Annotated in this window: 53 protein-coding genes and 2 pseudogenes (1 of these 55 only partly in view); 35 read left to right on the forward strand and 20 right to left on the reverse strand. The window is 60.9% G+C overall.

Going from position 1 to position 56,805, the window contains the following annotated elements:
* The 8 genes and pseudogenes from D109_RS1000000135000 to D109_RS0123360 all read left to right on the forward strand — a co-directional run.
* Positions 1-206, forward strand: a pseudogene (locus tag D109_RS1000000135000) (LysR family transcriptional regulator); the annotation flags it as partial.
* Positions 207-629: 423 nt separating this feature from the next.
* Positions 630-2,147, forward strand: coding sequence for an amino acid ABC transporter permease/ATP-binding protein (locus tag D109_RS0123330; protein ID WP_026078175.1), 1,518 nt, complete (start codon positions 630-632; stop codon positions 2,145-2,147).
* 35 nt (positions 2,148-2,182) lie between these two features.
* Positions 2,183-3,055, forward strand: coding sequence for a phytanoyl-CoA dioxygenase family protein (locus D109_RS0123335; protein WP_017479002.1), 873 nt, complete (start codon positions 2,183-2,185; stop codon positions 3,053-3,055).
* A gap of 28 nt (positions 3,056-3,083) precedes the next feature.
* Positions 3,084-3,917 (forward strand): ABC transporter substrate-binding protein, encoded by an 834-nt coding sequence (locus D109_RS0123340; protein WP_017479003.1) that lies wholly within the window; start codon positions 3,084-3,086, stop codon positions 3,915-3,917.
* A 98-nt stretch (positions 3,918-4,015) separates the two neighbouring features.
* Positions 4,016-4,747 carry a class II aldolase and adducin N-terminal domain-containing protein gene (locus D109_RS0123345; RefSeq protein WP_017479004.1) on the forward strand — a complete coding sequence of 244 codons (732 nt, stop codon included), beginning with the start codon at positions 4,016-4,018 and terminating at the stop codon, positions 4,745-4,747.
* Between the two features lie 27 nt (positions 4,748-4,774).
* Positions 4,775-5,452 carry a DUF1028 domain-containing protein gene (locus D109_RS0123350; RefSeq protein ID WP_017479005.1) on the forward strand — a complete coding sequence of 226 codons (678 nt, stop codon included), beginning with the start codon at positions 4,775-4,777 and terminating at the stop codon, positions 5,450-5,452.
* On the forward strand, positions 5,449-5,658 hold the full coding sequence (locus D109_RS0123355) for a hypothetical protein (protein ID WP_017479006.1): 210 nt from the start codon (positions 5,449-5,451) through the stop codon (positions 5,656-5,658). Before D109_RS0123350 ends, D109_RS0123355 begins: the two co-directional genes overlap by 4 nt.
* A gap of 185 nt (positions 5,659-5,843) precedes the next feature.
* A complete protein-coding gene (locus D109_RS0123360) occupies positions 5,844-7,901 on the forward strand; it encodes a methyl-accepting chemotaxis protein (RefSeq protein ID WP_017479007.1) in 2,058 nt (685 codons plus the stop codon).
* Positions 7,902-7,952: 51 nt separating this feature from the next.
* On the opposite strand, the gene D109_RS0123365 is transcribed toward D109_RS0123360, so the two are convergent.
* Together D109_RS0123365 and D109_RS0123370 are read right to left on the reverse strand one after the other, a co-directional pair.
* Positions 7,953-8,756, reverse strand: a complete 804-nt coding sequence (locus D109_RS0123365; RefSeq protein ID WP_017479008.1) for a 2OG-Fe(II) oxygenase — start codon at positions 8,754-8,756, stop codon at positions 7,953-7,955.
* An 81-nt stretch (positions 8,757-8,837) separates the two neighbouring features.
* Positions 8,838-9,647, reverse strand: a complete 810-nt coding sequence (locus D109_RS0123370; RefSeq protein WP_017479009.1) for a glycosyltransferase — start codon at positions 9,645-9,647, stop codon at positions 8,838-8,840.
* 336 nt (positions 9,648-9,983) lie between these two features.
* Here D109_RS0123370 and gcvA point away from each other — a divergent pair, with 336 nt between their 5' ends.
* From gcvA to D109_RS0123385, 3 genes are all read left to right on the forward strand, one after another.
* Entirely contained in the window at positions 9,984-10,889 is a 906-nt protein-coding gene (gene gcvA, locus D109_RS0123375) for a transcriptional regulator GcvA (RefSeq protein ID WP_017479010.1), read from the forward strand.
* Positions 10,890-10,964: 75 nt separating this feature from the next.
* Complete coding sequence (locus tag D109_RS0123380) at positions 10,965-11,792, forward strand: DMT family transporter (protein ID WP_017479011.1); 828 nt, start codon at positions 10,965-10,967, stop codon at positions 11,790-11,792.
* 43 nt (positions 11,793-11,835) lie between these two features.
* The gene (locus tag D109_RS0123385; protein ID WP_017479012.1) at positions 11,836-12,597 is read left to right on the forward strand and encodes an SDR family oxidoreductase; all 762 of its coding nucleotides are present in this window, start codon (positions 11,836-11,838) and stop codon (positions 12,595-12,597) included.
* A 61-nt stretch (positions 12,598-12,658) separates the two neighbouring features.
* On the opposite strand, the gene tkt is transcribed toward D109_RS0123385, so the two are convergent.
* Positions 12,659-14,719: a transketolase gene (gene tkt / locus D109_RS0123390; RefSeq protein ID WP_017479013.1), complete on the reverse strand. Its 2,061-nt coding sequence runs from the start codon at positions 14,717-14,719 to the stop codon at positions 12,659-12,661.
* 186 nt (positions 14,720-14,905) lie between these two features.
* Here tkt and D109_RS0123395 point away from each other — a divergent pair, with 186 nt between their 5' ends.
* From D109_RS0123395 to D109_RS0123455, 13 genes and pseudogenes are all read left to right on the forward strand, one after another.
* Positions 14,906-15,163 (forward strand): DUF465 domain-containing protein, encoded by a 258-nt coding sequence (locus tag D109_RS0123395; RefSeq protein WP_017479014.1) that lies wholly within the window; start codon positions 14,906-14,908, stop codon positions 15,161-15,163.
* A gap of 299 nt (positions 15,164-15,462) precedes the next feature.
* Positions 15,463-18,090 carry a PAS domain S-box protein gene (locus D109_RS1000000132365; RefSeq protein ID WP_017479015.1) on the forward strand — a complete coding sequence of 876 codons (2,628 nt, stop codon included), beginning with the start codon at positions 15,463-15,465 and terminating at the stop codon, positions 18,088-18,090.
* Positions 18,087-18,716, forward strand: a complete 630-nt coding sequence (locus tag D109_RS0123405) for a response regulator transcription factor (RefSeq protein ID WP_017479016.1) — start codon at positions 18,087-18,089, stop codon at positions 18,714-18,716. The genes D109_RS1000000132365 and D109_RS0123405 overlap by 4 nt, the downstream gene beginning before the upstream one ends.
* A gap of 733 nt (positions 18,717-19,449) precedes the next feature.
* Positions 19,450-20,043, forward strand: a pseudogene (locus D109_RS1000000135360) (methyl-accepting chemotaxis protein); the annotation flags it as partial.
* A 13-nt stretch (positions 20,044-20,056) separates the two neighbouring features.
* A complete protein-coding gene (locus D109_RS0123415) occupies positions 20,057-20,425 on the forward strand; it encodes a response regulator (RefSeq protein ID WP_017479018.1) in 369 nt (122 codons plus the stop codon).
* 34 nt (positions 20,426-20,459) lie between these two features.
* Positions 20,460-20,777 (forward strand): lipid asymmetry maintenance protein MlaB, encoded by a 318-nt coding sequence (locus D109_RS0123420; RefSeq protein ID WP_026078177.1) that lies wholly within the window; start codon positions 20,460-20,462, stop codon positions 20,775-20,777.
* Between the two features lie 4 nt (positions 20,778-20,781).
* A complete protein-coding gene (locus D109_RS0123425; RefSeq protein WP_017479020.1) occupies positions 20,782-22,911 on the forward strand; it encodes a chemotaxis protein CheA in 2,130 nt (709 codons plus the stop codon).
* A 650-nt stretch (positions 22,912-23,561) separates the two neighbouring features.
* On the forward strand, positions 23,562-25,352 hold the full coding sequence (locus tag D109_RS0123430) for a methyl-accepting chemotaxis protein (RefSeq protein ID WP_371103589.1): 1,791 nt from the start codon (positions 23,562-23,564) through the stop codon (positions 25,350-25,352).
* Between the two features lie 3 nt (positions 25,353-25,355).
* On the forward strand, positions 25,356-25,862 hold the full coding sequence (locus tag D109_RS0123435) for a chemotaxis protein CheW (RefSeq protein WP_017479022.1): 507 nt from the start codon (positions 25,356-25,358) through the stop codon (positions 25,860-25,862).
* Positions 25,863-25,936: 74 nt separating this feature from the next.
* Complete coding sequence (locus D109_RS0123440; protein ID WP_017479023.1) at positions 25,937-26,449, forward strand: chemotaxis protein CheW; 513 nt, start codon at positions 25,937-25,939, stop codon at positions 26,447-26,449.
* Between the two features lie 21 nt (positions 26,450-26,470).
* Positions 26,471-27,274 (forward strand): protein-glutamate O-methyltransferase CheR, encoded by an 804-nt coding sequence (locus D109_RS0123445; RefSeq protein ID WP_017479024.1) that lies wholly within the window; start codon positions 26,471-26,473, stop codon positions 27,272-27,274.
* Positions 27,267-27,788 (forward strand): chemotaxis protein CheD, encoded by a 522-nt coding sequence (locus D109_RS0123450; RefSeq protein ID WP_017479025.1) that lies wholly within the window; start codon positions 27,267-27,269, stop codon positions 27,786-27,788. Before D109_RS0123445 ends, D109_RS0123450 begins: the two co-directional genes overlap by 8 nt.
* The gene (locus tag D109_RS0123455) at positions 27,785-28,855 is read left to right on the forward strand and encodes a chemotaxis response regulator protein-glutamate methylesterase (RefSeq protein WP_017479026.1); all 1,071 of its coding nucleotides are present in this window, start codon (positions 27,785-27,787) and stop codon (positions 28,853-28,855) included. The genes D109_RS0123450 and D109_RS0123455 overlap by 4 nt, the downstream gene beginning before the upstream one ends.
* 123 nt (positions 28,856-28,978) lie before the next feature.
* Here the strand turns inward: D109_RS0123455 and D109_RS0123460 are convergent, their stop codons facing one another.
* Complete coding sequence (locus D109_RS0123460; RefSeq protein ID WP_017479027.1) at positions 28,979-30,346, reverse strand: VOC family protein; 1,368 nt, start codon at positions 30,344-30,346, stop codon at positions 28,979-28,981.
* Positions 30,347-30,541: 195 nt separating this feature from the next.
* On the opposite strand from D109_RS0123460, the gene D109_RS0123465 reads away from it, so the two are divergent.
* The gene (locus D109_RS0123465; RefSeq protein WP_017479028.1) at positions 30,542-33,178 is read left to right on the forward strand and encodes a glucosidase; all 2,637 of its coding nucleotides are present in this window, start codon (positions 30,542-30,544) and stop codon (positions 33,176-33,178) included.
* Between the two features lie 130 nt (positions 33,179-33,308).
* Here D109_RS0123465 and D109_RS0123470 read toward each other — a convergent pair whose 3' ends face one another.
* Both D109_RS0123470 and D109_RS0123475 read right to left on the reverse strand, forming a co-directional pair.
* Positions 33,309-33,623 (reverse strand): SCP2 sterol-binding domain-containing protein, encoded by a 315-nt coding sequence (locus D109_RS0123470; RefSeq protein ID WP_017479029.1) that lies wholly within the window; start codon positions 33,621-33,623, stop codon positions 33,309-33,311.
* A 56-nt stretch (positions 33,624-33,679) separates the two neighbouring features.
* Positions 33,680-34,390, reverse strand: a complete 711-nt coding sequence (locus D109_RS0123475; protein ID WP_017479030.1) for a histidine phosphatase family protein — start codon at positions 34,388-34,390, stop codon at positions 33,680-33,682.
* A 193-nt stretch (positions 34,391-34,583) separates the two neighbouring features.
* Between D109_RS0123475 and sohB the strand changes: the two genes are divergently transcribed.
* Positions 34,584-35,609 carry a protease SohB gene (gene sohB / locus D109_RS0123480; RefSeq protein ID WP_017479031.1) on the forward strand — a complete coding sequence of 342 codons (1,026 nt, stop codon included), beginning with the start codon at positions 34,584-34,586 and terminating at the stop codon, positions 35,607-35,609.
* A 151-nt stretch (positions 35,610-35,760) separates the two neighbouring features.
* Here sohB and D109_RS0123485 read toward each other — a convergent pair whose 3' ends face one another.
* Positions 35,761-37,290, reverse strand: a complete 1,530-nt coding sequence (locus tag D109_RS0123485) for an MFS transporter (RefSeq protein ID WP_017479032.1) — start codon at positions 37,288-37,290, stop codon at positions 35,761-35,763.
* The gene (locus D109_RS0123490) at positions 37,287-37,772 is read right to left on the reverse strand and encodes a heme-binding protein (RefSeq protein ID WP_017479033.1); all 486 of its coding nucleotides are present in this window, start codon (positions 37,770-37,772) and stop codon (positions 37,287-37,289) included. Before D109_RS0123490 ends, D109_RS0123485 begins: the two co-directional genes overlap by 4 nt.
* Before the next feature lie 103 nt (positions 37,773-37,875).
* Between D109_RS0123490 and D109_RS0123495 the strand changes: the two genes are divergently transcribed.
* Positions 37,876-38,766 carry a LysR family transcriptional regulator gene (locus D109_RS0123495; protein WP_017479034.1) on the forward strand — a complete coding sequence of 297 codons (891 nt, stop codon included), beginning with the start codon at positions 37,876-37,878 and terminating at the stop codon, positions 38,764-38,766.
* A 111-nt stretch (positions 38,767-38,877) separates the two neighbouring features.
* Here D109_RS0123495 and dhaL read toward each other — a convergent pair whose 3' ends face one another.
* The 7 genes from dhaL to D109_RS0123530 form a co-directional block, all read right to left on the reverse strand.
* Positions 38,878-39,522, reverse strand: a complete 645-nt coding sequence (gene dhaL, locus D109_RS0123500) for a dihydroxyacetone kinase subunit DhaL (RefSeq protein WP_017479035.1) — start codon at positions 39,520-39,522, stop codon at positions 38,878-38,880.
* Between the two features lie 3 nt (positions 39,523-39,525).
* Complete coding sequence (locus tag D109_RS0123505) at positions 39,526-40,527, reverse strand: dihydroxyacetone kinase subunit DhaK (protein WP_017479036.1); 1,002 nt, start codon at positions 40,525-40,527, stop codon at positions 39,526-39,528.
* 180 nt (positions 40,528-40,707) lie between these two features.
* Entirely contained in the window at positions 40,708-41,823 is a 1,116-nt protein-coding gene (locus tag D109_RS0123510) for an erythritol/L-threitol dehydrogenase (protein WP_017479037.1), read from the reverse strand.
* A 28-nt stretch (positions 41,824-41,851) separates the two neighbouring features.
* Positions 41,852-42,607 carry an SDR family oxidoreductase gene (locus D109_RS0123515; protein WP_017479038.1) on the reverse strand — a complete coding sequence of 252 codons (756 nt, stop codon included), beginning with the start codon at positions 42,605-42,607 and terminating at the stop codon, positions 41,852-41,854.
* A 151-nt stretch (positions 42,608-42,758) separates the two neighbouring features.
* On the reverse strand, positions 42,759-43,766 hold the full coding sequence (locus D109_RS0123520; protein WP_017479039.1) for a substrate-binding domain-containing protein: 1,008 nt from the start codon (positions 43,764-43,766) through the stop codon (positions 42,759-42,761).
* 56 nt (positions 43,767-43,822) lie between these two features.
* Entirely contained in the window at positions 43,823-44,812 is a 990-nt protein-coding gene (locus D109_RS0123525; RefSeq protein ID WP_003215711.1) for an ABC transporter permease, read from the reverse strand.
* A complete protein-coding gene (locus D109_RS0123530) occupies positions 44,809-46,296 on the reverse strand; it encodes a sugar ABC transporter ATP-binding protein (protein WP_017479040.1) in 1,488 nt (495 codons plus the stop codon). Before D109_RS0123530 ends, D109_RS0123525 begins: the two co-directional genes overlap by 4 nt.
* A gap of 284 nt (positions 46,297-46,580) precedes the next feature.
* Between D109_RS0123530 and rpiB the strand changes: the two genes are divergently transcribed.
* Positions 46,581-47,042 carry a ribose 5-phosphate isomerase B gene (rpiB, locus tag D109_RS0123535; RefSeq protein ID WP_003215716.1) on the forward strand — a complete coding sequence of 154 codons (462 nt, stop codon included), beginning with the start codon at positions 46,581-46,583 and terminating at the stop codon, positions 47,040-47,042.
* A gap of 63 nt (positions 47,043-47,105) precedes the next feature.
* Entirely contained in the window at positions 47,106-48,086 is a 981-nt protein-coding gene (locus D109_RS0123540; RefSeq protein WP_017479041.1) for a sugar-binding transcriptional regulator, read from the forward strand.
* 108 nt (positions 48,087-48,194) lie between these two features.
* Here the strand turns inward: D109_RS0123540 and D109_RS0123545 are convergent, their stop codons facing one another.
* The gene (locus D109_RS0123545; protein ID WP_017479042.1) at positions 48,195-49,148 is read right to left on the reverse strand and encodes an aliphatic sulfonate ABC transporter substrate-binding protein; all 954 of its coding nucleotides are present in this window, start codon (positions 49,146-49,148) and stop codon (positions 48,195-48,197) included.
* Between the two features lie 414 nt (positions 49,149-49,562).
* Between D109_RS0123545 and D109_RS1000000134650 the strand changes: the two genes are divergently transcribed.
* Positions 49,563-49,709: a hypothetical protein gene (locus D109_RS1000000134650; protein ID WP_177325537.1), complete on the forward strand. Its 147-nt coding sequence runs from the start codon at positions 49,563-49,565 to the stop codon at positions 49,707-49,709.
* Here D109_RS1000000134650 and D109_RS0123560 read toward each other — a convergent pair.
* Complete coding sequence (locus D109_RS0123560; protein ID WP_017479043.1) at positions 49,697-50,578, reverse strand: LysR family transcriptional regulator; 882 nt, start codon at positions 50,576-50,578, stop codon at positions 49,697-49,699. The genes D109_RS1000000134650 and D109_RS0123560 overlap by 13 nt on opposite strands.
* A gap of 99 nt (positions 50,579-50,677) precedes the next feature.
* On the opposite strand from D109_RS0123560, the gene D109_RS0123565 reads away from it, so the two are divergent.
* A complete protein-coding gene (locus D109_RS0123565) occupies positions 50,678-51,673 on the forward strand; it encodes an aldo/keto reductase (protein ID WP_026078180.1) in 996 nt (331 codons plus the stop codon).
* Between the two features lie 38 nt (positions 51,674-51,711).
* Positions 51,712-52,146, forward strand: coding sequence for a cupin domain-containing protein (locus tag D109_RS0123570; protein WP_081253257.1), 435 nt, complete (start codon positions 51,712-51,714; stop codon positions 52,144-52,146).
* Between the two features lie 6 nt (positions 52,147-52,152).
* Here D109_RS0123570 and D109_RS0123575 read toward each other — a convergent pair whose 3' ends face one another.
* Positions 52,153-53,016, reverse strand: a complete 864-nt coding sequence (locus D109_RS0123575) for a LysR family transcriptional regulator (RefSeq protein ID WP_017479046.1) — start codon at positions 53,014-53,016, stop codon at positions 52,153-52,155.
* A 102-nt stretch (positions 53,017-53,118) separates the two neighbouring features.
* Between D109_RS0123575 and D109_RS0123580 the strand changes: the two genes are divergently transcribed.
* Complete coding sequence (locus tag D109_RS0123580; protein WP_017479047.1) at positions 53,119-54,117, forward strand: quinone oxidoreductase; 999 nt, start codon at positions 53,119-53,121, stop codon at positions 54,115-54,117.
* Between the two features lie 101 nt (positions 54,118-54,218).
* Here D109_RS0123580 and D109_RS1000000133155 read toward each other — a convergent pair whose 3' ends face one another.
* Both D109_RS1000000133155 and D109_RS0123590 read right to left on the reverse strand, forming a co-directional pair.
* Complete coding sequence (locus D109_RS1000000133155; protein WP_081253168.1) at positions 54,219-54,566, reverse strand: hypothetical protein; 348 nt, start codon at positions 54,564-54,566, stop codon at positions 54,219-54,221.
* A gap of 136 nt (positions 54,567-54,702) precedes the next feature.
* Complete coding sequence (locus D109_RS0123590; protein ID WP_017479049.1) at positions 54,703-55,425, reverse strand: pirin family protein; 723 nt, start codon at positions 55,423-55,425, stop codon at positions 54,703-54,705.
* A gap of 181 nt (positions 55,426-55,606) precedes the next feature.
* Here D109_RS0123590 and D109_RS0123595 point away from each other — a divergent pair, with 181 nt between their 5' ends.
* Positions 55,607-56,557 (forward strand): GlxA family transcriptional regulator, encoded by a 951-nt coding sequence (locus D109_RS0123595; RefSeq protein WP_026078181.1) that lies wholly within the window; start codon positions 55,607-55,609, stop codon positions 56,555-56,557.
* 88 nt (positions 56,558-56,645) lie between these two features.
* A protein-coding gene (locus tag D109_RS0123600) for a winged helix-turn-helix domain-containing protein (RefSeq protein WP_017479051.1) crosses the window boundary here: on the forward strand, positions 56,646-56,805 show its 5' portion. It continues 1,388 nt past the right edge of the window; 160 of the gene's 1,548 nt are visible here — the first part of the coding sequence; the start codon lies at positions 56,646-56,648; its stop codon lies off the right edge, out of view.

A 56,805-nucleotide genomic window follows, 5' to 3' on the forward strand; every position in this document is an offset into this window, starting at 1 on the left:
GGACGGCAAGCGCCTGATCCGCTTGCGCTTGTCCGGGCCGCACCGGCCCATGCAGCTGGGCTATGCCACGGCGAGCAATACCCAATTGTCCCGTGTGGTGTCGGCGTTTTGCCGAGCGTTGCCGCATGTTCGTTTCAGACCAGTACATCCCGGGCATGGCGGCCCCGAGCTTTTTTGATGCCCATGCGGTGCGCACAGTCCTGTAGGAACTGGCTTGATGATCGTTCCCACGCTCTGCGTGGGAATGCCTCCTCGGACGCTCTGCGTCCAGCTGGCGATGCAAGGTTCAGGTCTTGCGCAGTGGTGACGCGGAGCGTCACGGGATGCATTCCCACGCAGAGCGCGGGAACGATCAGCCTGGGAACGTGTTTGCATTGCACCAAAAGGTTGCGCTCGCTGCCGTGCGGTCGCGGCATCGCACCAATACGAGACAGGCTGTTTTGACTGTCCAGTCGTCACCCAGGGAACGGTGACGCTGCGTAGGTTCTCCCTACTCAATAGGCCGGCTTTTACGAATTGACCCCAAGGGCCTCTCCCCACGAATCTCAGTCCATCGGTGCAGATCAGGGTTCGACCTTCACGTTGAGCATTCGGTGGGCATTTTCATTTTTTTGTCGAGCACAGTGACGATGACTTTCAACTGGAATTACATGTTTGGTTTGCTGGCCGATGCCGAGTTCTGGCGGGCGACATGGACGGTCATCCAGCTCAGTTCGTTGACATGGGTGTTGAGTATCGCGCTGGGTTTCCTGCTGGCCCTGGCCAAGCAATCCAAACACGCGCTGATCAGCCTGCCGGCGCGCGGCTACATCTGGTTGTTCCGCAGCCTGCCGTTGCTGGTGCTGCTGATCTTCATCTACAACCTGCCGCAGGCGATTCCCTCCACCTCGGTGATTCTGGCGGACCCGTTCTGGGCCGGCCTGCTGGCCCTGGTGATCTGCGAAACCGCCTATGTCGCCGAGATTCACCGGGGCGGCCTGTTGTCGATTCCCAAAGGGCAGGGCGAAGCGGCCCGGGCACTGGGGCTGAGGTTTTTCGGGATCCAGTGGCGAGTGGTAATTCCCCAGGCGCTGCGGGTGGCGCTGCCGTCGCTGGCCAACGAATACATCTCCATCGTCAAGCTCACCTCCCTGGTGTCGGTGATCTCTCTGACCGAGATCCTGATGGTCGGCCAGCGCCTGTATTCGCAGAATTTCCTGGTGATCGAGACGATGGCGGCAGTGGCGTTTTTCTACGTATTTATCGTCACGGTGTTCGACTTCCTGTTGAAGCGCCTGGAGCGTTTTCTCGACGTCAACCAACGCAACGTTTCCCGGGTGCCCGATGCGGAAGTGCTGGCCCTGGCGACCCAACAACGTGTCGCCCTGCAGCGACCGACCAGCGCCGAAGGCCCTGCGTTAAAGGCTTCGCGGCTGCATAAAGCCTACAACGACATCGAGGTGCTGGGCTCGGTCAACTTGCAGATCCAGCCCGGTGAAGTGGTGTCGGTGATCGGACCTTCCGGGTCCGGCAAAACCACGCTGATCCGCCTGCTCAATGGCCTTGAGCAACTGGATAACGGCGAGATCCAGATCAACGGCCAACCCTTTATTCACCTGAACAAAGTCGGCGCACAAAAGCCGCAGTACGTGGAGCACGCCGAGCATCGCCTGAACATCGGCATGGTGTTCCAGAGCTTCAATCTGTTCCCGCATTTGAGCGTGCTCGACAACCTGCTGATGGCGCCGAAGTACCACGGCCTCGCGCCTGTCGAAGAGCTGAAGCAACAGGCCTACGCGCTGCTGCACAAGGTCGGCATGCTCGACCACGCCTGGAAGTATCCGCACCAGCTTTCCGGTGGCCAGCAGCAACGCGTGGCCATCGCTCGCGCCCTGATGATGCGCCCGCAAATCATGTTGTTTGACGAGCCCACCTCGGCCCTCGACCCGGAAAAAGTCAACGAAGTCCTGCAAGTCATCGAAGCGCTGGCCCAGGAGGGCATCACCATGGTGATCGTCACCCATGAGATGAATTTCGCGTTCAAGGTCTCCGACCGCATCGTGTTCATGGAGAAGGGCCGGGTGGTGTGCGATGACACGCCGCTGGCGCTGCGCAGCGGTGAAAACCCACGTGTGGAGGCGTTCCTCAAGGACGTATCGCTGGCGTGACCCCCTTAACGTTCGTGCGACAAGAGAGCTACAACATGATCGAGCAAGCGCAAATTGAACAGTTTCACCGGGACGGCTTTCTGGTGGTGCAGGACGTGCTGACGCCTGAAGAAGTGGCCGCGTTGCAGCATGACTTCGACCAGTGGGTAGAAGACAGCCGTGGTCATGATAAGGGCTGGGGTGAAACCGTGGATGGCCGTGCGCGATTCGACCTGGAAGGCGACCATCGCCCCGACCATCCCTCGCTGCGCCGGGTGAGTTCACCCACCGAGATTTCGCCGGCGTACCAGCGTGTGGCGCTGCAATCGCGGATGGCGGCGATTTCCGCACAATTGATCGGGGGCGGCGGCACGCGCTTTCATCACAGCAAGATCAACTCGAAATTGCCCCACACTGCGACGCAAGTGAAGTGGCACCAGGACTTCCTGTTCACGCCCCACAGCAATGACGACATCGTCACCGCCTTGCTGATGGTCAGCGAAGTCACGCCGCAGAACGGCCCGCTGAATGTGATCCCCGGCAGCCACAAGGGCCCGCTGTGGTCCCACTGGCACGACCAGCGTTTCACCGGCGCGGTGGACGACACGGTAGTCGACGATCTGTGCCGGAACCCGGTGGCCTGTTATGGGCCCGCCGGTTCCGTGTGCTTCATGCACACCCGCCTTTTGCATGCCTCAAGCCCTAACGAGACCGAGCTGCCGCGCACCCTGTTCATCAGCGTCTACGCCGCTGAAGACGCGCTGCCATTCGGCGAAAACCCGCTGCCCAGCGCACACGCCGGCCTGATGGTAGCCGGTGAAGAAAGTGGCCTGGTGCGTTCCACGGAAAACCACCTGCGCTTGCCGCAGAAGCCCCGTGGCGCCTCTTTCTTTGTGCAACAGGCTGGCCAGGACTCCGTCACTGCCTAACCTCCTTCTCACCTTGCAGGGTACTACCATGACAGCGTTTCACTCGATTGCTCGCCCTATTGCCGTGTGCCTGCTGGGCGCTGCGGTTGCAATGACGTCGTTGGCGGCTTCGGCCTTCCAGAAAGACGGGAAAATTGTCGCCGGTTCCGATGTGACCTTCTTTCCCTATGAGTACATGGATAACAACAAACCCGCCGGCTTTGATATTGAATTCATGGATGGCCTGGCCAAGGCCATGGGCCGCACCGTCGAGACCCTCGACACGCGTTTTCCCAACCTGATCACCGGCTTGCAGGCGGGGCGTTTCGACGTGACCAACTCCTCCATGTACATCACCGCCGAACGGGTGAAAGTCATCGACATGATTCCCTACCTGAAAAGCGGCGAATCGATCCTGACCCTCAAGGGCAGCGACTTCCAGCCCAAGACCCCGGAAGAGTTCTGTGGCCACAAGATCGGCTCGATGGGGGCCACCTCCTGGCTGGCGCAGATGCACAAGCTGTCGGATGAGTACTGTGTGAAAAAAGGCCTGAAGCCGATTGCGATCAGCGAGTACAGCACCGACCCGCAAACCACTCAGGCCTTGTTGGCTCATGCCGTTGAAGCGCAGATCACCGACGCCGCAGTAGCCCGTGGCGCGGTCGAGAAACTCGGCGGTCGGGTGGTGATTTCTTCAGACACCTTGATCTACCCGGTGCTGAACGGCTTCGGCGTGAAGAAAGGTAATGACGAGGTCAAGAATGCCTTGATCGAAGGCATCAAGAAGTTCGGCGCCACCCCTGAATACGCCGCCTTGCTCAAGAAATACAACTTCCAGGCGCCTACCGATGCGGACATCGCCGAGCTGATGCCGAAATCCTGACCCAACACTGTTCACTTAAGGAACACACCCTACCTGTGGCAAGCGAGCAAGCTCGCTCGCCACAGATTATGGGGTACTTGCCCTGCGGAGAGAGTTACATGGCGTTATCACATGAAGAGCAAACGCGCATCGACCTGGCGGCGACCTTTCGCATTGTTGCGCACCTGGGCATGCATGAGGCGGTGGCCAACCATTTCAGCGCGGCGGTGTCGGCCGACGGCAAACAGTTTTTGCTCAACCCGAAGTGGAAGCACTTCTCGCGTATCCGCGCCAGTGACCTGTTGTTGCTGAACGCCGACGATGCGTCCGGCGCTGACCATCCGGACGTGGACGCCACCGCCTGGTCGATCCACGGGCAGATTCACCGCTTGTTGCCGCAAACCCGCGCCGTGCTGCACCTGCACCCGGTCTACACCACAGCCGTCGCTTGCCTGGCCACGCCGCACATCCCTGCGATCGACCAGAACACCGCGCGCTATTTCAATCGTGTGGCGGTGGACGAACTGTACGGTGGCATGGCCGACACCGAGGCCGAAGGCGAGCGCCTGGCCGGGTTGCTGGACGGCAAGAGCCGCTTGTTGATGGGTAACCATGGGGTGATGGTCACGGCCACCTCTATCGGTGAGGCATTCGACGATATCTGGACCCTGGAACGCGCCTGCCAGATCCTGGTGACGGCGTTGTCTACCGGCCAACCGCTGCGAATACTTTCAGACGAAGTGGCCGAGAAAACCGCACGGGGCTGGGAAGGCATCACGGATTTCTCGCAGCGGCATTTTGAAGAAATGAAACAGTTGATGATCGACGCCGACCCTTCGTTACTCGACTGATTTGATCCCACGCACACAGGACTCTCCATGACTTTTTCGGTTGTCGCCCGCTGTGCCGAAACCGGCCAGCTGGGTATCGCTATCAGCTCGTCGAGCATTGCCGTGGGCGCCCGCTGCCCGTGGCTGCGGCCGGGGGTGGGCGCGGTGGCGTCGCAGAACATCACCTTGCCGGCCCTCGGCCCGCACACTCTGGACCTGTTGGCTCAGGGCATGGCGCCGAGCGAGGCACTGGCCGTCGTGCTCACTGCGCAACGTCATAGCGAATATCGCCAGGTGACCGCGATTGATAACACCGGCAGAACCGCGCACTTCAGTGGCGCGCAGACCCTGGGTATCCACCACGCGGTCAGTGGCGAGCAATGTGTGGCAGCAGGAAACATGCTGGCGAATGCCGGTGTGATTGAAGCCATGGTGCGCGCCTTCGAACGCACGCCCGGCCACCTTGCCGACCGACTGCTCGCCGCCATGCAGGCAGGTGTGGCCGGAGGCGGCGAAGCGGGGCCGGTGCATTCCGCCGCAATGGTGGTGGTCGGTGATCACCTGTGGCCCATCGTCAACCTGCGGGTGGACTGGGCCGACGTGGACCCGATCGGCGCCCTCGACCAACTCTGGCAGGCCTATCGCGGGCAAATGCAGGACTACATCGAGCGCGCCATCAACCCGCAAAGCGCGCCGGGCTACGCGGTGCCGGGAGATGATCGATGAGCCGCAGTCGTGACCTGCTGGTGCAACGGGTCAGCTTCGACACCACCAGCCGCGAATCGAACCTGGCGCTGGACCAAGGGCACAAACCTGACGAGTTCATCAGCGTTGCGCAGCCTGAGACCTGTGACCGGAGGCTGGAGAGGGTGTCGTCTGCCCTCACGCTTGAGGTATTGGTCAGACGGTTACCGTTCTGCCACCGGCGCTGAGTGCTTTCGCCCCATTTTCGCGCACGGCACCGCGTTTTTTGAACGACGCCCCGCGTATCTGCGGGCCTGCCACCAGCGGTCCGTTTCTTGCTTGAGCCAGCTTAATCAATGACATGGCATTTTGCCGTCAGTCATTTCAAAGCTTGATTCGCCGCACAGGCGAGTGGTTCTAGGAGTCGTCGGACATGCAAAGCCTTTTGTCGCCAGGAATCCGCCTGCTCGGACGTTTTGGATTCGCGCGAAAGTTCCAGATCCTGTTTTTTCTGTTCATGCTGCCCCTGGCGGGCAGCCTGTGGATGATCGCGCAGGAGTACCGCACCAAGCAGACGGTGATTTCCAATGAGCAATCCGGCGTGCGCGAACTGTTGGCCCTGGATGCCCTGGACGCGCAGCTGACCGCCCAGCGCAACCTGGCCGCGCGCTGGAAAGCCGCCGACATCCTCCACGACCAGACACCCGCGGCCAAAGCCGCAATGACGGCCGTGGACACCAATTTTCCGCTGATCCTGCAAAGCGTGCAGGCCCTGGGCGAGGCCCTGAAAGCCCAGAACGCCAGCGCCGACACCCTTGCCCGCTTCGAGGCATTGCAAGCTTCGGTCACGGGCATGGATTCCCAGGCCCTGCGCACTGTGGGCTGGTGGCCGGATGGCTACGACCGCTTCACTTCCGCGTTGAGCGCGATGCAAACCCTGCGCGAGCAGATCACCATGGACACCGGCTTGATCCTCGATCCGTGGCTTGAAACCTATTTGCTGATGCAGATTTCCACCCAGCAGACGCCTGACCTGATCGAGCGTATCGGGCGCATGGCGAGCGTTGGGCAGTCGTCCATCGCATCGGGGCAGTTCACCCTGCAAAGCCGTTTGCAGATGCGTGATTTACGCGGTCGCATTGGCGATGCAAGGGACCAGTTGGTCAAGGCCGCCGCATCCCTCAAGGCCAAGCAATACCCCGGGCTGCAAGCCTGGATCGCGCAATACGACGACAGCTTGCAACTGCTGGACAATGAGCTGAAGGGCCTGGACGAGGGCGTATTCGGCGGCACCATCAAGCTCGATACCGCCGGCTTCGAACGCAGTGTCGACGGCATGCTCGGTACCCTGGGGGCATTGCGTAATCAGTCACTGAGTTCACTGGATGCGCGTCTGGTTTATTACCGCGACAGCTCCCTCAAGCAATTCGTCCCGGTGGCGGTGACGTTCAGCGTGCTGGCGTTGGCAGCGCTGTACCTGTTCGTGTGCTTGCAGGCATCGATCCGCCGCAGCGCCAGCGGCATCACCACCCTGGCTGAATCACTGCGTGACGGCAATCTGTGCGTGGAGGTGGCGGTGGAAGGGCGCGATGAACTGGCGGCCATCAGCACCGCGCTCAACGTCGCCGTGGTGCAGTTGCGCACCAGCCTGCTGGGGGTTAATCACGAGACGCAGCAACTCGGCTCTGCGGTGCTGACCCTCAATTCGCAATCGGGCAGCACGCTGACCGAAGTGGAAGACCAGCAACAGCAAATCAGCCAGATTGCCGCTGCCGCCACGCAGTTGGCCGCGACCTCCATGGGCGTCGCCAAAAGCTGCGAGCAGGCCTCCGGCAGTGCGCAGAAAACCCGGCAGATTGCCGAAGACAGCAGCCGCGACAGCCAACGCACCACCACGAGTATCCAGCAGCTCAACCAGCGCCTGACCGACACCTCCGATGCATTGGAGCGCGTCAGCCAGCAGGGCCAGCAGATCCAGTCCGTAGTCGACACCATTCGTGGCATCGCCGAGCAGACCAACCTGCTGGCGCTGAACGCCGCCATCGAGGCTGCGCGGGCAGGCGAGCAGGGCCGGGGTTTTGCGGTGGTGGCCGATGAGGTGCGCAGCCTCTCGCAACGGACCCAGGCTTCCACGGCGCAGATCGCCGGCACGGTGGACAGCTTGCGCGCAACGGTGAGCCAGGCGGTCACCCTGATGGGCGCGGCCTGTGAGCAGGCGGTGACCGATGCCGAGTCCGTCACGGGCTTGGGCCATCGCCTGGGCGAAATCGCCAGCGCGGTGCAGAGCGTCACTGACACCCTGGCGCAGATCGCCACGGCGGTTGAAGAGCAGGCGGCGACGGCGGATGAAGTGAGCGGCAATATCCAGCAGGTTGACCAGGCCGCAGGGCGCTTGCTCGAGGGCGCGCGGGCGGTGAATCAGGCGGCGGATGTGTTGAGCAAGGGCAGTCGGGCATTGAGCGATAACACGGCGCGGTTCCAGCTGGGTTGACGGGGTGACAAGCGGGCAGGAGGTCGGGGCACCCGACCCATGCCGATCCGACTAGTTTTTCTTCTTGATGAGCTTGTTGATGTAGTACTTGAGGCTTAAACGATCTTTTGGCCTGGGTTTGTAGTGGGTTTTGTTTCTTTGCGTGGGGTCGATGGCCACGGCCGAGGCGGTGTAGTAATAAAGGGCGATGGATTTGCGCGTAATGTGTTCAGGCGTGGTGAGAGGCTCAGGGTGTCCGTGATTGCTGTCTTTATCTGTATTGAAAATGACACAACGGTTGTACACGGGTAACACTTTCTTAAGGCAGGTTTTCATGCCGACATCCCAAAGCTCCAGGTTGCCGCCGTATGCCTCCTGCCAGTCTTCATTCAGATAAATGATGATGTTCAGTCGGCGCTCAATATTCAGTTTCTTGTTGAGCCTGAAGTCGGAGTGCACGCCCAGGTACCCACCGCTTTTTGTTTCATGCAGCCCGCCCCCGGTGAAGTAGGGGTCGGGTATCAAGCCGTCGATGCCCGTGAGGTGCTCAAGAAACTGCAACATGGGGGCCGAGTTGAACGCGTTGAATACCGATTTTAAATAGGGATCACATTCGTTAGGGCTGATTTGGCGTTTGCGCTGGCCTTTGTACCCGCGCTCGTAGAGGGTTTCGTTCTGGGTTGGCTCAACGGGGAAATGCGAGCTAATGCTCGCGATCAGCTCGTCCTGCAGGAAGTTGTCGATGACGATATGGGGAAACGGCGTAGCCTGCACATACAGGCTGCTCAATGAAGTACCTAGATCGCTGGCCGCTTTCTGGTCGAAGTCGAGCGCTGGAGAAAGGCTCATGGGTAGCGTTTGAGAGTTAGGTGCCATTACCGCTCCGATACTGAAAATAAAGGCCTGTGGAGGGCTTCGATCACGTGCGGGAGCGCCCCGATCGCGTGTTTGCGAAGCCTAGCCTCCCAGGCCATCCTTGTTAAGGCGCTTGAGGATGTTGTTATACATCCGGGTTCGCCTGTGGGTCGCGCCATAGCCACCCGCCGCCGAGACGGTACCGGCCTGGATGTGATCCAGGTAACTGAAGATTTTGCGCGGCGAAAGCATTTCAACGGTATAGCCGAGCGCAGTCATGCGCTCTTGAAGCGTATAGCCAGGCACCCGATCATCCATTGAAAAATGCAGCCCATGTTGCTTGATGAGCTTGCAATTCCATAAGGTGCAAAAGCTCTTCAGGTAGAGCTCCCGGTAGGGCTTGGGCTCTCTTGAACGTAGCCCCAGGGCAATTTTCAAACGTCGGAAATAATGCTTGAACAGGCGCGAGCTAAAGCGCCAAAACGTTCTCGTGAGACCGCGATTGAGTTGCTCCACACAACCCACGGCAGCGACGCCTGGATGGTTGGCGCACTTGTTCAGCAGCATCGGAAAAACATTCTTGTCGAAAATGAATGTGTCGGTATGAATCAGCAGTAAGTAATCAGTGTTGACGCGCTCCAATACCCGGTCCAAGGCTTTGCCATGGGCGATATGGCCTTGCTCGGGCTCGGAAGTGGTGCGCTCGATTAAATGGATCCAATCAAGTGTCCTTAAATACTCGGTGCTTTCATCGGCAGAATAGTTGTCAACGACCCACACCGGCGTCTCGCGGGGGTCGATGTGCTGGTGCAACAGCTCCAGGCAGATTTTGGTGATTTCCGGAGTTTTGTAATTGACCAGTACAATACTGAAAGGGGTGGAGATCTCTTTTGGTGCGTCAGTTTTGTTCATCACTCACACACTCAAGATATTTGTAAGTGAATGTAATAAATAGCAGATTTTATTTGCGCTTTAGTTTCACTTGTCGCAACAGCGCTGACGCGAAAGTTAGTTGGGGTTGCGTATGAAGTTGTCGCCGATTGTATTGCGCCTGACATATTCGTGGCTCACTGAGTCGCTATAAACGGGGCTGCGGTATTACGGTCTCCGTTATAGATAAATGAATGTGAAATAAGTATGAAAAGGCAGTGGATGAAGTGTTGGCGTTGGACGCAGGCGGAGAGGGCAGTCGGGCAATGGGCAGATGTTCTATCATGAGCGTCTATTCATAAACAGCGATGTGCCGCCATGAGAGACCTGCCACCCACCTCGACATTGCGCGCCTTTGAGGTTGCGACTCGGCACACCACGTTCACCTCAGCTTCGCAAGAGCTGCACGTCACCCAAAGCGCCGTCAGCCATCAACTCAAGCACCTCGAAGAACTCTGGGGATTGCAGCTGTTCCAGCGGGGCAAGTCACTCAGCCTGACGCCTGCCGGCGCAGCCCTTGCGCCCATCGTGCGCGAGTTCTTCATGAACCTTGAGGCCACACTCGCGGACCTGCGGGAACAAAAGGGCAGGGTTCGGCTCAAGGTCAGCACCACCTATTCCTTCGCGCTGAAATGGCTGCTGCCACGTTTGCCGAGCCTGGCCCAGCGGCATCCGGAAATACTCGTCACGCTGGACTCCAGCGACAAGATCATCAACTTCTCCAGTGCGGAGGCTGATGTTGCGATCCGCCTGGGCAATGGGAATTACCCGGCGCTTTACTCGGAGTTCCTGTTCCGCGAGCAGATTTTTCCGGTGGCCAGTCCCGATCTGTTGAAGCGCTTTGGCCGGCCAAACACGCCAGCCGAATTGCTGCGCTATCCCTTGCTGATGCGCGACGGCGCCGATTTGGTGCCGAAGTGGGAAGTGTGGTTCCAGCACGTCGGGCTGGCGATTTCGCCACTCAATGAGAGTGTCAGGTTTCCGGATACCAACATGACGATCGAGGCGGCGTTGCTCGGCCAGGGCATTGCGTTGGCGCGCAGTGGGCATGTGGAATCAGAGCTGAGCGATGGCAGCCTGGTCAAGCTGTTCGAGGTGCCGTTCCCATCCCCGGTCGCCTATTATTTTGTGTGCCCCAAAGGGCTCGAATCCCAGCCTCACATCGTCAGCTTTCGTGATTGGTTGATGCAGGAAGCGGTAAACGCCGGACTCGCCTACGAATAAAGCATGAGGATTTGCTCATTCTTCAATGAGGAGACTTCGTTTCAGTTGAGGCGCCGGTTTACTTAGGATAGGCGCATGCCATATCACATCATTCTCCTGGTCCTCTTTGCCGCCTTACTGCACGCCAGTTGGAATGCGCTGCTGCGTGGCGGCGCCGACCGCCTCTGGTCGATGACGGTGATGTGCCTGGCGGTCGCTATTGCCAGTGGCGCCGCTGCCTTGTTCCTGGAAGTGCCGGCGCCAGCCAGTTGGTTCTATGTGGTGCTGTCAGCGCTACTCCATGTGGGCTACAACCTGTTCCTGGTACGCAGCTACAAGGTGGGCGACCTGGGGCAAACCTATCCGATTTCACGGGGCTCCTCGCCGGTGCTGATCACCCTCGGCGCCGCAGTGTTTGCCGGGGAGAGCGTATCGGCCAGCTCACTGCTGGGCATTGCCCTGGTGTCTGGCGGGATTATTTCACTGGCGTTCAGGGGCCGCCGCCTGGCCGTGCCCAGCCTGCCATACGCCCTGGGCACCGGGTGTTTCATTGCCGCCTATAGCGTCACCGATGGCATCGGCGCACGCCTGTCCGGTGCCCCGATGGCCTACACGGTCTGGATGTGCGCCCTGTGGGGCGTGTTGATGCCGGCGGTCTATATCGGCCTGCGCGGGGCAAAGAGTTTGTTCAGTGTGCGGCCTGGTTTCTTCACGGCGTTCGCCGGCGGGCTGGTGTCGCTCCTGGCCTACGGAATCATCATCTACGCCATGGCCGGTGCGCCCATGGGCGCGGTGTCGGCGTTGCGCGAAACCAGCGTGTTGTTTGCGGCGCTGATTGGCTATTTCTTTCTCGGCGAGACACTGACGGTGCGCAAGGTATTGGCGTGCGTGGTGATCGCCACCGGCACCCTCCTCATCGGCTGAGGACAGGTAACGCATTTCCCACCACCACATGAAGGTTCGCTCAATGGATACCGTCCCGCAGGCACCGCTGATTCTGATCACGGGTGGAAGTCGTGGCGTTGGCGCCGCCACCGCGCGGCTGGCCGCCGCACAAGGTTATGACGTGGCGATCAGCTTCGTTTCCGACGAATCTGCTGCCCTCGCGGTAGTGGCGGATGTAGAAGCGGCGGGGCGCCGGGCCTTGGCCGTACGTGCAGACAGCGCAGACCCGGAGCAGGTCGTTCAGTTATTTGCCGCGATAGATCGGGCGTTCGGGCGCATCGATGTACTGGTTAACAACGCCGGGATCAACGCGTTGCAATCCCGGGTCGAGGACCTGGCGTTCGAGCGTATGCAGCGGATTTTCGCGGTCAACGCGATCGGGCCGATGCTGTGTGCCCAGCAAGCGGTGAAGCGCATGTCGTTTCGTCACGAGGGGCGGGGCGGTTCTGTGATCAATATCTCGTCGGCCTCCGCCCGGCTTGGCAGCCCCAACGAATACGTCGACTACGCCGCATCGAAAGGCGCGCTTGAGACCTTTACCACCGGGTTTGCCAAGGAAGTTGCCCGGGAGGGAATACGCGTCAACTGCATCCGCCCCGGGCATATCTACACCGACATTCACGCCAGCGGCGGCGAGCCGGGGCGGGTTGACCGCGTCAAGGATTCGATCCCCATGGGGCGGGGTGGTCAGCCTGAAGAAGTGGCCAGGGCGATTCTGTGGCTGGCAGGCGCCGAGGCGTCCTTCATCACGGGTACGTTCCTGGATGTCACCGGCGGTAAATGAGCATCAGGGCGTGGCACCGAGGCTCCCCTCGGTAGGCCACGCCAGGCATGCTTGCGCCGGGTCAGCTGTTGAGCTTGATCTGCTCCTTCGCCAGCTTCACCACATTCTCCAGGGTAAAGCCGAACTTGGCCTGCAACTTGGCCAAGGGTGCCGAGGCGCCAAAGCTGTTCATCACCACCTTGGCCCCGGTCTGCCCTACGTAGCGGTCCCAGCCCAACGGGCCGGCCTGTTCCACCACCAGGCGTGCCTTCACCGTCGGCGGCAGCACGCTGTCGCGGTAGGCCTGGTCCTGTTCTTCGAACAGTTCCCAACTCGGCATCGACACCACTTGCGCCGCCACGCCTTCAGACTTCAGTTGCTCATAGGCCTCCACCGCCAGGCTGACTTCACTGCCGGTGGCCATCAGGATCACCTGGGGCTTATCGGCGCCGGCCAGCACATAAGCGCCACGGGATGTACCCGTCGCCGCCGCGTACTTCGTGCGATCCAGGGTCGGCAGATTCTGCCGCGACAGCACCACGCAGGTCGGGCGATGGGTCTGGGCCAGGGCGATCTTCCAGGCCTCCAGGGTTTCATTTGCGTCGCCTGGGCGCAGGGTCAGCAAGCCCGGCGTGGCCCGCAGTTGGGTCAGGTGTTCGATGGGCTGGTGGGTAGGGCCGTCTTCGCCGACACCAATCGAGTCATGGGTAAACACGAACACCACCGGCAGCTCCATGATCGCCGCGAGGCGAATCGGCGGCTTCATGTAGTCGCTGAACACCAGGAAGGTCGAGGTGTACGGCCGCAGGTACGACAGCGCCATGCCGTTGGCAATCGCGCCCATGGCATGTTCACGAATACCGAAGTGCAGGTTGCGCCCGCCGTAGTTCTCGGCACTGAAGCGCCCGGCGTCGTCGAACGTCAGGTTGGTCTTGGTGGACGGCGACAAGTCTGCCGAGCCCCCCAGCAGCCATGGGATCTGCTTGGCAAACCCATTCAACACTTCGCCACCGGCGGCACGGCTGGCGACGCCCTTGGCATCCGCGGCAAAGCTCGGCAGTTGCTCCTGCCAATGCTCGGGCATCTCGCCCGCACGCATGCGGCGCAGCTCGTCGGCCAGTTCCGGCTCGTACTGTTCGAGGTGGGACAGGTTTTCGGTCCATTGCTCATACAGCGGCTTGCTGCGCTTGAGCAGCGCATCCCGCAGGACCGTGCGCGCTTCCTCCGGTACCAGGAAGCTTGAGTCTTCGGGCCAGCCGTAAGCCGCTTTGGTCAGGCGGATTTCTTCTTCGCCCAAGGGTTCGCCATGGGCTGACGCGGTGTTGTGCTTGTGGGGCGAGCCATAGCCGATCACGCTGTCGACCACGATCAGCGTCGGTGCCCCGGTGTTTTTCTGGAACGTGCTCAGGGCGTCGCTCAGGGCCAGCAGGTTGTTTGCATCGGTGACGTGCAAGGTGTGCCAGCCATAGGCCTGGAAACGCTTGATCACGTCTTCGCTGAAGGCTAGCTCAGTGTGGCCTTCGATGCTGATGGTGTTGTTGTCGTAGATCCAGCACAGGTTATCCAGCTTCAAGTGCCCGGCAATGGACGCGGCTTCGCTGCTGATGCCCTCCATCATGTCGCCGTCGCCGCACAGGGTGTAGACGTTGTAGTCGAACAGCACCTGGCCGTCCCGGTTGAAACGCTTGGCCAGCCAACGCTCGGCCATCGCCATGCCGACGCTGTTGGCGCACCCCTGGCCGAGTGGGCCGGTGGTGGTTTCTACGCCGGTGGTCATGCGGTATTCGGGGTGGCCGGGAGTTTTGGAGCTCATCTGCCGGAACTGCTTGATGTCGTCCAGGCTGATGGCCGGCTGGCCGGAGCGCTTGCCGTGGGCGTCAATCTCCACCACGCCCGCCAGGTGCAACAGCGAATACAACAGCATTGAGGCATGGCCCACCGACAATACGAAACGGTCCCGGTTGGGCCAGTCGGGGTGCTCGGGGTGATAACGCAGGAAGCGGCTCCACAAGGTGTAACCGACGGGCGCCAGGCCCATGGGCGTGCCGGGGTGGCCGGAGTTGGCCTTCTGCACAGCGTCCATGGCGAGGGTACGAATAGTGTTGATGCACTGGGTGTCGACAGCGTTGGCAGCGTGATTCATGGAACCTGTTCTCCATCGGGTGACGATCTACAGTGGAGGGCAGCCTGCGCCAAAGGTTTTATGAAATCGTCTGCCCTGCGACGAACGGGGACGCAAACGCGACAGGTTGATCTCAGACATGACAAGAGGCTGCTGGATGGGCTAGGTTCAAGGGGTCAACCATCGATCAATGTGCGGAGGTACTCCATGCCAGTGAAACACGACCTGTATCAGGACCTGGGTTTGAGCAAGGAAGCTATTCATGAACGCAGGGCGAGCGATAACCGATTGGATTCGCTGCTCAACCAATACGACATTGCCGACAAGGCGGTGGTGCAGGCTGAGTCGTCCACCTCGGGGGCCAGTGACGATGAGTTGAAAAAACTGAAGGAAAAGCGCTTGGCGATCAAGGATGAGATTTCCAGCAAGCTTGAGGGCCTGGCGGCTCAGGCAGGCAAGGGCTGATTCGACCACGCTGTGCCCATGGGCTTGCCGTTCAGTGCAGGCCCATCCATTCGACAAGGTTGTTTATTGCAATGTATTCGGGTGAACAGCCGGGATCCTGATGAGGGTCAGATATCTCAAAAAAACCACCGATAGTTGCCGTCGGCATGCAGTGAATGCATGGGTTAGGTCTACTATGGGGTGTGGTCTGTCACCCTGGTGTGAACGATCGCGAAGGTATGGGTGGATGCGACGTTGCTGCTCAACCTGAGTGGTGGTGTGAGCGCACAGGCCTTTAACATGCCGCAGGGAGAGTGGCAATGACGCGCGACAAAGCATGGACCGCGCTGGGGGGCATGGTGGGCTGTCTGGAACCGGCAGCCACCGTCTCGGCAGCAGAGCAAGTCACCCATATACAGCTCAAGTCTATTTTCGATTCCTCCGGCACCGGCCTGGCGCTGGTGGCGTTGGACGGTTGCTGGCTGCGGGCAAATGGCGTCACTTGCCGTTTGCTGGGCTACAGCGAGGCGCAGCTGCAAGCCACCACCTTCATGGCCTTGACTCACCCTGATGATCGGGAGGTGGGGATAAGCCTGGTCGACGAATTGAAGCGCGGTGCGAGGCCCAGTGCGACGATGCATAAGCGCTACCTTCACCGCGACGGGCAAGTGGTCTGGGTGCGACTGACTGTGGGGCTGGTGCGCGACGAAGCGGGTCAGCCTTCATGCTTCGTGTCCCAACTGGAGGACATCACCGAGAACTGGCAGCTGCGTGAAACCCTGATGGGGAGCGAGCTGAAATTCCTCTCCCTGGCGGAAAGCTCCCCCAACATCATTGTTCGCTATGACCGCAATCTCTTGCGCACTTATGTCAATCCGACGTTCTTGCTGCTCACCGGCTTGTCTTTTCACGACGCCATCGGTGTTGCCCCCAATGAGGAGTCCGCCGATTACCTGCGCCAACTGCGCCAGGTGGTGGCCACTGGTAATCCGGCTCAATTTCTCAACAGTTGGGCGGTCGAGCAGAATGGCGAGTGGGTAACGTGCGTGGTCAGCCTCACGGCGGAGCGCAATAATGCCGGTGAAGTGGTTGGGGTGCTGGCCCTTGCCCACGACATTACTCAGTTGCGTAAGCACCAGGACCTCGAAGAGGCCCGGCTGCATATCTTCGAAAAAATGGCCAGCGACGCACCGCTGGATGAAACCCTTGGCCTGCTGGTTGGGTATCTGAAGCTGGCCTTGCCCAATCGTGCCTGCAGCGTGATGCTGCTGGATCCGCAAACCCTGACACTGACGCCCTGCACAGGCCCCGGCCTGCGGGATGAATGGCCCCCGACCCCGGGGCAATACGCCTCCTGGTCCGAGCCGATCATGGATACGCAGGGCCGAGTCCTGGGGGCTTTTGTGGTGGCCAACCCACAAGGTGTGCTTCCAGACGACAGTGACATCCAGCGCGTGCGCCAGACCTGTCACATTGCCGCGATTGCCATCGAACGCTGGCGCTCCGAATCACTGCTCAAGCACCGCGAACGACGTTACCGGGATATTTTTGACCATACCCTGGACATGCTCTGCCTGCTTGAAGTAACCGAGGTTGACCGCCTGCGCTGTGTCGAGGTCAATCCCGCCTTGCTGCGCGCCCTGGGCAAACCCCACGGCGATGTCATTGGCCAGACCCTTGAGCGTGTGTTCGACCGGTTGAGCGCCGGTAAAGTCCAGGACTTGTGCCAGCGATGCCTGGCCGCCGGGCGAGCGATGGAGTCCGAGGACACGGTGGTGCTGCGGGACGAAGTCCGTAATTTGCACTTCACCCTGATACCGGTCGCCGACCCGGAGGGCATGGGCCAGCGCATTCTGGTGATCAGCCGCGACATTACGCTTTCCTCAAAGGCCCGCCAGAAAGAACTTGAACGGCAGCACGATATCAGTGCCCTGGTGGAAAACAGCCCGGATGCCATTGTTCGTGTGAGCGCCCAAGGCGAAGTGCTTTACGTCAATGCCCAATTGAAAAAGTGGGTGGGTAGCGCTTGGCCGGACCTGCCGGGAAAATCCATAGGCGCCATGGCCCCCCTCAATGCCCAGGCCCAGCTGTTTTGCGAGTTGGTGGCCCAGGTGGTCAACGATAACAAGGCGGCAGAGCAGGAATTTATGTTGGCGGGTTTGAAAGGCGCGCCCAAGGTGGTGCTGATCCACTTTGTGCCCGAGGTCGATGGCAGGCGGGTGGTCAGTGTGCTGGCGGTAGGGCGCGACATTTCCAAGTTGCGTGCCGCCGAGCGGCGCCTGGCCAATTCCAACGCGCAATTGCGCGACCTGTCGACCCGCCGGGAAACCGCGCGGGAAGAGGAGCGCAAGCTGATTGCCAGGGAGATTCATGACGAACTGGGCCAGCATCTGACGGCCTTGCGCATGGGGATCTCGCTGTTGAGGTTTCAATTCGGCGCTACCACACCCGAACTCACCCCTCAGGTGGAGCGGTTGATGGCCCTGACCGACAAGACGATCCAAGTGGTGCGTGACGTTTCTACCAGCCTGCGGCCTTCGGCCCTGAATCTGGGGCTGGTCTCGGGCCTTGAATGGCTGACCACTGAGTTTGTCGACTTGACCCACACGCCCTGTCTACTGCACTTGCCCTTGAGCCCCATGACACTGCCCGATGCCCAGGTTACCGCCGCGTTCCGCATCGTGCAGGAATCGCTGACCAACATTGCCCGTTACGCGCAAGCGACGCAGGTCAGTGTCACCCTGGCGCCGCAGGACGGGCATTGGTTGCTGGAAGTCCAGGACAACGGCGTCGGCTTCGAGCCCGACGCGGTCGGCCGGCAAACCCTCGGACTGGCCGGGATGCGTGAGCGCGGCCTGATGCTGGGCGGCAAGGTCATTATTTTCAGTCACCCCGGACAAGGCACCACCGTCCAGGCGTTCATTCCCATGCAGGAGACAGCTTCATGATTCGCATGTTGATCGCCGATGACCACACCATCATGCGCGAAGGGCTCAAGCAGCTGTTCACGCTGGTCGCGGACCTGCAGGTAGTGGCCGAGGCCGAGAGTGGCGCGCAAGTGATCGAGTTGCTTCGCCAGGTGGAGATTGACCTGCTGTTGCTGGACATGAACATGCCGGGCATCAGCGGTGAAATCCTGATTGCCAGGTTGCACGCACAGTACCCGAAGCTGCCCATCCTGGTGTTGAGCATGCACAACGAAATCCACATCGCGCAACGGGCACTGCGCGCTGGCGCACTGGGTTACCTGACCAAGGACAGTGACCCCGAGACGCTGTTGGCCGCCATCCGCCGAGTGATCGGCGGCCAGCGTTACCTGGACGCCGGCCTGGCGGAACAGATCGCCCTGCAAAGCAGTGGATTGAAGCAACAGACCTATGTCGAGAGTTTGTCTGATCGCGAGTTCCAGATCCTGCGCTTGCTTGCCCACGGCATGAGCGTTAACCAGATCGCCGAGCAGTTGGTTATCAGCAACAAGACCGTGAGCACCCACAAGACGCGGTTGATGGAAAAGATGGGCTTTGTTTCCACGGCGGACATTGTGCGTTTCGCCATGACCTTGGGTATTTCCTGAGCTCAGCGCAGAGGTAGGGATTTTCCTACCCGGCCTCCCGGTATCCCTACCCCAGAATAGGGATGCTCCGATGGTTGGGGTGCCATTATTGCGCCAGTATCTCCCTCAAGCAGTCGAACCGCCGGTTAACCGGTGACGGGCTGCCCTGGCCGGGAGAGAGACCGTGAACGAACAGACCCCACCCCCTTCAGTTGTGTTGACACTGCTTCCTGCAGTGTTCTCTGGCCTGCTCGGCAGCTTTTCGATCATGTACAGCAATGGTTTTGACGGCCGGGCAGTGGGGGCGGGCGGTGTGCTGTTGCTGGTGTGTATCAGCCTGGGGGGGTGGGCAAACAGCCGCCTCCAGGCACACTGGCGCAGCATCCAGCACCAGGAGGCGGCCGCAGTGCCGGCCGTGGCCGTCGACACGGGGCTGGCCGAGGTGTGTCTCAACGTGTTGCCGGTGTGGTCCAGGCAGATAGACGCAGCCCGCCAGATCAGTGAAACGTCCATCCTCAAACTCAGCGAGCGCTTTGCCACTCTGTCCTCCAACATCAGCCACAGTGTTTCCAGCAGTGGTGGCCAGGATGCTTCCCAGCAACTGGTCGACCTGCTCGAAGTCGGCCAGCGCGATCTCAACGCCATTGTCCTGGCCCTGCGTGCGGCCCTCTGCAACAAAGAGAACGAGTTAAAGGAGGTCATGCTGCTCTCGGGGTTTACCGAGCAGCTCCAGCAAATGGCCAAGTTCGTCGGTGACATCGCCAGCCAGACCAACCTGCTTGCCCTCAATGCCGCCATTGAAGCTGCCCGTGCCGGTGAGGCCGGTCGAGGGTTCGCAGTGGTGGCCGATGAGGTGCGCAAGCTCTCCAGCATGTCCGGTGAGACCGGCCGCAAAATCAGCGAAACGGTCATCACCGTGAATGCCGCCATTGCCCGGACCGTGCAGATGTCGCGGCATCACGCCGAACAAGACACCTTGACCCTGGCGGACTCGGAGCGGGTGGTGTCCCAGGTCATTCAGAGCTTTGGCGCAAACGCCCAGACCGTCGTGCGCAACAGCCGCGACCTGCAACAGCAGAGCGCGAGTGTGGCTGACGAGATTGCCCAAGTGCTGGTTGCCCTGCAGTTCCAGGACCGGGTCAGCCAGATGTTGACCCTGATCACCCACGACCAAAGCCGCTTGCAACAACAGTTGGGTGAGCACCATGAGGGGGGGGTGATCACCCCGCTGGCCAGCGACCGCTGGCTGCAGGAGCTGTCAACCGCCTACACCATGCCGGAACAGCACGCTATCCATGGTGGCAAGCCGCTTTCCAAGGCTGACACCAACGACATCACCTTTTTCTAGAGGCGCTTTTCCAATGAGCAAAACCATTCTGATTGTCGACGACTCCGCTTCCATACGGCAGGTGGTGAGCATCACCCTGAAGGGTGCGGGCTACGACGTGATTGAAGGCTGTGATGGCAAAGACGCCTTGAGCAAGCTGGATGGACGCAAAATCCATCTGATTGTCAGTGACGTGAACATGCCCAACATGGACGGCTTCACCTTCGTCAAGGCGGCCAAGCTGCTGCCGGCCTACAAGTTCACGCCGGTCATCATGCTCACCACCGAAGCCAGTGACGCCATGAAGCAGAAAGGCCAGGCCAACGGCGCCAAGGCATGGATGGTCAAGCCTTTTCAGCCGGCGCAGATGTTGAACGCCGTCTCCAAGTTAATCCTGCCTTAGTGTTGGCCAGCGTTGGCTGGCCAGGAGGTTTTCCATGAGAAGTACACCCCCGATGTTACGTCGAATCCAGGTCATGGAAGGCCCGCTGACCATCTACACGGCCACGGAACAAAAAGACGTGTTGTTGTCACTGTTTCCCCTGGCCCATGAAGTTGAGTTGGACTTATCCAATGTCGATGAACTGGACAGCGCCGGCTTGCAATTATTGATCCTTATCAAACGCGAGTCGTTCAGGGAGGGGGCGCAGCTGTTATTGAGCAACCCCAGTCCGACGGTGATTGAGGCATTGCGACTCAGCGGCCTTGAAGACTACTTCGCTAATCCATCTTTTGCCCCATCGGCGGGAGCATGATCGTATGGCCCAGTCTATGAACATGGATGACGTGCTTCAGACCTTCATTGCTGAAAGTCGCGAGCTTTTGTTGCAGATGGAGGATGCGCTGCTGCAAATAGAGAAGTCGCCCCACGACCTCGATACCATCAATGCGTTGTTTCGCGTCGCCCACACCATCAAGGGCTCAGCCGGCCTGTTTGGCCTGATGCCGATTGTTGAATTTACCCATGTCGCCGAGAGCGTCCTGGATCGGGTGCGCAGCCTGGAAGTGCGTGTCGACGAAGCCTTGAGTGCCTTGTTTCTTGAAGCGCGTGACCATATCAGCCAACTGATCGATCTGTTGGCCGAAGACGGCAACCTGGATCGACTGGATGAGCCCCTTCAGGTGCAGGGCGACGGGCTGGTAGGGCGCCTCGCCCTGTACCTGGATACGCCGCTCTCCAGTGCGCCGCACATTCCCCAGGACACGCCCGCTGACAGCCCGCCTCTTGCCCCCGGGCATTGGCACCTGTCGTTGCGCTTCGGGCCTGATGTGTTACGCAGTGGCATGGACCCGTTGGCGTTTCTGCGCTACCTGGGCACCCTGGGGCATTTGCACCACACCATCACCCTGTTTGACTCACTGCCACCCTTGGCGGCAATGGACCCGGAAACCAATTACCTGGGGTTTGAGCTCGCGTTGGTCAGCGATGCCTCCCGGGAGATCATCGACGGCGCTTTTGATTTTGTGCGTGAAGAGGCCCAGGTGCTGATCCTGGAGCCCCACGCCACCCCCCAGGCGTGCCGGGCGCACCTCGATGCGCTGCCGGAAGAAAATGCGGACCTGCTGGAGCTGTTTGTCCGTTGTGGCACCTTGAGCGAATCCCAGGCCTTGCGGGTTGCGCAGGAAGGCGAGCCAGCGCTTTTGGTCGACGTATTGCCGGAAACGATGGCCCCCTCGCAGAAGGCGGTAAAGAGCCAGGCCACTAACGAAGGTAACCTGATTCGGGTCGATGCCGGCAAGCTGGATCAGCTGATTAACCTGGTGGGCGAGCTGATCATCGCCGGTGCCGGTGCCAACCTGGTGGCAGTGCGCAGCGGGATTGGCGAAATGATCGAGGCCACCAGCCTGTTGTCGCGGCTGGTGGAGGAAGTCCGTGATTCTGCACTGACCCTGCGCATGGTGCAGATTGGCGCGACGTTCACGCGCTTTCAGCGGGTGGTGCGCGATGTCTCCAAGGAACTGGGGAAGGACATCGTGCTGCACATCGGCGGTGGCGAGACCGAGCTGGATAAAACCGTGGTCGAGCGTATTGGCGACCCGCTGACCCACCTGGTGCGAAATGCCATGGACCATGGCATCGAAGCGGCCTCCCTGCGCCTCCAGCGGGGCAAGCCGGCCCAGGGCACGGTGAGCCTGAATGCCTATCACGAGTCGGGCAGCATCGTCATCGAGGTATCCGACGATGGCGGCGGCCTGCGCAAGGACAAGATTCTCGCCAAGGCCCGTGACCGAGGGTTGGTGGGGGACGGCCAGGTACTGGCGGACAAAGACATTCTGAATCTGATTTTCGAACCGGGTTTTTCCACTGCCGACCAGGTCAGCAACCTGTCCGGCCGCGGTGTGGGCATGGACGTGGTGAAACGCAATATCACGGCGCTGCGGGGCAGCGTGAGCCTGGAAAGTGAAGAAGGCCTGGGCACCACCGTACGGATTCGCCTGCCGCTGACCCTGGCCATCATCGACGGCTTTCTGATTGGCGTCGGCAAAGCCTCCTATGTGGTTCCGCTGAACATGGTGGAGGAGTGCATCGAACTGGTGACCCAGCCAGGTGCGGATACCGGCTACCTGGACTTGCGGGGAGATGTGCTGCCCATCCTGCGGTTACGCGAGATGTTTGAGGTGGATGAGCCGCGGGGCAGCCGCGAAAACGTGGTTGTCGTGCAATACGCCGGCTTGCGCGCCGGGCTGGTGGTTGATCGCTTGCTGGGTGAGTTTCAAACCGTGATCAAGCCATTGGGCAAGGTGTTTGGTGATGCCCATGGATTGGGAGGCTTCACGATCCTGGGCAGCGGTGCTGTTGCGCTGATTCTGGATATTCCCAATTTGTTGGGACACGTCGCCAGGGAATCGGCCAACCGTTCGACTCAAAGTTCTTTACTGACTCAATGAAGCGTCATCAGGAGTTACTTGCCATGACCGTAATCAAAAATATTGTATTGCTGGTTTGTGCGGCGATCGTCGGGGTTGTCGTGTTGTGTACCACCAGCCTCTACCTGGCCGGTCAGATCAACTCGACCGCCAGCTACGCCAACCTCAACACGGTGCCCAGCCTGCTGGAAATCGATCACGCCGCAGAAGCCTTCACGGCGCTTCATGCCTTGCAATGGCAGCGCCTGGGCGGTATCGAGAAAAACACGGTGCCCAGTTACGCCGATGGGGTGGCCGCCAACTTCAGCACGATCGGCAAGGCGCTGGATCACTATCAGAGCGAGCTGATCTCAGACCAGCACGATGCGGCATTGTTGACTCAACTGCGCGCCCGGCTGGCAGAGTTCGCAACCCTTCAAGCCCGTTTCGACAAATTGAGCGACAGCGGTGACCTGGCTTCCGCGAGGGAGGCGATCGAGTCCAGCCAACCGTTGCAGAATGCAGTCCTGGCGGCCATTGCCGACATGCGCCAGTACAACCTTGAGCTGGGCCGCAAAGCCGAGATACTGGCCACCAGCACCGAATCCAACGCCCGCTATCTTTTACTGCTGGTCAGCGGCTTGACGGTGTTGGCCACCGCGCTGATCGGGGCATTCCTGGGGCGTAACCTGATGCGCCAGCTGGGGGGGGAACCGGCCGATGTGCGTGTATTTGCAGCACGCTTGTCCGCCGGCGAGCTGGATGCAAAGGCCACACTCAGAGCCGGTGATACCACCAGCCTGATGGCCTCCATGCAACAACTGGGCACCACCTTGCATGAACTGGTTGTGGAAATGAACCGCATGTCCAGTGAGCACGACAAGGGCGAAATTGACGCACAGATTGATGCCGGCCAGTTCAATGGCAGCTACCGGTCCATGGCCGAGGGCATCAATAACATGGTCAATGGCCATATCGCAGTGAAGAAAAAAGCCATGGCCTGTATCCGCTCTTTTGGTGAGGGGGATTTGGCGGCGCCTCTGGAGCGGTTCCCGGGTAAAAAAGCCTTTATCAACGAGAACATTGAGCTGCTGCGCACCAATATTCTGGCCCTGATCAATGAAATGAAGCACATGTCCGTCGAGCACGAACAAGGTGACATTGATGTCATGATTGATGTCGCGCGCTTCTCCGGTTCGTACCGGGATATCGGCCAAGGCATCAATGACATGGTCAGCGGCCATATCAGCGTGAAGAAAAAGGCGATGGCCTGCATCCGGTCATTCGGGGAAGGCGATTTGTCGGCGCCGCTGGAGCGTTTCCCGGGCAAAAAAGCCTTTATCAACGAAAACATCGAGCAACTGCGGGCCAATATCCTGGCCCTGGTCGAAGACACACGCCAGATCAGCGACAGCGCCATGATCGGCAAGCTGGACACCCGGCCTGACAGCGCCCGTCACCAGGGAGATTTCCGGCGGATTATCCTGGGGATCAATGGCTCCCTGGACGCGATCATCGTGCCGATTACCGAAGCCATGGATATCTTGTCGGCGATCGCTGGCGGCGACCTGACCCGATCCATCACCGGCGATTACCAGGGCAAGTTCCTGGAACTCAAGAACTCGGTCAACGGCACCGTGGAAAAACTCTCGGAGATCATTGGCGAGGTGCGTAGCTCCGCCGACTCACTGTCCAGTGCCTCCGAGGAGATCTCCGCGACTGCACAAAGCATGAGCCAGTCGGCTTCCGAGCAGGCGGCGTCGGTAGAGCAGACATCCGCGTCGATGGAGCAGATGTCGGCTTCCATCGCCCAGAACACCGAGAACGCCAAAGTCACAGATGGCATGGCCGGCAAGGCCAACAAAGAGGCGACTGAAGGTGGGCGGGCGGTCAAGGACACCGTGGCGGCGATGAAGACCATCGCGGAAAAAATCGGCATTGTCGATTCCATCGCCTATCAGACCAACCTGCTGGCACTCAACGCTGCCATTGAAGCGGCCCGGGCCGGCGAGCATGGCAAAGGCTTCGCGGTGGTGGCCGCCGAAGTCCGCAAACTGGCCGAGCGCAGCCAGATTGCCGCCCAGGAAATCAGTGAAGTGGCCAAGAGCAGCGTGGCCCTGGCTGAGCGGGCCGGGAACCTGCTGGATGAGATCGTGCCCTCGATTGCCAAGACCTCCGATCTGGTGCAGGAAATTACCGCGGCGTCCGAGGAGCAGTCCATCGGGTCGGAGCAAATCAATAGTGCGATGTCGCAGATGAGTCAGCTGACCCAGCAGAACGCCTCCGCTTCCGAAGAGCTGGCGGCCACGGCCGAAGAAATGAGTGGCCAGGCCGAGCAACTGCAAGAGCTGATGGGCTTCTTCACCGTGCAGAGCAAGCGCCAGGGGCGGGCATTGTCATCGCCGGTACAGGCGCGTGCGACGCAGATGCCTGAGCACGAGGCCAATCTGGTGGAGGGCGGCTTTGTCCGCTTCGGGAGTTGAGCCATGTCCGCCTCCGCCGTTCAGCCAAGTGCATTCGAGCCGGCGTTACCGGTTGATGAGCCCTTGCAGTACCTGACCTTCCTAGCCGCTCACGAAATGTTTGCGGTCAACACCCTGAGTGTTCGCGAAATCATCGAATACAACCAGGTGACGGCGGTGCCGATGATGCCCGTGTTTATGCGGGGGGTGATCAACCTGCGTGGCTCGGTCGTCCCGGTGGTGGACTTGCGGGCCCGCTTTGGCAAAGGCACCACTGTTCTGGGCAGCCGCACCTGCATTGTGATTCTGGATGCGGCCAGCGAGGGCGAGGCACAGGTACTGGGAGTGGTGGTGGACTCGGTCAGCGAGGTGATCGAGATCCAGGATGTCGATATCAAGCCCGCGCCGGCCTTCGGTAATCGTATCCGGACCGATTTCATAAAGGGTATGACCAAGGTGCGTGGCGAATTCGTCACGCTGCTGCAAATAGAGCAGGTGCTGTGTGTCGATGAACTGGCAGGTCAGATGTGAGCCGCCGCGCAGTGACTCCTGCTGATTGCCGACCCTCGACACGTGACCAACAAGCCAACCATCCGAGGTGAATCATGGGCCCATCCGTCAGTACCACCGTCCCGAACCCGAGCCAATACCTCACCTTTGAACTGGGAGATGAAATGTTCGCTGTGGGGACACTCAATGTGCGGGAAATCATCGAGTACGGGCCAATTACCAGCGTGCCGTTGCTGCCTGCCAGTATTCGCGGGGTCATCAACCTGCGAGGTGCGGCGGTTCCCGTGCTGGACCTCGGCGTGCGCTTTCGCGGTGAGCGCACGGTCCAAACGTCAAGGACGTGCTTTGTGATTCTGGAAGTGCAGGCGAACGCGCAGCGCAAGCCCGTGGGAATCATCGTCGATGCGGTCAGCGAGGTGCTGGAAATTGCCGATCAGGACATCGAGCCGTCGCTGAATTTCGGCACCGATGTGCGGGCCGACTTCCTGTTGGGCATTGGCAAGCTGGACAGCGGGTTCGTGTTGCTGCTGGACATTGGTCAAGTGCTCTCCTTTGAGCAGATCGATGCCCTGGCTTCACTCGCCCCCAGTGGCTTATTAACGGATTGAAGACGACGGTGGATGCACCCTATGAACGTAATTCTTTCCGACGCTGAGTTTCTGCAGTTTCGCAGCCTGATTCATGAGATCGCCGGCATCAGCATGTCCGATGCCAAGAAGCAGTTGGTGAGTGGGCGCCTGTCCAAACGCTTGCAAATATTCAAGCTCAACACCTATGGCGCTTACTACAAGGTGCTGATGAAAGACCGCGCCGAGCTGCAGGTGGCGGTTGATTTGCTGACCACCAACGAAACCTACTTTTTTCGTGAGCCCAAGCATTTCGACTTTCTGCGGGATGTGGCGCTTCCCGAACTGCGTGGCAGCGGACCGTTGCGTGTCTGGAGTGGGGCCTGTTCCACCGGCGAAGAACCCTACACCCTGGCCATGGTCCTGGCCTACAGCCTGGTGGGCCGGCCCTGGGAAATTGTCGCCTCGGACATCAGCAGCCGGGTGCTGGACAAAGCCCGGCAGGGGCGTTACCCACTGGACGGGATTCGCGGGATCCCCGAGGCGCTGCTCAAGAAGTATTGCCTCAAGGGCGTGGGTTCAAACCATGGTTGCTTCATGGTCGAGCCGGCACTGGCCTCGCGGATTGACTTCCAGTCGATCAATCTGAACAACCCGCTACCGAAACTGGGCCTGTTTGATGTGATCTTCCTGCGCAACGTGATGATCTATTTTGACAACGACACCAAGGTGCAAGTGGTCAAACGCCTGTTGAGTCACCTCAAGCCTGGCGGTTACTTCATCGTCAGCCATTCGGAGAGTCTCAATGGCATTACCGATGAGTTGCGGCTGATCAAGCCTTCGATCTACCGGAGGCCCCATGCCTGAAGAACAGCTGTTCCGTGAGCGCTTCCTCAACCCCGGCGAATTTTTCTTCGGGGCCGGGTCCGGCCGATTGCGCACAGTGCTCGGATCCTGTGTCGCACTGGTGTTCTGGCACCCGCGACGGTTGTTGGGGGGCATGTGTCATTACCTGCTGCCCCAGCGCCCGCTGAAGGACCGGCGCGAACTGGACGGCCGTTATGGCAACGAGGCATTTGAACTCATGTTGCTACGGATAAAGGCCCTCAAGGCCCGGCCCGGGGAATTCCGCATTAGCGTGTTTGGTGGCGGGAATATGTTTCCTGGCCTGGCGCGTGCCGATAACCACTATGTCGGGCAGCGTAACGTCGAGCAGGCCAGGCAGTTGCTCGATGCCCATCATCTGCATTGCCACAACTTTCATGTGGAGGGCGTGGGATATCGAACGGTGGTGTTCGACCTGGCCACTGGAGACATTGAGCTTAAATACCTGGCCCTGGATCGGGCCTCTGGATGCTCTCGAGGAGCGCGCGCGATATGAGCCGTATCAAAGTGCTGATCATTGATGATTCCGCCGTGGTGCGCCAGGTACTGACCGCAACACTGGGCCAGGACCCGGCGATCGAAGTCATTGGCGCGGCCGCAGACCCGGTGTTTGCCATGGACAAGATGAACAAGCAGTGGCCGGACGTGATCGTGCTGGACGTGGAAATGCCGCGGATGGATGGCATTACTTTCCTGAAAAAACTGATGGCCGAGCGACCCACGCCGGTGGTGATCTGTTCGACGTTGACCGAGAAAGGTGCGGCCACCACCATGCAGGCGCTGGCCGCCGGCGCGGTGAGTATTGTCACCAAGCCGCAACTCAACTTGCGCCAGTTTCTGACCGACAGTTCCGACGAATTGGCCGGTGCGGTCAAAGCGGCCGCCAAAGCCAATATGAAACGCATGGTGCCTGCGCCTGAACGGGTACCAGTCAGGTTGAATGCCGACGTGATTCTGCCTCCGGGCACCCAGGCCATGGCGCGTACCACTGAAAACATCGTCGCCATTGGTACCTCAACGGGGGGGACTCAGGCCCTGGAACTGGTACTGACTGCGCTACCCAGGGTTTGCCCAGGGATTGTGATCGTGCAGCACATGCCGGAGCACTTCACCGCAGCCTTTGCCGAGCGGCTCAACCGACTGTGTGAGATCGAGGTGCGAGAGGCGAAAAATGGCGACAGGGTCATGCCGGGCCGCGCCTTGATAGCACCCGGCGGCAGGCACATGCTGCTCAAGCGCAGTGGCGCCCAGTACCAGGTGGAAATTGTCGACGGGCCGCCGGTCAGCCGTCACCGGCCTTCCGTCGATGTGCTGTTTCGTTCCGCCGCCCGCAGTGCCGGGTGTAATGCCTTGGGGATCATCATGACGGGCATGGGGGATGACGGTGCCCGTGGCCTGAAGGAGATGCACGACAGCGGTGCGCGAACCATTGGCCAGGACGAAGAGTCTTGCGTGGTGTATGGCATGCCCAAGGAGGCGTTCAAGCTGGGGGCCGTGGAGCGTGAGCTTCCCCTGGAGCAGATTTCAGCAGCGATCCTGCAGGCGGCATACCAACGTCGCTGAGATTTGTTCAGAATTGCCTGAAAGACAGCGGCACCGCCGCTGCCTATCATGCCAATCGTTCGCCCGGCACTGGGGCTTTTAGACGGCGCATGGAATGCGCCGTGGCCGGGCGAACTCTCCCTTTCAAGCCAGCAGCGCGCGTTTGCATTCGTCAATCGAGCGCTGCTGGGTTTCTCCGTACAACTTCAGCTCATCAATCGTCTGGCGGCCCAGGGCCTTTTCAAACTCGGCCTGGTTGGAGTTGGCCGCGTAGTGACTTTGCGCCGCATCCCCCAGGTTTGACTGGAAAATCCCCGCTGCACTCACGGGCAGAAAATCCTCGTACACCAACGGTTCCACGTCCACGTGGCCGGCGGCGATCAGTTCGTCCAGGGTTTTAACCTTCTCCTGGGCGGCCAAGCCTTTCTCGGTCACGAAGTAGCGGAAGTACGCCAGTTCCTGCTCGCGCATCTCGCGGTGGTTGTCGGGAAACCCCTGGAAGTGCTGCTCCATCAATTCGGTGTAGCGCGCGGCATTGGCCTCATTCGGAAACGCGCCCAATTCATCCCGTGCAGCATTCAGCAGTTGGTCATACAGCGCGCGGCCCTTGGGGGTCAGCGCCACGCCGCGTTGTTCGATCTCACCGAAGCGCGCGCTGTGGCTGCCCTTGGCGTCGGTAAAGGCAATCGCCTCGTCGAGGGCCTTGAAGCTGGTCTGGCGCAACAGGATCGGGCACTGGCGGCGGGGCGGGCCTTCGATCACGGCCTTGGGGGTGATGCCTTTGCCGGGCATCGCGGCCTGTACCTGGTCGATGTCCAGGGTGCGCGGCGTCAGGTGGTTGATGTGCGGGCCCTTGAACGCCACCACGTCGGCGATCAGCCGGTGCTGGTCGCTCAGTTGCTGGTATTGCGCGGCGGTGACGGTGGCGGTGTGGTGCCAGCGGAAGGTTTCCAGGGCTTGCTGGATAAACGCTTCGGCGTGGGTAGCGTCGAGGCCGCCGTCGGCTTCTGCTTGTTGGATCAGCGCAAGGGCGCGTGGGGTGAAGATCGAGCGCTTGGCCAGGGCTGACTCGGCGAAGGCTCGCAGTTCAGGGTTTTCGATCAGTTCCAGGCGCAGCAGGGAAGTGAACACGCGGAACGGGCTGGTTTGCAGGGCGCTTTCATGTACGGCGCGAAAGGCCGTGGAGTGCACCGGTACCCCGGCCGGCGTGAGGTCGTAATAGCCCACCGGCTGCATGCCCATCACCGCGAACAGGCGGCTGATGGTCGCCAATTCCTCAGCGGTGCCCAGGCGGATGGCGCCGTGGCGCTCCATGTCCAGGCGCTGGATTTCGCCGGTGCGCTGTAGTTGGTGAGCCAGCGCGGCGTCGGTGTTGAGCACGCGGGCGTTGGTCTCGGCCACCAGTTCCATCAGCGCGCCGTACAGCGGCACTTCATCGCGGTACATGTCGGACATGGCTTTGGAGAAGCCTTTGCGAATGTCGTCAGGGCTGACATGGCGGGCGGTGGGCATAGAAAAATTCCTGGCGGCTGTTGAGGTGAACTACACGGTTGCCTGATTTTGTTGGGCCCGCCATGGCCTTGCAAACGAAGATTCCTCTGGACTTCATTCTGCAAATGAATGAGCTGGATTTTATTAGCTTCACGTGCATCTCACCGCCGATGGGCTCTACACTGGCCGTCACCTCTGAACGCGACGGAAGACTCGATGACGGCACAGCCTGCGACGAACATTCTGAACACGATTGAAGGCCAGCGCCTGGCCAAGGACGACGCCGAGCGCTGGCGTGACTGGGGCCCTTACCTGAGCGAGCGGCAATGGGGCACGGTGCGCGAAGACTACAGCGCCGACGGCGATGCCTGGCGCTACTTCCCCCATGAACACGCCCGCAGCCGCGCCTACCGCTGGGGCGAGGATGGCCTGGCGGGTTTCAGCGACAAGGCCCAGCGCTGGTGCCTGGGCCTGGCCCTGTGGAACGAGCACGACGCGATCATCAAGGAGCGCCTGTTCGGCCTGAACAACGCCGAGGGCAACCACGGCGAAGACGTCAAGGAACTGTACTTTTTCGTCGATGGCGTGCCGAGCCATGCCTACATGCGCATGCTCTACAAATACCCCCATGCGGCCTTTCCCTACGACGACCTGATCACCGAAAACGCCCGGCGTGGCCTGGGGGATGCCGAATACGAAATCCTCGATACCGGGGTTTTCGAAGACAACCGCTACTGCGACGTCACGGTGGAATACGCTAAGCATCAGCCCGATGACGTGTTCATGCGCATCACCGTCCACAACCGATCGGACCAGCCCACACGCTTGCAGGTGTTGCCGCACCTGTGGGCGCGTAACGACTGGAGCTGGACCCACGATGCCCCCAAGCCGGAACTGCGGCTGGAAGGCGATCAGGTGGTGGCCCGGCACCATGAACTGTTTGATCGCCACCTGAGTGCCTGGGGCCAGGACGGTGTGGAGTGGTTGTTCTGCGAGAACGAAACCAACTTCCCCAAGCTGGACGGGCAACCTGGGCCGGGGCCGTTCAAGGACGGGATCAACGACTATGTGACCACGGGCCTGGAGTCGGCGATTCGCCGGGATTCGGGCACGAAAGTGGCCGCGCGTTTCATCCTGGAACTGGCGGGCCAGGAAAGCAAAATCCTGTACCTGCGCTTCGCCCCGGCGGAGGCGCCGTGGATCAACGCGCGCAAGCTGTTCGAAGAGCGTCGTCAGGAGACTGATGATTTCTACGCGGCGCTGCAGCAGGGCATCGCCGATGAAGACGCACGCAACGTGCAGCGCCAGGCCCTGGCCGGGCTCCTGTGGTCCAAGCAGTTGTATTACTTCGACGTGAATCAATGGCTCGACGGCGATCCGGCCCAGCCCGCGCCGCCGCCCGAGCGTTTGCATATCCGTAATACCCATTGGCGGCACCTGTCGAATTTCGACATTCTCTCGATGCCCGACACCTGGGAGTACCCGTGGTACGCCTCGTGGGACCAGGGTTTCCAGGCGGTGGCGTTTGCCCTGATGGATCCGGGGTACGCCAAGCAGCAACTCCTGCTGTTGGTGAAAGACCGCTTCATGCACCCCAACGGGCAGTTACCGGCGTACGAATGGCGTTTCGATGACGCCAACCCGCCGGTGCATGCCTGGGCCAGCTGGCGGGTGTATCAGCAGGACAAGGCGCTGAACGGCGTGGGCGACATGGATTTCCTCGAGCGGATCTTCCACAAGCTGCTGCTGAATTTCTCCTGGTGGGTTAACCGCAAGGACGCCGAGGGCCGTAACCTGTTCCAGGGCGGGTTTCTCGGGCTGGACAACATTGCGCTGTTCGATCGCTCGGCTGATTTGCCGCCGGGTTATCAGCTGGACCAAGCGGACGGCACGGCGTGGGTGGCGGCGTATGCGCTGGACCTGATGCGTATCGGCCTGGAACTGGCCAAGCGCAACGTGGTGTATGTGGATATCGCGGTGAAGTTCTTTGAGCACTTCCTGTATATCGCCGGGGCGATCAACCGCGTTGACGATGGCGCTGACGGCTTGTGGGATGAGCAGGATCAGTTTTTCTATGACGTGCTGCATCGTCCGGACGGTGAAAGTGAGCCGGTGCGGCTGCGTTCTATTGTCGGTCTGATGCCGTTGTTTGCGGTGCTGGTGCTGGAGCAGCGCGAGCATGAAGGGCTGGAGGGTTTGCGCGAGCGGTTGCTGGGGTTTATGAAGCATCGGCCCGACCTGGCCAAGCTGGTGTCGCGCTGGAACGAGCCGGGGCAGGGGAATCGCCTGTTGCTGGCGCTGTTGCGGGGGGAGCGGACCAAGGATTTGCTGCGGCGCATGCTGGGTGAGTCTGAGTTTCTCTCGACGTTTGGTGTGCGGTCGCTGTCGAAAGCGTTTGCCGAGGAGCCGCTGGCGCTGAAGATGAATGGCAACACGCTGTGTGCCCGTTATGAGCCGGCGGAGTCGGATTCGCGGTTGTACGGTGGTAATTCCAACTGGCGTGGGCCGTTGTGGATGCCGGTCAACTACATGCTGATTGAGTCGTTGCGGGAGTTTCATCGGTACTACGCGGATAATTTCTCGGTGGAGTATCCGGCGGGGAGCGGGTATCTGGCTTCGCTGGAAGAGGTTGCGGATGGGCTCAGTCAGCGGTTGACGCGATTGTTTCTGAGGGATGAGAACGGTTCGAGGCCGTCAATGGTGGGGTATGCGCAGTTGGAGGCGGATCCGGGCAGTCGCGATCTGGTGTTGTTTCATGAGTACTTTCATGGCGAGACCGGGCGCGGGTTGGGGGCTTCGCATCAGACGGGGTGGAGTGCGTTGGTGGCGCTGTTGTTGCAGCCAAAAACCTGAAAACAGCACAATCAAAATGTGGGAGCGGGCTTGCTCGCGAAAGCGGTGGGTCAGCCAAAAAATCCTGCGCTGATGCACCGCTTTCGCGAGCAAGCCCGATCCCACACGGGTCTGGCCAGGGTTGCCTTGATCAGGCCGGGAACAGCTCGCTCAATTTCATGGCCAGCATCATGTCGCCTTCAGTGCGCAGTTTGCCGCCCATGAATGCCTGCATGCCGTCGGTGGAACCGTCGACGATGCCTTTCATGGTTTCGCCGTCCATCACCAGGGTGACTTGGGCGTCTGGGTTTTCACCTTCCAGCAGTTCGCAGGTTTTGTTTTTCACGACCAGCGAGAAGTTCTGGGTGTCGTCGATACGGAAACCGAACACCAGGTCCAGGCCGTCGGCAGCGGCTGGGTTGAATTTGGCTTTCATTGCTTCTACGGCTTTAGCTACGTCAGTCATGGTTTCGATCCTTTTATGGTGAGTCCAGTGACCTTAGGGTCACGGTTGGCCGCAATTCATCGGAAGGTGATGAGCTGCGGCGCCTTCAACAGTTGCAAGTGGGTATGGCTGTTGAAGGAAGCCAGTGCCACCTCGCGACCACGGAATTTCAGCTGGTTGAGCGAGGTGTTAACAATTTGCCAGTTCAGTTCGAAGGCCTGTGCGGCAGGCATCCGGGTAATCAGGTGGAGCAGGGCCGTGATGGTGCCGCCGGAGGTGAACACGGCGATTTTGTCACTGTTATCGGCGGCTTCGAGCAGGCGTTGCAGGCCGCCCTGGACGCGCTCGACAAACCCCAGCCAGCTTTCCAGCCCCGGCGGGTCGTAGGTGCCGGCTAGCCAACGTTCGATAATCAGGGAAAAGATGCGCTGGAACTCGCCGCGATTCTGCGCGGCGTTGCGCAATATGTGCAGGGCTTCGGGTTCGCTGTGCAGCAGGTCCGGTAGCAGGGCGCGAATGATCGCCTCGGCGTCGAACTCGTTGAACGCGCTGTCGATTTCCAGCGTGGGTACCGGCAGGCCGAGGGCGCTGTATTGTTCGAAGGCAGCGGTGGCGGTGTGCTGCTGCCGGCGCAGGTCGCCCGACACGCAACGGTCGAAGCTCAGGCCCAGTTCCGCCAGGTGGCGGCCCAGCACTTGCGCCTGTTGCACACCAATGGGCGACAGCACGTCGTAGTCGTCTGCACCGAAGGAGGCCTGGCCATGTCGAATCAGGTAAATGCTGCCCACGTCCGTTTTCCCGGTACGTTGAAAGTCTGGCGAGGTTATGAGGATGCCGGGAAGCTGTCAATGAAAAAACATACGCTTGTTTTAAAAGGTCGTTAGAGGCCCGCTGCTGGCGGTTTGATCACTGGCCCCATGGCGGTGGCGTCGGTATGCTTGGGCAATCCGCGCCTGGCGCACTGCACTTGTAAGGAGTCACATGGATTTTCTGGCCGAGTACGCTACTTTCCTGGCTAAAACCGTCACCCTGGTCGTCGCCATCCTGGTGGTGCTGATCAGTTTTGCCGCGCTGCGCAGCAAGGGCCGCCGTAAAGCTGCCGGCCAGTTGCAGGTCAGCAAGCTCAATGATTTCTACAAAGGCCTGCGTGAGCGCCTGGAGCAGACCCTGCTCGACAAGGATCAGCTCAAGGCCCTGCGCAAGTCCGAAAGCAAAACCGAAAAGAAGAAAGGCAAGAAGAAACCCGAAGCCAAGCCTCGGGTGTTCGTGCTGGATTTCGACGGCGACATCAAGGCCTCGGCCACTGAAAGCCTGCGCCATGAAATCACCGCACTGCTGAGCCTGGCCACGCCCAAGGACGAAGTGGTACTGCGCCTCGAAAGCGGCGGCGGCATGGTTCACAGCTACGGCCTCGCGTCGTCGCAACTGGCGCGTATCCGCGAGGCGGGCGTGCCGTTGACCGTGTGCATCGACAAGGTCGCGGCCAGCGGCGGCTACATGATGGCGTGCATCGGCGAGAAGATCATCAGCGCACCGTTTGCCATCCTCGGTTCGATTGGCGTGGTGGCGCAGTTGCCTAACGTCAACCGCCTGCTGAAGAAGCACGATATCGATTTCGAAGTGCTGACCGCCGGTGAATACAAACGCACCCTGACGGTGTTTGGCGAAAACACCGAGAAGGGCCGCGAGAAGTTCCAGGAAGACCTGGACATCACCCATCAACTGTTCAAGAACTTCGTGTCGCGCTACCGCCCGCAGTTGGCCATTGATGATGTGGCCACCGGTGAAGTCTGGCTGGGTGTCGCGGCGCTGGACAAGCAACTGGTAGACCAGTTGCAAACCAGCGACGAATACCTGGCGACCAAGGCCAAGACTGCCGAGGTGTTCCACCTGCACTATGCCGAGCGTAAAAGCCTGCAAGAGCGGGTGGGCCTGGCGGCCAGCGGTTCGGTAGACCGGGTGCTGCTGACCTGGTGGAGCCGCCTGACCCAGCAGCGTTTCTGGTAACCCTTCAACTGACTGTCGAAGATCAAAATGTGGGAGCGGCGGTGCGACGATTCGACTTGCTCGCGAAGGCGGTGGATCAGTCACAGATGTATTGACTGACACACCGCCTTCGCGAGCAAGCCCGCTCCCACATTGGGTCGTGGTGGTCGCATTATCGAGTCAGTAAAGAGACCTGCGGCACCGCCGGTATGGGGTGCCGCATCAACATCCCCACCACCAACGCCCCCAGCAACCCCAACAACCCAGCCACCCACAACACAACGCTGAACCCGCCGACAAACGCTTGCCGCGCCAGTGGCTGCACCATCACCCGTGCCGATTCAGGCAGCAGCGCCATGGCCGCCGGCATATCGCCTGCCACTACCCGTGAAGCAATTCCTGCCACCTGTTCCTGCCACTGGGAGCCGATACTCGTGTGCAGCAACTGTTCGCTATGGCTGCTCAACAACGCCCCGTACACGCCGATGGCCAACATGATCGCGCTGAAGCGCATGGTGGTGCTCATGCCCGACGCCATCCCGGCGCGGTCCCGTGGCACGCAGGCCATGATGTTTTTCTGGGTGTCGCCATTGAGCAACCCGGCGCCGGCCCCCGTGACCGCTATGGCCAGGGCGAACGGCAGATAACCGCCGACATTCACCGCCCAGGCACTCAGCAGGTTGCCGCACCCCACCAACGCCAGCCCCGTCGCCATCATGGTTGCCGGGGCAAAACGGCTGGCCAGGCGTGCGCCAATTCGCGGGCAGATCAGCATGGTCAAGGCAAACGGCAACATGCCCAGCCCCGAGGCGATCGCGGAGAACCCCAGGCCGTTTTGCAGGTAGAACGGCAGCAGCGTCATCATTACCTGGGCGCACCCGGCATAGGCGAACATCCCCAGCAACGCGCCGATAAAGCGCGGGTGCTTGAACAACAGCAGGTCCACCATGGGCCGCTGTTGCAGGCGTTCGGCGAGTACAAACACACCCAGCAACGCCGCACCGCCCAGCAGCCGCGCATAAGTCAGCGGGTTGTCCCAGCCGATGCGATTGGCTTCGATCAGGCCCCAGATCAAACACAACAGGCTGGCGCTGAAGGTCAGGCTGCCCCAGGGGTCGAGCCGGGCGGACTGGGCGTCCCGAGACTCCGGAATCGCGCGCAGCACCAGTCCCATCAGCACCAGGCCGACCGGCAAATTCAGATAGAAAATCCAACGCCAGCCCAGGTACTGGGTGATCAAGCCGCCGAGGGTCGGCGCGGCGGTCATCGCCACGCCCATGCACGCCCCCCAGAAGGCCCAGGCCTTGGCGCGCTCCACTTCGTCATGGAATGTATGGCCGATGGAGGCCAGGGCCGAGGTCAGCAGCAGCGCCGCACCGACACCTTTGACGGCGCGGGCGATATCCAGGAACAACGCATTCGGCGCCGCGCCGCAGCCAATGGACGCGAGGATGAAAATACCCAGGCCCCAGATCAGGGTCTTCTTGCGCCCAAAGCGGTCGGCAATGCTTCCGGCCGGCAACAACAGGGCGGCGAAGGCCAGCATGTAGGCGCTGACCACCCATTCGATATCGGCAAAATTCGCCCCGAGGTCCCGGGCGATGCTCGGCAGGGTCACGGCGACGATATTGGTGTCGAGCACGATCAGTGAGCAGACCCCGGAGGCGGTCAGCAGCGTGAGGCGTGGGCTGACCTTGCTCATGGCTGCACCGAAGCCACCGCCGCCAGGGCGATCTCATCATCGTGGGCCGGGGTGTCTGCGCTGATGCCGATGGCGCCCACTACCTGGCCTTCGAGGATGATGGGCTGGGCGCCTTTCATCATCAGCAGGCCGGCGGTGACGGCTGCCTGGCGCCCGCCGTTGATGGCGTTTTCCAGATCGGCGGACGGCCGTTTGAACAGCGCCGACGTGCGAGCCTTGCCTTGGGCCAACTCAATCCCGGCGACCACCGGAGCGCCGTCCATGCGGGTGGTGAGGATCGGCCAGCCGCCATCGTCGACAATCGCCAGCGCGCAGGGCCAGCCTTTTTCAGCGGCGACTTTACGGGCCTGCGCGGCGATCTGCTGGGCAGTGGCCAGGGTCAGTATTGCCTTGTGAGCAATGGTGGCAGGTGGTTCGGCGGCCATGGCCGAGGGCAGGGCGGCCAGACCTGCGAGTGCCAGTACCAGGGATTTGACTAACATGGGGTTGCCTCTCTACTGTGAGCGTGCGCCCAGCTTAGTCCCGCCGAGTCTTGGCTTTATTAGGCGTGACAGTGATCTTCATTACCTTTGAGCTAATCCTGCAATGGAAATACGTCATTTCCGCTACTTCCTGGCGGTTGCCCGGCAACGCAATTTCACTCGGGCCGCCGAGCAGTTGGGCATCGCCCCACCGACCCTGAGCCGGCAGATCCAGGACATGGAAAACACTCTCGGTACGCGCTTGTTTATCCGCCGCCAGCGCGAAGTCAGCCTGACCGAGGCGGGCGCGGCATTGTTCATCGAGGCAGAGGCCACCGTGCGCCAGTTCGAGTTTGCCCAGCGCAATGCCCAGCGCGCCGGGCGCGGTGAGATTGGTCACATAGAGTTGGGGTACGTTGCGTCGGCGGTCTATTCAGGCCTGTTACAGCGCCAGGTGCAGTCGTTCTGTGGGGACTTCCCCGACGTGAGCATGAGCGTGCGCGAAAGCCCGATGGCGACGTTGCCGGGGCTGGTCGCGGATGGGCGCTTCGATATTGGCTATATCCGTTCGCCGATGACATTGCCCGAGGGCGTGGAGGCGGTGCGCTTGAATAGCGAAGGGTTTGTGCTGGCGTTGCCCCAGGATTCCTGGCTGCTGGGATTAAAGGCGATCAGTTGCGAGCATCTGCAAAACGAGACCTTTATCTTGCCTGAGCAAATCAGCGGCACGCTGCAGGTGGCCGCGCAGGGTGGTTATGCGCCGCGCCTGGGGCCGCAACCGGGCGGGTTGGTGGCGGTGATTGCGCTGGTGTCACTGGGGCAGGGCGTGGCGGTGGTGCCGGCGTCGGTGGTAGGGCATGTGGGTTTGCCGAATGTCGTGTACCGCAGCATCGAAGGCAGTGAGGCCTCGTCGTGGTTGTCGCTGATTCACCGGCGCTTTGAAAAGTCGCCGGCGGTGGCGCGGTACATCGAGCAAGTCAAACTGAGTGCGGCTGGTTTTGGTGATAAAAGTTAAGCCGGGTCGCGGCCATCGCAGGCAAGCCAGCTCCCACAGCTGACCGTGTACGCCCGGGCAACTCGGTCAACTGTGGGAGCTGGCTTGCCTGCGATGAGGCCTGACCAGGCGCTACACCAACCGCGGTTGAACCGAATCCGCCAATCGCGTCAGTATCAAGCAGCATGACACCGCTCCAGCATCCAGCACACCCAGCGAGCGTTCGCCCAGGCGGCTGGCGCGACCTATCTTTGCCACCAGATCCTTGGTGGAATCCCGCCCCTGTGACGCCGCACTTTTCATCGCGTCCAGCGCCTCACTGAATGACGCCCCCGACCCATGGGCCTGTTCAAACGCTTCCACCGCCGGAATCAAGGTGTCCATCAAACACTTGTCACCCACGCCGGCGTCGGTGATGTCCTGCAACGACGTCAACCCGCCCCGCAGCAAGTGGGCAAAGGTCGCCGCGTCAATCTCTTCTCTGCCACGCACCTCATCCGCCATGCCGATAAACAGGCTGCCATACAGCGGCCCCATGGAGCCGCCGATGCCTTCCATCAGGCTCAGGGTCAACTCATCCAACGCTTCGGCCAGGGTCAACTGACGGCCTTCAATGGTGCGCCCGCAATGGGCGAACCCCTTGGCCATGTTGATGCCGTGGTCGCCATCGCCAATGGCGCCGTCGACTTCGCTCAGGTATTCGCGGTTGGCAACGATCACGCTCACCAGGTCGGCGACGATGGCGCTGCCGTCGTGGGTGGAGAAATGCTGGCTCATGGTTTAGTCCGCCTGGGTCATGCCGATGGAACGGCAGGGTTGGTCGATCAGGGTTTTCAGCTCGGCGTCCAGGCCCAGCAGGGTCAGGGTCACGCCCATCATTTCCAGGGAGGTGAAGTAGTTGCCCACGTAGCAGCGGTGAATCTTCAAACCCTTGGCCTGCAGTTGACGTTCAACCTCGGCGTAGAAAATGTACAGCTCCATCACCGGCGTCGCTCCCAGGCCCGACACCAGCACCACCACGCTGTCATCCTGGCTGAAGTCGCGGTCGGCGAGGATCGGCGCGAGCATGCGGGCGGCCATGGCTTCGGCGGATTCGATGGCGATCACTTCGATGCCCGGCTCGCCGTGGTGGCCGATGCCCAATTCCATCTGCCCGTCAGGAATCTGGAAGTTCGGCTTGCCCACCGCCGCGATGGTGCAGGGCGTGAGGCCGATGCCGATGGATCGGCAATTGTCGACGGCCTTCTGGGCGACGCGAATCACCCCGTCCAGATCGTAATCCTGGGCAGCGGCCGCACCGCCGACCTTCCACATGAAGATTTCGCCCGCCACCCCGCGACGCTTGGCGATGTCGGCCTTGGGCGCCGAGGCCACGTCGTCGTTGGCGACCACGGTGCGAATCTGCATGTCCTTGCTGGCGGCCATTTTCATTGCCAGCTTCACGTTCATGTTGTCGCCGGCGTAGTTGCCGTACAGGCATGCCACACCGGCACCCTGGTCGGCGGCGCGGAAGGCGTCGAAGAAGCTTTTGGCGGTGGGCGAGGAGAAGATTTCGCCGACGGCCACGGCGTCTACCAGGCCGGGGCCGACATAGCCGAGGAAGGCCGGTTCATGGCCGGAACCGCCGCCGGTCACGATGCCCACGCGGCCCTGTGGCGACGCCTTGGCCTTGCCGATCACCCGGGGATTGGTTTCGTATTGGCGCAGCTCGGGGTGCGCGACCAAAATGCCCCGCAGCATGTCCTCGACCACTTGGTCCGGATCGTTTATCACTCGATTCATAACGCGGTTTCCTGTGTTCTTATTCTTGGTGTGGGAGCCGGGCTTGTGTGGGAGCTGGCTTGCCTGCGATTGCATCGGCTCGGTGTCACTGATAGACCGAGGCGTTTGCATCGCAGGCAAGCCAGCTCCCACAAAAAGCCAAAGCCCGGCTCCCACAGGGTTCTGTGGTTATTAAGCCAATCAGGGTTCCAATACGACTTTAAGCGACTTGTCCCCGCGCTCCATCACCGCAAATGCTTCCTTGAAGTCTGCCAAGGCAAATTTGTGGGTCACCACGTCGCGCATGTCGATCTTGCGGTTGCCGATAAAGTCGATGGCGCGCGGGTACATGTACGGACCCAGGTGGGAGCCCAGCACGTCCAGTTCCTTGCGGTCGCCGATGATCGACCAGTCCACCGTGGCCTCGTCGTTGAACACGCTGAACTCCACAAAACGTCCCAGTTTGCGCAGCATCGCCAGGCCCTGGTTCACCGCCTTGTGGTGCCCGGTGGCTTCAATGTAAATGTCGCAACCGTAGCCGTCGGTGATCTCGCGAATCTTCGCCATCACGTCGACTTCAGCCGGGTTCCACACTTCGTCCGCACCCATGCGCAGGGCGAGGGCGGCGCGCTCGGGTTTCATGTCGAGCACGATGAGTTTTTTCGGGTTGCGCATGCGCACCGCGCCGATGATTCCCAGGCCCAATGTCCCGGCGCCGGCCACTACCACAATGTCGTCGAAATCCACATTCGCCCGTTCCGCTGCGTGCAGCGAGCAGGCCAGCGGTTCGATCAGGATGGCTTCGTCCGGGGCAATCGAGTCCGGCACTTTGTGGATGATGCCTTCCTTGGTGAAGATCATGTACTGGGCCATGGCGCCCTGGACGTTGTTCTGGAAACCGTACAAGTCGTGTTTCTGGCACATCCAGTACTGGCCGTGGTTGCAGAAGCGGCAGCCCCAGCACGGCACGATCTGCTCGGAAATCACCCGGTCGCCGACCTTCACTCCACGCTTTTCTGCGCCTGGGCCGAGGGCGACCACGCGGCACACGAATTCGTGGCCGGGAATCATCGGCGGCTTCACGTAACGCGGCTGCTCAGCATCGCCCCAGAACGATGGAGCACCGCGATAAGTCTTGATGTCGCCCATGCAGATGCCGCACAGCTCGACCTTGGTCAGGATCTCGTTGGGCCCGGGCGTCGGTACATCGACGGTCTCCAGGCGATAGTCTTCGGGGCCATGGCAGACCACGGCCTGCATGGTTTTCGGAATGACGGGTGACAGTTGCTCGGGCGTGCGTTCGGTAACGGTAGACATGACGATAAACCTCACGACAAAAGATCAATTACTGGATGCTGTAGCCGCCGTCGATCACCACGTTCTCGCCGGTGATCATCTGCGCGGCGTCGCTGAGCAGGTACAACGTCAGCCCGGCGATTTCTTCCGGCTGGGCAAAGCGGCCCGCCGGGATCTGCAATTTGGCCCGTTCCCCCAGCTCGCCGGCCCAGGCCTTTTTGCCCAGGGCGGTTTCGACGATGGTCGGGGAAATGGCGTTGACGTTGATGTGGGGCGCCCATTCCATGGCCAGCACCTTGGTCATGCCGACCACGGCGGCCTTGCTGGCGCAGTACGCGACGTGACGGTCCAGGCCTATTACCGCCGCTTGGGAAGCGAGGTTGACGATGCGCCCGCTACCCTGGGCAAGCATGTGTTTGGCGCAGGCCTGGGCGACGAAAAAGCTGGCCTTGAGGTTGATGTCGAGGGTGGTGTCCCAGGCGTTTTCGCTGACGTCCAGGGCGTTGTCCAGCAGGGCGACCCCGGCGCTGTTGACCAGGTAATCCAGGCGTTTGAAGTGATCGAATACGTAGTCGACGGTGCTGTGCACCTGGTCGAGTTGGCGCAGGTCCACGGCGATGCCGATATTCCCGGCGCCGAGGCTGGCGGCGACTTCGACCACGGCCGGGTCGCGGTCGAGCAGGGCCACTCGTGCGCCGCGTTCCACTAGCAGGCTGGCACAAGCCAGACCGATCCCGGCGGCCCCGCCGGTGATCACGGCGCAACGGCCGGTGAGGTCGAAGGCTTGATTCCAGAATCCAGACATGAACATGACTCCATTTTTCAGATCGGTGGAGATCCAATGTGGGAGCGGGCTTGCTCGCGAAAGCGGTGTATCAGGTGGCACATCTGTTGAATGATCCACCGCTTTCGCGAGCAAGCCCGCTCCCACACTTGACCGGGTTTCAAGTCAAAACTTACTTCGTGCCGCTCACCTGCTGGTACAGCGCATCCGCATTCGCATTGGTCACTGGCACCCACGGCAGGATGTAGTTCTTGGCGGTGCCGTCACCCCATTTCACATCCTTGCCATAGCGTTCCCAGATCACCGACTGCGGCTTGTAGTCCTTGCCGGCCAGCGCCCGCAGCGCCACATCCAGCGCGCCTTGGGATTGCGCCTGGGCGTCTTGCAGGAAGGTGGTCACTTCATCTTTCTTCGCCGCCTGTATCGCATCTGGCATGCCGTCGATGGACGTCACCGGCACATCCTTGGACGACAGCCCATGGGACTTCAATGCCTGCACCGCACCGAGGGCCATGTCATCGTTTTGCGCGATCACCCCGTTGATGCCTTTGGGGTGGGCGTTCAGCCAGTCTTCAGTCAGGGCCAGGGCCTGGGCGCGGTCCCAGTTGGCGGTTTTCTTCTCGATGATCTTGATGTCCGGGTGCTTGCCCAGCACTTCCATCTCACCCTTTTCCCGGTCGATCTGTGCCGATTGGCCAATCGGGCCCTGGATGATCACGACGTTGCCCTTGCCCTTGAGCTTGTCGACCATGGCCTGGGCCTGGAGCCGGCCGCCTTCCACGTCGTCGTTGCCGACATAAGGTACGTTGGCGTCGGCCACCTTGGTGTTGGAGGCGATCACCACCACGTCATTGCTCATGGCGGCCTTCACGGTGCCGACGCCGGCCTTGGTGTCGATCGGTACAAACAGGATCGCGTCGTAGTGCTGGGTCACCATGTTTTCAATCTGGTTGTTCTGGGTCAGGGCGTCGTAGTTGCCGTCGAACACGGTCAGTTGCACGGTGCCGTCCTTGACGGCCGGGTGTTCCTTCAACTCGCGTACCCAGTTCTGCATGAACTGGCCCTTGAGGCCGTATACCGCGGCGCCGATCTTGTAGGTCTTGCCATCGGCCGCCAGGGCAATGCTGCTGGCGAGCAGGGAGAGTGCCGCGACGGCGGCGAGGGAAATACCAACTTTCATGATGAGAACTCCGCTTATTGTTGTAGGTCGTTCAGTTCGGTTTCGAGGAAAAGCGACTAGCGTTTTTTCTTGCGCCACACATCAATCAATACTGCGAACACGATGATCAGGCCCTTGGCGACCTGCTGGTAATAGGAGGACACGCCGAGCAGGTTCAGGCCGTTGTTGATCACACCGATCAGCAGTGCACCAAACAGCGTGCCGACAATCGTGCCGGTGCCGCCCGACAGGCTGGTGCCGCCGATCACCACCGCGGCAATCGCGTCCAGTTCATAAGAAGTACCCGCCTGGGGCAGGGCGGAGGTGGTGCGCGCCGACAGCACCACACCGGCCAACCCGGCGAGCAACCCCGAGACCACGTACACCGAAAACATCACCTTGCGCACGCCGATCCCGGAGGTGCGCGCGCTCTTCTCATTGCCGCCCACCGCGTACACATACCGGCCGTAGGTGGTGTAGCGCAGCACCATCCAGAAGATCAGCGCGACCACGGCGAAGATCACGATGGGCACGCCAATCGGACCGATTTTGCCGATACCCAGCGCCAGGTACGCGTCGGGCAGGTCGGTGATCGGGCTGCCGTCGTTGAGGATGAAGGTCATGCCCCGGGCAATGCTCAACATGCCCAAGGTCGCGACAAAGGGTGGGATCGACAGGTTGGCGACCATAAAGCCGTTCACCACCCCGAGCATCGCCCCGGCGAACATCCCGGCGCTGACCGCCGCCAGCACGCCATACCCTTGGGTCGCCACCATGGCACTGCACAACCCGGCAAACGCCAGGATCGAGCCCACTGACAGGTCGATGCCCTTGGTCAGGATCACGTAGGTCATGCCCACGGCGAGAATTCCGTTGATCGAGGTCTGGCGCAGGATGTCCATCCAGTTGCGCCAGGTCATGAAGTATTCGCTGGCGAAGGCCATCACCAGGCACAGCAGGATAAACACCAGCGGCAGGCCGAAGCGGTCGAGGGACAAGCGCAGGCGGCTGCGGGGTGCGGTGGTGACGGGGGCGGCTGCAGGTGTAGAAAGTGATTTGGCATTCATGAGGCAAGACTCAACAAGGCTTCCTGGGAAAGGGCGGTATCGCTGCTGATGGTCACCAGCCTTCCGCCTTTGAACACGGCAATACGGTCACTCAGGTGCAGCAATTCAGGGGCTTCGGACGACACCACAATTGCCGCACCACCGGCGCGCACGAACTGGTCCAGCAGGTGATAGATCTCCTGCTTGGCACCTTCGTCGATGCCCCGGGTCGGCTCGTCGCACAGCAGGCAGATCGGCTGGGTCGACAGGCATTTGGCGAGCACCACTTTTTGCTGGTTGCCGCCGCTCATGGATTCCACCGGCAGGTCCAGGGAGGTGGTCTTGATCTGCAGGCGCTTGACCATGTCCTGGGCCAGCTGGTTTTCCTTGCGCGCGTTGATCAGTGACCAGCTCGACAGCTGCTTGTAGGCCGACAACGCGATGTTCGAGAGGATGCTGCCGCTGAGCACCAGGCCGCTGTCTTTGCGGTCTTCGGTGACCAGTGACATGCCGGCCTGGATCGTTGCCTTGGGCAGGCCGATGGGCATTGGTTTGCCTTGCAGGGTCACGCTGCCGGAGTCCGGGGTGGTCAGGCCGTAGATGCAGTTGAGGAATTCACTGCGGCCCGAGCCCATCAGCCCGTAGATACCCAGAATTTCACCTTGGCGCAGTTGCAGGCTGATGTCCTGGAACTCGCCGGCGCGGCTCAGGCTATCGACGTCCAGGCAGCATTCGGCGGCGCATTCGCGGCCGACCTTGTGGTCAATGCGGGTGAGTTCCTGGCCCACGATGCCGCGTACCAGGTGGGCGCGGTCGATATCCGCCATGCGCCCGGTCTCAACGAAAGCGCCGTCACGAAAGATGCTGTAGTCGTCGGCAATCTGCGCCAGTTCGCTGAGGCGGTGCGACACATAGATGATGCCCGCACCACGGGCGGTGAGGCGGCGGATCGCCTTGAACAGGGTTTCGGCCTCACGCTCGCCGATGGCCGAGGTGGGCTCGTCCATGATCATCACCTGGCAGTCGTGGCTGAATGCCTTGGCGATCTCCACCAACTGGATCTGCGCCACGCTCAGACGGTGCATGGGGCTGGTGGCGTCGACGTCGAACTCCAGGCCTTCCAGCAGCTCGCGAGTGCGCCGGTTGAGCTCCTTGCTGTCGACGATGCAGCCGGCGCGGCGCGGTTCGCGGCCCAGCCAGATGTTTTCGGCGACGGTCATGTAGGGGATGGGTTCCAGTTCCTGGGTGATCATCGCGATCCCCGCCGCCAATGCTTCGCTGGGGCGGTTGAACTGAACGGGTGAGCCATTGAGCAGGATGGTCCCGGTGTCACGTTGGGTGATGCCCATCAGGATGCTCAGGAAAGTCGACTTGCCTGCGCCATTGCCGCCGCACAGGGCGTGGACGCTGCCGGCACGCAGAGAGAGGCGCCCCTCACGCAGGGCAGGGATCCCGGCGTAAGCCTTGGCGACGTGTTCAGCCTGGAGCAGTAATGGCGTGGCCATCGGCGTGTCCTCGTGCTGTGAATTCTTATTAGGTCGCACAGTCATGTTTCGCTGTGATCATATGTGTATCAAATGAAATTCTGATCAGTCAATCTCTTTCACTGAAAAGTTGTAAATGGGTGGATTTGCGCAAAGCGTACCGGTTTAGAGGGCTTTGACTGCAAGGTCAGCTAAATCTTGCTTGACAGGGCGCTTCGAATATCCGAGAAATGGCTGAGCGAAATTTCAATGAGTGATCATATGATCATTCGAAAGTACCCAAAACGGCAGCGGAGCCAAACGCCATGAACACACCTTTCCCGGTGGCTATCGGATGCGATGAAGCGGGTTATGAGCTTAAAGAACTGTTGAAGCGCCATATCGAGGCGCTGGGTTACCCGGTGACCGACTTCGGCACCCACTCCACGGCGCCCGTGCTCTACCCGGACATCGCCCTGGCGGTGGCCACGGCGATCAATGCCGGTGAACAGCGGCTGGGGGTACTGGTGTGCGGCACCGGCATCGGCATGGCCATCTCGGCCAACAAAGTCCTGGGGATTCGTGCAGCCCAGGCCCACGACACCTATTCGGCGGAGCGGGCGCGCAAGAGCAACGATGCGCAGATCCTGTCCATCGGTGCACGGGTGATCGGCGCGGAACTGGCCAAGAGCATCGTCAAGTCGTTCCTGGAGTCGGAGTTCGAAGCTGCGCGTTCCGGGGCCAAGGTCGACCGCATCAACGCGATCGAGCGTGACGGGCATCAGTAGTGGACGGAACGGGGCAAGAGTCGGGAGAATGCGCCTTTGACACCGAAACGGAAGCCCGTGCCCATGAGTGACAGTACCCAGCGCATCGCCAGCGACATCGACCTGATGACCGAAGTGGCGATGCTCTATTACCTTGAGAACGTCACTCAGGAAGCCATCGCCAAGCGCTTCGACCTGTCCCGGGCAAAAGTCAGCCGCCTGCTCAAACGCGCACGGGATGAAGGCATCGTCGAGGTGCGGGTGTTGCAGCATCCGGCGATGAACAACGAACTGGAACAGGCGCTGGTGGATCGTTTCCAGCTGGATCGCGCCTTGATCGCAGTCGACCACAGCGATCCCGACACCCAGCGCTCGGCGGTTGCCAGCCTGGTGGCCAACTACCTGAACAAAACCCTGAGCGACGGCATGATCGTCGCGGTCGGCATGGGCCGTAACGTCGGTGCGGTGGCTGATAATGTGTTCCTGCCGGTGACCCGCAACTGCACGTTTGTGTGCGCCATTGGCGGTTCGCTCAAGGCGGGCGAATACATGAACCCTGACCACATCTGCCGGCGCCTGGCCCTGCGCTTTGGCGGCGAGAGTGAAAGCTTGTACGCCCCGGCCCTGGTGGCCAACCCGGAACTGCGGGGGGTGTTGATCAGCAACGATACGGTGCGTTCCACCCTTGACCGTGCCCGCCGTGCCGACATGGCGTTGATCGGCATCGGCGACATGAGTGAAAACAGCAACATGGTGCGCATGGGTTGGTTCTCACCCCAGGAAATCGCCCAGGCGCGGTTGTCCGGTACGGTGGGCGACATGATGGGCTATGACTTCATCGACATTCATGGCCAGCCGGCGGTCAATGCGATTCAAGGGCGGGTGATCGGGTTGACGGTGCAGGAGCTGTTCCGCATTCCGGACGTGGTGGCGATTGCGAGTGAAAATACCAAGGCGGCGGCGACGCTGGGGGCGTTGCGCTCGGGAGTGATCAATACCCTGGCGACCACGGTGACCAATGCTCATACCATCCTTGCGCTGGATGACGCGACGCGTAAAAGCTGACACTCCCCGATAGTCCAAGCCCTGAACATCAACTGTGGGAGCTGTCGAGCCTTGGCGAGGCTGCGATGGCATCACCGCGGGCAAGCCCGGCTCCCACAGTTGACTGCCTCAGGGTTTCCACACCTGCACATCCTGCGCATCCACCGCCTTGGGTAACAACCCCGCCTTGAAGAACGCATCCGCAATCTTCTGCTGTTCACCTAACTGATCCAGCGTCACCGGCTGCACCTCATAACTACGATGAGCATTGGCCGCCTCGACAGTCTCCACATCCAGGTTGCCCCACAAAGGCCCCAGCACTTTCGCGGCATCCCGCGGGTGACTCTTCACCCACTCGCCAGCCTGGTGCAACTGCTCGTAAACCAGCTTCAGCACTTCGGGATGCGCCTTGGCATAGGGCGTACCCGTCAGGTAATAGCGCTTGTAACTGGCCAGCTCGGTGCCGTCCGCAAGGGTGCGGGTGGGCAGTTGGCGCTGCACGCTGGTGAGGAACGGTTCCCACGTGACCCAGGCATCAACCTTGTGGTTTTCAAACGCAGCGCGACCATCGGCGGGCGTCAGGTACGCCGGCTCGATATCGGAGAAGGCCAGCCCCGCCTTGTTCAGGGCAGCGATCAATAAATAGTGAGTGCCGGCGGCCTTGGTCACGGCGATTTTCTTGCCTTTCAAGTCCGCCAGTTGCTGGATCGGCGAGTCCTTGCGCACCACGATCGCCTGGGCTTGGGGCGAGGGCGCTTCCTGGGCGAAGTAGGTGAGCTTGGCCTGGGCGGCCTGGGCAAAGATCGGCACGGTGTCGGCCACGTCAGCGCTGATATCCACGTTACCGACGTTGAGCGCTTCCAGCAGCGGCAGGCCGCTGGGGAACTCGTGCCAGGTCACGTCGATACCGTCGGTCTTGAGGGCTTTTTCCAGGGTGCCCTGGGTTTTCAGCAAGGTGATCAGGGTCGAGGATTTCTGGTAACCGATGCGCACGGTTTCCTGGGCGTGTGCACTCAGGGCGGTGCAGAGGCCCAGCGTGGCCAGGCCAGTGATGAAAAGGCGATGGAGCGAAAACAGGGGCATGGCGTGCTCGACTCTTAATGGATTAAGGTCAGCTTATTGTTCTAAAAATTATTCGATAAATAATTTTTCGGTCTTAGCTTAGGGCTTTATCGGATGCGCCGTTCGCGGCCTTTCAGCGTCAGGATGAAGGACACAATATGCAGTTGTAGCTTGGTTGCCCATGGGGTGGTGGCCAAAGTGATTCGCGCCTTGGTTCGCAATGATTTTTCAGACTTTCTCGACTGGCAGTTGCGCAATGGAGAAGTGCTGATCCTCAAAGCCGACGCAGAGCCCAATGTGGTGAGGGAGCTTGCTCCCGTTGGGGTGCGAAGCACCCCCTGGTAGACCACTGCGGTCCTTCAGGGTGAGCCGGTCAATGCTTTCGGGGTTGCTGCGCAACCCAGCGGGAGCAAGCTCCCTCGCCACAGGGTTTGTGTGAGTCATGTCTTACAGAGCAATGCTCAACGCCTGCGCATCCGTCGTCCGGTCGAATCCACCGTGGTCGCGCGCAAGGTCCCGCGCATCGCCGTGGTGTTCGATGGGTTGGGCGCGGCCCTGACGGATTTCCTTCAGCCGCGATAACGCAGCGCGTCCACCAACAGCGCAAACGCGGGCGAGGTCTGGCGGCGGTTGGGGTAGTACAGGTGAAAGCCGGCAAACGGCGCACACCAGTCATCCAGTACCTGCACCAGTCGCCCGTCCGCCAGATAAGGCGCCACCAAGTCGGCAGGCACGTAACTCAAGCCCAAGCCGTCGACCGCTGCCTTGAGCAATGGGTACACGCCATTGAAGGTCACCTGGCCAGACACCCGCACATTCAGGCTTTCGTCGCCTTTCTTGAATTCCCACACATACAGACCGCCATTGGTGGGCAGGCGCAAGTTGTTGCAGGCGTGATCGGTCAAGTCCCGGGGCGTGCGGGGGATCGGGCGCTGGGCGAAGTAGGCCGGTGAGCCCACCACCAGCATGCGCATGTCGGGGCTGATGCGCGTGGCGATCATGCCCTGGGCCACGTCTTCCCCAAGCCGTACACCGGCGTCGAAACCATGGGCGGCGATGTCGACAAAGCCATAGTCGCAACATACCTCCACGGCGATGTCCGGGTACTGCGCCAGGAACGGTTTCAACACCGGCCACAGGATGAATTCCAGCGCGTGGTCCATGGCGTTGATGCGAATGGTGCCGGACGGCCGGTCGCGCAAATTACTCAGGCCTTCAAGCCCCACCTGGATTTCATCGAAGTGCGGCCCGACCGTATCGATCAAGTGCTGCCCCGCTTCGGTGGGTGACACGCTGCGGGTGGTGCGGGTCAGCAGGCGCAGCCCCAGGGCGCGGATGGTATGGCTCAGCGCCGATTGGGAAACCCCGAGTTTGGCCGCTGCCTTGGTAAAGCTGCGCTCACGGGCTACCGCCAGAAAGGCGAGCAGGTCATTGGCGTTTTCCCTGAGCATTGGTGAGTCATCCTCATAAGTATTTTCAGATTCTAGCGGCTAATTATCACAATTCGTAACTGTTAGATTGGATTCAGTCCCCTTACCCGGAGAATGACCATGCGCAGACGCACACTCGGTAACAGCCAACTTGAAGTCTCGGCCCTGGGGCTCGGTTGCATGGGCATGAGCTTTGGCTACGGCCCTGCGGCCGACAAACAGCAGATGATTGCCTTGCTGCGCAATGCGGTTGAACAAGGCGTGACCTTCTTCGATACCGCCGAAGTCTATGGCCCGTTCATCAATGAAGAACTGCTGGGCGAAGCCCTGTCACCGCTGCGTGAGCAGGTGGTGATCGCCACCAAGTTCGGATTTGCCCCGGACCCGTCCGGCAATGGCAAATGGTCCGGTCTCGACAGCCGCCCCGAACATATCCGCCAGGTAGCTGAAGCCTCTCTGAAACGCCTGAAGACCGATTTTATCGACCTGTTTTATCAGCACCGGGTTGATCCGAATGTGCCGATCGAAGAGGTGGCCGGTGCCGTGAAGGATTTGATTCAGGAGGGCAAGGTCAAGCACTTCGGCTTGTCGGAAGCCGGCGCCTCGACCATCCGCCGCGCCCATGCCGTTCAGCCGGTGACCGCTCTGCAAAGTGAGTACTCCCTGTGGTGGCGCAAGCCGGAGGCCGAGGTGCTGCCGCTGCTGGAGGAGCTGGGCATTGGCCTGGTGCCCTATAGCCCGTTGGGCAAAGGCTTCCTGACCGGCAAGTTCGACAGTCAGAGCACCTTTGACAGCTCGGATTTTCGGAGCAGTTTGCCCAGGTTCACGCCTGACGCTTTGCAGGCCAACCAGGCCCTGGTGGAGTTGCTGCGCCAGGTTGCCCAGCGAAAAAACGCCACGCCCTCGCAGATTGCACTGGCCTGGTTGCTGGCCCAGAAGCCCTGGATCGTACCGATTCCAGGCACCACCAAAACCTCGCGCCTGACGGAAAACCTGGGGGCGATCGAAGTGCAGCTCAGCGCGACGGAGCTCAGTGAACTGGACGTCGCCGCTGCCAACATCGCCGTGCATGGCGACCGCTATCCCGAAGCCCTGGAAAGGATGACCGGCCTATGAACACCAGCCTCGCCGCCACCGCGCTTTCATTGTCATTAATGGCACTCGATTCACCCGCACAGGAGACGCCCATGCTGACCATCACGCCCAACGGTTCCCAGCCCTCTGCAAAAGGCCCGGCGGATTATTTCACCGGCACGGTACGCGTCGATTCACCCTTCAAGGGCACCGACGCGGCACGCGTCACCGGGGCCTTCGTCACCTTTGAACCGGGCGCGCGTACCGCGTGGCACACCCACCCGCTGGGCCAGACGTTGATCGTGACCGCAGGCCTGGGCCAGGTTCAGGAATGGGGACAGCCCGTGCGGGCCATTCGCCCCGGCGACACGGTATGGATCGCACCCGGGGTCAAGCATTGGCATGGCGCGACGGCGAACACCGCCATGACCCATATCGCGATCAACGAAATGCTCGACGGCAAGGTGGTGGACTGGATGGAGCAGGTCAGCGACGAACAGTACGCCGCGCAGTAATCGGCCTCACCGCCGCAACTGCGGCTCGCCTTCAATGCAACTCACCAAAAACTCCATCACCACCTTCACCGAAGGCGAGCGGCGCATGTCCGGGTAAACCGTCAGCCAGATATCGCGAACCGGGCCTTCGGTGTTCGTTGCCAACCGCACCAATGCCCCGTCGTGATCCCCCACCAGCGTGGGCAACACCACTGCACCCACCTGGGCGCGGGCGGCCATTTGCTGGGTGATCAGGTCGCTGGCGGCGAAGGCAATCGTGCGGTTGCCGCGCACCTGGTGCATCCACGCCTGTTGGGGCAGGTGGTCGCGGGTGGCGTCATAGGCAATGAATGTCCACTGCTCGGCAGGCAGTTGTTTGAGCTGGGGCGTGGCATAGAGGCCGAAGCGCACGGCGCCGACCTTTCTGCGTACCAGCGCTTCCTCATCGGGACGCACCGTGCGCAGGGCAATGTCGGCTTCGCCTTTGTCGAGGGCGGCGAGTGTTGTCGAGGACATCAACACGATATTCAGCTTGGGATACTGCGTCCTGAAGCGTGCGACATGGGGCGCGATGCAGTGGATGGCAATCGACGGCGGGCAACTGACCCGCACGGTACCGGCCACCTCGATGGAGGCCACGCGGGGCAGGCGCATCACTTCGGTGGCCATCTCGGCCATGCCTGCCGCCAGCTTCGCCAATGCCAGCCCTTCCTCGGTGAGCGGTCGGCTGCGGGGCAGGCGATCCACCAACTTTACGCCGAGGGCTTTTTCCAGGGCATCGACGCGCCGGCCAACGGTGGCGTGTTCCACCTGCAGCTCGCGGGCGGCCGCCGACAGCGACTGGGTGCGCGCCAGTACGGTGAAGAAATACAGGTCCTGCCAATCGAACATCGGGTTATTTCCGCACGGAGGGTGGGAGGTGTTGGGGAATTTTCGTACAGAGTAGCGCCTTTTACCATGGCGCATTCCCACCGCAAACGGAGTTGTCCCGCGATGAAAGCCCTCACCCTTGAAACCTATGGCGGCCCGGAGGCCGTTCAACTGCGCCTTGATGTGCCCAAACCCCCAGTGACACCCGGCCACGTATTGATCAAGGTGGCCTGCGCCGGGATCAGTTTTATGGATGTGCACACTCGCCAGGGCAAGTACGCCACGTCGGTCACCTATCCGGTACGGCTGCCGTGCATCCTGGGTATGGAAGGGGCCGGTGTGGTGGTGGAGGTGGGCGAGGGCGTTAGCCATCTGGCGCCAGGTGACCGGGTGGCGTGGTGCATTGCCTGGGGCGCGTTTGCTGAATACGCCAGCGTACCTGCCGAGCGAGTGGCGCAGATTCCCAATGCGATCGGCTTCGATCAGGCGGCTGCAGCGATGTTCCAGGGCTGCACCGCCCACTACCTGATTGAAGAGGTCGCGCGGTTGCAGGCGGGCAACCGCTGCTTGATCCACGCGGCTTCCGGCAGTATCGGCCAGTTGCTGGTGCAAATGGCCCATCGACTCGGTGCCACGGTGTTCACCACCGGCAGCAGCGTCGAAAAGTGTGCGATTGCCCTTGAGCGTGGTGCCGATCACGCCTGGCTATACGATGGGTTTGCCGAGCGGGTGTTGGAGGCCACGCAGGGGCAGGGGGTGGTTGTGGTGTTCGATTCGGTGGGCAAGGCCACCTTGCGCGAGAGTTTCAGGGCATGCCGCACGCGCGGTTTGATCGTGAATTACGGCAACGTTTCCGGTTCGATCACTGATCTGGACCCGATGGAGTTGGGGGAAGCCGGTTCACTGTTCCTGACGCGCCCACGACTCAACGACCACATGGCCGACGGCCCGACCGTGCAACGGCGTGCCAATGCGGTGTTCGCGGCGATGCTTGAAGGTTCGCTGACAGTGGATATCGAAGGGCATTACGCGCTGGAAGACGTGCATCAGGTGCACGCGCGGATTGAGGCAAGGCAGCAGATTGGCAAGGCGGTGGTGTGGCTGGACCGTGAACTCCAGTAATGGCGAGAGAGCTTGTGTGGCATTTGTGAGGATCAGTTAATAGCAGGCGAAAAAAAGCCGGCTGATCAGGCCGGCTGGGGGTGAACCGCGAACGACAGGGGTTACGCGCGGTTTTCCATCAGGCGGTCTGCACCACCTTCGGCTACGCGGTTTTCTTGAAGACGGTCTGCACCACCTTCAGCGACGCGGTTTTCTTGAAGACGATCAGCACCACCTTCAGCGACGCGACGTTCCAGCAGGCGATCAGAGCCCCCTTCAGCAACGCGACGTTCCAGCAGGCGATCAGAACCCCCTTCAGCAACGCGACGTTCCAGCAAACGGTCAGAACCACCCTCAGCCACACGGCTGTCCATCAGGCGATCCGCGCCGCCTTCAGCGAGGGCAGGTTGGGTAAAGGCGCTTACAGCAAGTACCGAGAAAGCGAGGCTAAGCAAGAGTTGGCGTTTCATGAGGGTGTGCTCCGGGATGTCATTGGTTGGTATGGATGCGATGTTACGCGGTGGATTTTTTTAGAGAACTTCATTGGGCTGATGGTGACTATCGACGCCAGCGATGGCCCGTTTTCGCGGACCATCGCGCCGACTATCACGGCATTTCAGGCAGTTCCTGAGGGCGCAGGTCGAACACCAGCACCTCGGCATTCTCGCCATGGCTCAGGTGAATTTCCCGCTCGTCGCGCACTCGGGCACCGTCGCCTTCGTGCAAGCGTTGGCCGTTGACTTCAACGCTGCCCCGCGCCACATGGATGTAGGCATAGCGTTCCGGAGCCAGTGGCAGGCTGGCGGTTTCAAAGCCGTTGAACAGCCCGGCATACACCCGCGCATCCTGGCGCACGCCGAGGGAGCCGTCGGTGCCTTCCGGCGAGATGATCAACTGCAACCGGCCGCGTTTCTGCGCCTCGGTGAAGTGCTCCTGCTGATAGCGCGGTTCGGCGCCCGCCACCGCCGGCACGATCCAGATTTGCAGGAAGTGCACGCCCTGGGTATGGCTGTGGTTGAACTCGCTGTGGGCCACGCCGCTGCCGGCGCTCATCAGTTGCACATCGCCGGGGCGAATCACCGAACCGGTGCCCAGGGTGTCCTTGTGTTCCAGGGCGCCTTCGAGCACATAGGAAAAAATCTCCATTTCGCGGTGCGGGTGTTGGCCGAAGCCCTTGCCGGCGGCAACCCGGTCATCGTTGATCACCAGCAGGTCGGAAAAACCCTGTTCCTTGGGATTCCAGTAGTTGGCAAACGAGAAGGTGTGGAACGACTTCAACCAACCGTGATTGGCGGCGCCGCGTTCCGAGGCTTTGCGAAGGGTCAGCATGGGGTGTTCTCCTCAAGGGAAGCTTGGCTGCGAGATGCAGGGCTTCGGTGTAAGGAGAAGATTACTGGTTATCAGCAGGTTGATTAAGAAGCTGAAATCGGAATGACTGTCCTGTATTAGTTGACAGTTAGTGACGTGCCATAATGCTCGGATTCACCTCCTGAACGGGCAATTCCTGACAATGAAAACCGTGGCCATGGCGCTGTTTCCTGATTTCCTTCTGCTCGATATGGCCGGGCCGCTGGAGGTGTTCTCCATTGCCAATCGCTACCTTGAACCGCCAGCCCATTATCAGATCCTGACCATCGGTACCGAGCCCGGGCCACTGCGAGCCTCCAATGGCGTGGTGGTACACCCCGACTTGCAGCTGGACGAGGCCCTTGAGGCGTATGACTTGCTGTTGGTCCCCGGTGGCCTTGGCGCCTACAACGAATGCCATCCCGCCCTGTTGCCCTGGCTCAAGGCCGCTGCGCCCCGCGCCCGAAGATTCGGCTCCATCTGCACCGGCGCCTTTGTGCTGGGGTATGCGGGCTTGCTGGACGGCCAGCACGTGACCACCCACTGGCATTACACCGAACGGCTGATCAAGGCCTTTCCCAAGGCCATCGTTGAGACCGACCGTATCTACCTGCAGGACGGCCGGCTCATCACCTCGGGCGGCGTGACGGCGGGCATCGACCTGGCGCTGTCCATCGTGGCCCAGGACCACGGCAAGCAGGTGGCTGTCGACGTGGCCAAAGTGTTGTTGGTGGTCATGAAACGCCAGGGTGGCCAGGCCCAGTTCAGCCCGATGACCGCAGCGGTGGCCCCTCAGGAAACCGCGATTACCCGGGTGCAGACCCAGGTGCTGGAGCGACTGGACCAGGCCTTTACCATCGAGTCCATGGCGCAATTGGCGGGTATGAGCACACGGCACTTTGCGCGGGTGTTCGCCAAGGAAGTGCAGATGACCCCGATGGCCTTCCTGCAAGGTGCCCGCATCGATCGTGCCCGGCACTTGCTGGAAAGCACCGACCTGCCGCTCAAGACCGTAGCGTTTCACGCGGGGTTTGGCAGCGTGCGGCATATGCGGTCTCTGTTCAGTGAAAAACTGGGCTTGAACCCGACCCAATACCGCCAGCAATTCAGCTGATGTCCGTCCGGCGCACCTGAATGTCCGTGTGGATCCCCGTGCCAGCATTGTCCTGTCACCGGTAGCTGGCAAGATAGCGGCCAGTCCCATGGAAAAGGATGCGCAGGCGCCCAAGAACGGGTGTTTCAGCGCTTTGACGAGCATGAACAGCCTTCATACGATTGAACCGGAATGCTCAGTGCGCTTCGGACCCTTCACGTTCTACCCCCAGCAGCGCCTGGTGTGCGCAGAGGGCCGGCCGCTGCCGC

This window comes from Pseudomonas sp. PAMC 26793 (assembly GCF_000313235.1).
GTDB classification, from domain to species: domain Bacteria; phylum Pseudomonadota; class Gammaproteobacteria; order Pseudomonadales; family Pseudomonadaceae; genus Aquipseudomonas; species Aquipseudomonas yamanorum.

Coding starts and splice junctions, on each gene's coding strand:
- D109_RS0123330 (WP_026078175.1), top strand. CDS start 630: ATGACTTTCAACTGGAATTACATGTTTGGTTTGCTGGCCGATGCCGAG.
- D109_RS0123335 (WP_017479002.1), top strand. CDS start 2,183: ATGATCGAGCAAGCGCAAATTGAACAGTTTCACCGGGACGGCTTTCTG.
- D109_RS0123340 (WP_017479003.1), top strand. CDS start 3,084: ATGACAGCGTTTCACTCGATTGCTCGCCCTATTGCCGTGTGCCTGCTG.
- D109_RS0123345 (WP_017479004.1), top strand. CDS start 4,016: ATGGCGTTATCACATGAAGAGCAAACGCGCATCGACCTGGCGGCGACC.
- D109_RS0123350 (WP_017479005.1), top strand. CDS start 4,775: ATGACTTTTTCGGTTGTCGCCCGCTGTGCCGAAACCGGCCAGCTGGGT.
- D109_RS0123355 (WP_017479006.1), top strand. CDS start 5,449: ATGAGCCGCAGTCGTGACCTGCTGGTGCAACGGGTCAGCTTCGACACC.
- D109_RS0123360 (WP_017479007.1), top strand. CDS start 5,844: ATGCAAAGCCTTTTGTCGCCAGGAATCCGCCTGCTCGGACGTTTTGGA.
- D109_RS0123365 (WP_017479008.1), bottom strand. CDS start 8,756: ATGGCACCTAACTCTCAAACGCTACCCATGAGCCTTTCTCCAGCGCTC.
- D109_RS0123370 (WP_017479009.1), bottom strand. CDS start 9,647: ATGAACAAAACTGACGCACCAAAAGAGATCTCCACCCCTTTCAGTATT.
- gcvA (WP_017479010.1), top strand. CDS start 9,984: ATGAGAGACCTGCCACCCACCTCGACATTGCGCGCCTTTGAGGTTGCG.
- D109_RS0123380 (WP_017479011.1), top strand. CDS start 10,965: ATGCCATATCACATCATTCTCCTGGTCCTCTTTGCCGCCTTACTGCAC.
- D109_RS0123385 (WP_017479012.1), top strand. CDS start 11,836: ATGGATACCGTCCCGCAGGCACCGCTGATTCTGATCACGGGTGGAAGT.
- tkt (WP_017479013.1), bottom strand. CDS start 14,719: ATGAATCACGCTGCCAACGCTGTCGACACCCAGTGCATCAACACTATT.
- D109_RS0123395 (WP_017479014.1), top strand. CDS start 14,906: ATGCCAGTGAAACACGACCTGTATCAGGACCTGGGTTTGAGCAAGGAA.
- D109_RS1000000132365 (WP_017479015.1), top strand. CDS start 15,463: ATGACGCGCGACAAAGCATGGACCGCGCTGGGGGGCATGGTGGGCTGT.
- D109_RS0123405 (WP_017479016.1), top strand. CDS start 18,087: ATGATTCGCATGTTGATCGCCGATGACCACACCATCATGCGCGAAGGG.
- D109_RS0123415 (WP_017479018.1), top strand. CDS start 20,057: ATGAGCAAAACCATTCTGATTGTCGACGACTCCGCTTCCATACGGCAG.
- D109_RS0123420 (WP_026078177.1), top strand. CDS start 20,460: ATGAGAAGTACACCCCCGATGTTACGTCGAATCCAGGTCATGGAAGGC.
- D109_RS0123425 (WP_017479020.1), top strand. CDS start 20,782: ATGGCCCAGTCTATGAACATGGATGACGTGCTTCAGACCTTCATTGCT.
- D109_RS0123430 (WP_371103589.1), top strand. CDS start 23,562: ATGCGCCAGCTGGGGGGGGAACCGGCCGATGTGCGTGTATTTGCAGCA.
- D109_RS0123435 (WP_017479022.1), top strand. CDS start 25,356: ATGTCCGCCTCCGCCGTTCAGCCAAGTGCATTCGAGCCGGCGTTACCG.
- D109_RS0123440 (WP_017479023.1), top strand. CDS start 25,937: ATGGGCCCATCCGTCAGTACCACCGTCCCGAACCCGAGCCAATACCTC.
- D109_RS0123445 (WP_017479024.1), top strand. CDS start 26,471: ATGAACGTAATTCTTTCCGACGCTGAGTTTCTGCAGTTTCGCAGCCTG.
- D109_RS0123450 (WP_017479025.1), top strand. CDS start 27,267: ATGCCTGAAGAACAGCTGTTCCGTGAGCGCTTCCTCAACCCCGGCGAA.
- D109_RS0123455 (WP_017479026.1), top strand. CDS start 27,785: ATGAGCCGTATCAAAGTGCTGATCATTGATGATTCCGCCGTGGTGCGC.
- D109_RS0123460 (WP_017479027.1), bottom strand. CDS start 30,346: ATGCCCACCGCCCGCCATGTCAGCCCTGACGACATTCGCAAAGGCTTC.
- D109_RS0123465 (WP_017479028.1), top strand. CDS start 30,542: ATGACGGCACAGCCTGCGACGAACATTCTGAACACGATTGAAGGCCAG.
- D109_RS0123470 (WP_017479029.1), bottom strand. CDS start 33,623: ATGACTGACGTAGCTAAAGCCGTAGAAGCAATGAAAGCCAAATTCAAC.
- sohB (WP_017479031.1), top strand. CDS start 34,584: ATGGATTTTCTGGCCGAGTACGCTACTTTCCTGGCTAAAACCGTCACC.
- D109_RS0123485 (WP_017479032.1), bottom strand. CDS start 37,290: ATGAGCAAGGTCAGCCCACGCCTCACGCTGCTGACCGCCTCCGGGGTC.
- D109_RS0123490 (WP_017479033.1), bottom strand. CDS start 37,772: ATGTTAGTCAAATCCCTGGTACTGGCACTCGCAGGTCTGGCCGCCCTG.
- D109_RS0123495 (WP_017479034.1), top strand. CDS start 37,876: ATGGAAATACGTCATTTCCGCTACTTCCTGGCGGTTGCCCGGCAACGC.
- dhaL (WP_017479035.1), bottom strand. CDS start 39,522: ATGAGCCAGCATTTCTCCACCCACGACGGCAGCGCCATCGTCGCCGAC.
- D109_RS0123505 (WP_017479036.1), bottom strand. CDS start 40,527: ATGAATCGAGTGATAAACGATCCGGACCAAGTGGTCGAGGACATGCTG.
- D109_RS0123510 (WP_017479037.1), bottom strand. CDS start 41,823: ATGTCTACCGTTACCGAACGCACGCCCGAGCAACTGTCACCCGTCATT.
- D109_RS0123515 (WP_017479038.1), bottom strand. CDS start 42,607: ATGTCTGGATTCTGGAATCAAGCCTTCGACCTCACCGGCCGTTGCGCC.
- D109_RS0123520 (WP_017479039.1), bottom strand. CDS start 43,766: ATGAAAGTTGGTATTTCCCTCGCCGCCGTCGCGGCACTCTCCCTGCTC.
- D109_RS0123525 (WP_003215711.1), bottom strand. CDS start 44,812: ATGAATGCCAAATCACTTTCTACACCTGCAGCCGCCCCCGTCACCACC.
- D109_RS0123530 (WP_017479040.1), bottom strand. CDS start 46,296: ATGGCCACGCCATTACTGCTCCAGGCTGAACACGTCGCCAAGGCTTAC.
- rpiB (WP_003215716.1), top strand. CDS start 46,581: ATGAACACACCTTTCCCGGTGGCTATCGGATGCGATGAAGCGGGTTAT.
- D109_RS0123540 (WP_017479041.1), top strand. CDS start 47,106: ATGAGTGACAGTACCCAGCGCATCGCCAGCGACATCGACCTGATGACC.
- D109_RS0123545 (WP_017479042.1), bottom strand. CDS start 49,148: ATGCCCCTGTTTTCGCTCCATCGCCTTTTCATCACTGGCCTGGCCACG.
- D109_RS0123560 (WP_017479043.1), bottom strand. CDS start 50,578: ATGCTCAGGGAAAACGCCAATGACCTGCTCGCCTTTCTGGCGGTAGCC.
- D109_RS0123565 (WP_026078180.1), top strand. CDS start 50,678: ATGCGCAGACGCACACTCGGTAACAGCCAACTTGAAGTCTCGGCCCTG.
- D109_RS0123570 (WP_081253257.1), top strand. CDS start 51,712: ATGGCACTCGATTCACCCGCACAGGAGACGCCCATGCTGACCATCACG.
- D109_RS0123575 (WP_017479046.1), bottom strand. CDS start 53,016: ATGTTCGATTGGCAGGACCTGTATTTCTTCACCGTACTGGCGCGCACC.
- D109_RS0123580 (WP_017479047.1), top strand. CDS start 53,119: ATGAAAGCCCTCACCCTTGAAACCTATGGCGGCCCGGAGGCCGTTCAA.
- D109_RS1000000133155 (WP_081253168.1), bottom strand. CDS start 54,566: ATGAAACGCCAACTCTTGCTTAGCCTCGCTTTCTCGGTACTTGCTGTA.
- D109_RS0123590 (WP_017479049.1), bottom strand. CDS start 55,425: ATGCTGACCCTTCGCAAAGCCTCGGAACGCGGCGCCGCCAATCACGGT.
- D109_RS0123595 (WP_026078181.1), top strand. CDS start 55,607: ATGAAAACCGTGGCCATGGCGCTGTTTCCTGATTTCCTTCTGCTCGAT.